The sequence below is a fragment of the Mycobacterium sp. 852002-40037_SCH5390672 genome (assembly GCF_001665875.1).
Classification (GTDB): Bacteria; Actinomycetota; Actinomycetes; order Mycobacteriales; family Mycobacteriaceae; genus Mycobacterium.
This window is the reverse complement of record NZ_LZTA01000081.1, coordinates 1-57,671: the sequence shown is the minus strand read 5'-3', so window position 1 is coordinate 57,671 and position 57,671 is coordinate 1. Positions and strand designations below refer to the sequence as shown.

Sequence of the window (57,671 nt, the reverse complement as noted above, 5' to 3'; positions counted from 1 at the left end):
CTGTGCTGCCTGGTCGCCTTCCTCCTGACGTTTTTCGTCACGCGAACATTCGTGCGTTTCATCCGGCACCGCACCACCGAGGGCCGGCCCCCCCGGTGGTGGCATCCGCGCAACGTCCACGTCGGGGGAGTACACATCCACCACGTGACCTTCGGGGTGGTGCTGACCCTGCTTTCCGGCTTGACGCTGGTCACGTTGTCGATCGACGGCCAGGAGCCCCAGTTCACCCTTGCCGCAACCTTTTTCGGGATCGGCGCCGCCCTGGTTCTGGACGAGTACGCGCTGATCCTGCACCTGTCCGACGTCTACTGGTCCGAGGACGGCCGCACCTCGGTGGACGCGGTGTTCGCCGCGGTGGCCGTCGCCGGGCTGTTGATCATGGGTCTGCACCCGCTGATGTTCTTCCTGCCGATCTGGCACGGCGCCGACTCGGCGGTGCTGCGGGCCGTGGTGGCCAGTGCCATGGCCTTGACGTTGCCGCTGGCCGTCGTGGTGGTGCTCAAGGGCAAGGTGTGGACCGGCCTGCTGGGCATGTTTTTCGTCGTCCTGCTGGTCATCGGCGCAGTCCGGCTGTCGCGGCCGCACGCCCCCTGGGCCCGGTGGCGATACTCCACGCAACCGGACAAGATGCGCCGCGCGCTGCAACGCGAGCGGACGCTGCGCCGCCCGGTGGTGCGGGCCAAGCTGTACTTGCAGTGCGCGATCGCCGGCACACCGCGGATGCCCGACGAGCGCACGGTCGACGCCACGCTCGACCACGAGATCCACCCCGCGCCGGCGCCCACCGGGCCCATCCTGATCAGTCGATAGTCCGCGGCCCGCTCGCCGTCGCCGGCCCCGGACTGATGGACCGGCTTCTCACTCGCGCCGTTCCGGCGCTCGCCGTCGCCGGCCCCGGACTGATGGACCGGCTTCTCACTCGCGCCGTTCCGGCGCTCGCCGTCGCCGGTCTAGGCTTCCCCGGGTGCGGTATTTCTACGACACCGAATTCATCGAGGACGGCCGCACCATCGAACTGATCTCGATCGGGGTCGCCGCCGAAGACGGCCGCGAATACTACGCGGTGTCCACGGAATTCGACCCCGAGCGCGCCGGTCCCTGGGTGCGCGCCAACGTGCTGCCCAAGTTGCCGCCCCCGGCCTCGCAGCTGTGGCGCTCCCGCCGGCAGATCCGGGAGGACCTGGAGGAGTTCTTCGGTGTCGGCGGCACCGAGCCGATCGAACTGTGGGCGTGGGTGGCGGCCTACGACCACGTGGCCCTGTGCCAGCTGTGGGGCACCATGCCGGAGTTGCCGCGGTCGATACCCCGTTTCACCCGCGAACTGCGCCAACTGTGGGAAGACCGGGGCAGCCCGCGGATGCCACCGCGGCCGTCCGACGTGCACGACGCGCTGGTCGACGCGCGCGACCAGCTCCGCAGGTACCGGCTCATCACATCCGGGGAGTGAGGCGAAGGGGCGGGATACGGCCATCGAGCCGCGTTCGCGCAGATCAGCTCTGACCAGCGACGCCCGCACCCCAGTTACGATGGACCGATGAACTGGACCGTCGACATACCGATCGATCAGCTGCCGCCGCTGCCGCCGCTGCCGACCGATCTGCGGGTGCGGTTGGACGCCGCCCTGGCCAAACCGGCCGCCCAGCAGCCCAGCTGGCCCGCCGACCAGGCGACAGCGATGCGCACGGTCTTGGAGAGCGTTCCGCCGGTGACGGTGCCGTCGGAGATCGTCCGGTTGCAGGAGCAGCTGGCCCAGGTGGCGCGGGGTGAGGCCTTCCTGCTGCAGGGCGGTGACTGCGCCGAGACGTTCACCGAGAACACCGAACCCCACATTCGCGGTAACGTGCGCACGCTGTTGCAGATGGCGGTGGTGCTGACCTACGGCTCGAGCTTGCCCGTGGTGAAGGTGGCCCGCATCGCGGGGCAGTACGCCAAGCCGCGCTCGGCCGACATCGACGCGCTGGGGTTGAAGTCCTACCGCGGCGACATGATCAACGGCTTCGCCCCCGACGCCGCCGTGCGCGACCACGACCCGTCGCGGTTGGTGCGCGCCTACGCCAACGCCAGCGCGGCGATGAACTTGGTCCGGGCGCTGACGTCATCGGGATTGGCCTCCCTGCATCTGGTGCACGACTGGAACCGGGAATTCGTCCGGACCTCGCCGGCGGGCGCTCGATACGAGGCGTTGGCCACCGAGATCGACCGTGGCCTGCGCTTCATGAGCGCCTGCGGGGTGGCCGACCGCAACCTGCAGACCGCCGAGATCTACGCCAGCCATGAGGCTTTGGTGCTCGACTACGAGCGGTCCATGCTGCGCCTGTCCGAAAGCGAGGCCGGCGAACCGCAGCTGTACGACTTGTCCGCGCACACCGTGTGGATCGGTGAGCGGACCCGCCAGCTCGACGGCGCGCACATCGCCTTCGCCGAGGTGATCGCCAATCCGATCGGCGTCAAGATCGGCCCGACGATCACCCCGGAGCTGGCCGTCGAATACGTCGAGCGCCTCGACCCGCACAACAAGCCCGGCCGGCTGACCTTGGTGAGCAGGATGGGCAACAACAAGGTTCGCGATCTGCTGCCCCCGATCGTGGAGAAGGTTCAGGCCACGGGTCACCAGGTGATCTGGCAGTGCGACCCGATGCACGGCAACACCCACGAGTCGTCCAACGGCTACAAGACCCGCCACTTCGACCGCATCGTCGACGAGGTGCAGGGCTTCTTCGAGGTGCACCGCGCACTGGGCACCCACCCGGGCGGCATCCACGTCGAGATCACCGGCGAGAACGTCACCGAGTGTTTGGGTGGGGCGCAAGACATTTCAGACACCGACTTGGTCGGCCGTTACGAAACCGCTTGCGATCCACGGCTGAACACCCAGCAGTCGCTGGAGTTGGCCTTCCTCGTCGCCGAGATGCTGCGCGATTGATCGCTGGCGCGGCCGGCTACAGCAAGCCGTCGAGGTTGGTTCCGACGGTCCACGCCGCGGTTGCGACCAACCCGGTGATCGCCAGGACCAGCGCCACCCAGACCAGCACCATGCGCCGGTTGTGCTGGCGCGCCCACACGAATTCGCTTATCGGGATGCCGGCGAATTCGCCTGTGACAGGCTCATATTCGTAATCGTCCTCGGGATCATCGTCGGTCTGTACGGGGAGTTGCGGCTCCGGCCAGTCCTCGGGTCCCCGCGTCATTTGGCGAGTGGGTTGACGCACCGGCGCCCGGTCGGGCGGCCCGGGCTGCTGCGCTGTGGCCGGCCGCTGGTTCATCCGGCCGTGCTGTAGCGCCGCCGACCGGTGTTGCGCGGAGTTGCGAGGCGCAGGCACCCGAAAGTTCGGCAGCGCAAGCTCATCGGCGATCGCGTCGAGGTCGGTGCGCATCTCGATCGCGTCGGCGTAGCGGTCGGCCGGGTCGCGGGCCGTGGCACGCTCGACGAATTCGTCGAACAGCGCCGGCACGCCGTCGATGACCCCGCTGGGCGCCGGCACGTCGGTGTCCAGCCGCTGGTAGGCCAGCGACAACGGGGAGTCGCCGGTGAACGGTGTACGTCCGGTCAGCAGCTCATAGGTCATGATCCCCGCGGAGTAGACGTCGCTGCGCGGACTGGCCTCGCCGTCGCGCACCTGCTCGGGCGACAGGTATGCCGCGGTGCCCAAAATCACGCTCGTGGAGGTGATTCCGGCGGCCGCGACGGCTCGGACCAACCCGAAGTCGGCGATTTTGACTTCGCCGTCGTCGGAGATCAGCACGTTCTCCGGTTTGACGTCGCGATGCACCAGGCCGGCCCTGTGCGCGGCGCCCAGCCCGCCGAGCACCGGACGAAGCACCGCCGCCACCGCGTACGGCGGCATGGGCCCGCGTTCGCCCAGCAGTTCGCGCAGCGTGCCACCCTCGATGAGCTCCATCACCAAAAACGGGTGCCGAGCGTCCAAGCCCTGGTCGTAGACCGCGACCAGTCCGGGATCCTTCAGCCGGGCAACGGTTTGGGCCTCACGCTGGAAGCGGGTCAGGAACTGCTCGTCGCCGGCGTAGCGCGAATCCATCACCTTCACCGCAACCGGGCGGTCGAGCCTGGTGTCCAGACCGCGGTACACGGTTGACGTGCCGCCGCTGGCGATCCTGGACTGAACCAGGTAGCGGCCGTCCAGCAATGCGTTGTCCAACGGATCGACCGCCCCAGCTTCGGGTCGGTGACGGTGCGGGCCGGCCCGGCCGGAGGGCGGGCCGGGCAATTGCGCTGGGGCCACGGGGCCATCGTAGGTGCGCCGGGGTGATTGGCCGGGAGAACACAGGTTCAACGCCGGCATCTAGGCCTACACTTGCCCGGATGAGCAGTATTCCTGCCGGCGACGATGTGCTAGAACCCGACGAGCCGATTTATGACCTGAAGCGGGTCGCCGAATTACTGGGGGTGCCGGTCACCAAGGTGCATCAGCAACTTCGGGAGGGCCACCTGGTTGCGGTTCGGCGCGGCGAGGGACTGGTGGTTCCGCAGCTGTTCTTCACCAAGTCCGGTGAGGTGGTCAAGAGCCTGCCGGGACTGTTGACCATCCTGCACGACGGCGGCTATCACGAGACCGAGATCGTGCGCTGGTTGTTCACCCGGGACCCCTCGCTGACGGTCACCCGGGACGGCAGCCGCGATGCCCTCAACAATGCCCGTCCCGTCGACGCCCTGCACGCACATCAGGCTCGGGAAGTCGTGCGCCGGGCGCAGGCGATGGCCTGCTGAACCCGTTTCCTCATCCGGCGGTGACATCGGCAAGCTCGGCTTGGCGCGCGGGAGCGCGATACAGGCTGTACCCGGCGATCAGCGCGCACATGGTGGCCAGCGAAAAGTGCAGCCACGAGTACATGCCGTGTGAGCCATCGGGTTTGAAGATCACCATCACCCACGTCGACAAGGCACCGATGATCGCGACGGCCCGCCGGGACTGCGCCAGCGGAGCCACGATCGCCAGCGGCCACGAGTAATACCAGGGCAGCGCGGCCGGCACGAACAGCACCACGATCAGCATCGACCACCCGATGCCGGTCAGCGCGGCCCGGTCGTCGCGGCGGAACCGCCACCACAACAGCGGCAGCGAGATCGCGATGATCGCGATGCCGACCAGTCGGGTGACGCGGAGGATCGGATAAAAGCTCACCGGGAAGAACCCGCCGCCGATCGCGTGAATCAGGTTGGCGGCCGCGGTCGGTACGGTCAGCCAGTTGATGATCTTCACCGATCCGGCCAGCGCGGTCAACCAGCCCAGACCCACGCCGGCCACCGCGGACAGGATCGCGAAGACCACGACGAAGATCAGCAGCGATAACGCCGTCGCAGCGAAAAATGATGGCACCGGCCGATATCCACGCCGATCGCGCAGCTGCCGCATCCACACCCACACCAGGAAGGGCAGCGCGATGCCAGCGGTGGCTTTGACCGCGATGGCGACGGTGATCAGCGTGATGCCCGCAACATGGCGGCCACCGAACGTCAACGCGATACCGGCGGCCATCAGGCCCACCATCAGCATCTCGTTGTGCACCCCGCCCATCAGATGGATGAGCACCAGGGGGTTGAGCACACAGATCCACAGCGCCGTCGCACCGTCGGCGCCCAGATGGCGCGCCACGCGGGGGGTCGCCCAGGTCAACAGCACCAGGCCGGGCAGCATGCACAGCCGCAGCAACGCGGTGCCCGCCACCACGTTGTTGCCCACGATGATCGTGATGATCTTCGCCACCAGGATGAACACCGGGCCATACGGTGCGGTCGTGATCGACCAGATGGGACTGACGTTGTCCAGCAGGCTGTTCGGGTTGGCGACCGGACCGACCGCGTATGGGTCCAGGCCGTCGCGCAGTAGCGCACCCTGCGCCAGATACGAATAGGTGTCCCGGCTGAAGACGGGCACCGACACCAGCAACGGCGCCAGCCAGAAAGCGGTGGTGGCTTTCATGACGAACTCGGTCGCCTCGCCGGCCAGCACCCGACGGCCCAGGCCCAGCCATGCGATCAGCATCAGAGCGACGCCGGCCCACAACACAATCGACGACAGCACCAGCCCGTGGCCAAAACGCAACCAGGACATGTGCATTGACTCGAGCAACGGGTCGTGCTGGCGGGTGCTGCCCGCGCCCAGGCCGCCCAGGGTGATCAGCACCGATCCGAGCATGCCCAGCTTCGCCGGACGGGAGTCGCCGGCCGCGACGAATCCTTTCAACTGTGAAAACCATTCGCCACGCGGGGGTTTGGCTGCCGGCGAATCGGCGTCCGGGGTATCCGTCGGCGTCGTCATCGATTCAGGCGGACCGGTTCGTGGCCAGCTTGGCCAATTCGGAAAGGCCCGCTTTGGCCGCGGTGTTGATGGGTGCGGCCGCCAAAGTGGCCAGCGCCCGCTGGGTCAGCGCGGTGATCCGTTGTTCGGCAGCGGCCAGGGCGCCCACCGACTCGATGACGTCGCGCAGCTGATCCACTTGCGCGTCGGTCAGCCGGGCTCCGATCGAGGTGCGTAACAGGTTGGCCGCCAAAGGGTCTGACTTCTCCGCCAACTCCACCGCCTCGGCCAGCAGCACGGTGCGCTTGCCCGAGCGCAGATCATCCCCGGACGGCTTGCCGGTCACCGCCGGGTCGCCGAAGACTCCCAGCACGTCGTCGCGCAGCTGAAACGCCACCCCCAGGTCCGTCCCGAACTGGCTGAAGACGTCGTGGACGTCGGGCCGGTCGGCGGCGGCGGCCACACCGAGCTGCAACGGTCGCGACACGGTATAGCAGGCGGTCTTGAAGGTGTCGACGTTCATCGCCGAGGCGATCGAGGCGGCCGCGCTGGCCTCGGCGACGATGTCGAGGTACTGCCCACCGAGCACCTCGGTGCGAATGTTCGCCCACACCCGCCGCACCCGGCGCCCCGCCTGCGGCGTCAACTCGACACCCAACACGATGTCGTCGGCCCAGGCCAGCGCTAGATCACCGAGCAGGATCGCGGCCGATATCCCGAACTGCTCCGGCGAGCCCTGCCAGTGCCGGTCGCGATGCAGCGTCGCGAACTGGACGTGCGTGGTGGGCCGGCCCCGGCGGGTGGAGGAGTCGTCGATCACGTCGTCGTGCACCAGCGCGCAGGCGTGCAGCAGCTCGAGTGCGGAAAACAGCAGCAGCGCTTGCTCATCGGGAGCTTCGGTGGTCACGGCGTGCCAGCCCCAGTAGGCGAAGGCGGGCCGCAGCCGCTTGCCCCCGTTGAGCACAAAATCTTCCAGCGCAGCGATCAGACCGCTGTAGTCGTCTCCGATGTAGGCGGTCTCGGTGCGCCGGTCGTGCATGTACCGCCGCAATTGGTCGGTGACGGCGCCGGTCAACTCGACGGTTGCCGCTGCTGGTGTGGCTCTTAGGCTCAGCGCGGCACCCCTTTCTGCTCGGCTGGCTGGGCGTTCCAGGCCCGACCAGTGTATTCGCCGCACCACCTGTGCCGCTTTCCCCATGACGCGGTCGGGTGGGCCCAGTTGCTTCGCCTGCCTCATTAACCCGCCCCTATGCTGGCGGGTGCGCTGGGCCCGCGCGAATACCGCGCGGCCCCAAGACGCCCCGGGCCGATAGTCGTCAGATGGAGAGAAGCCGCGTGACCCTCAACACCATTGCGCTCGAGCTGGTGCCGCCGAACGCCGACGAAGGTCGGGAGCGGGCACTGGAAGAGGCGCGCAAAGTGGTGCGGAATTCGGCCGAGTCGGGACTGGACGGCCGGATCCGGCACGTGATGATTCCGGGGATCATCGCCGAGGACGACGACCGTCCCATTCAGATGAAGCCCAAGTTGGACGTCCTCGACTTCTGGTCGATGGTCAGGCCGGAACTGCCCGGCATCAAGGGCCTGTGCACTCAGGTCACCGCGTTCATGGACGAGCCGTCGCTGCGCGCGCGACTGACCGCGCTGACCTCGGCCGGCATGGAGGGCGTGGTCTTCGTCGGCGTGCCGCGCACCATGAACGACGGCGAGGGCTCCGGCGTCGCCCCCACCGATGCCCTGTCGATCTACCGCGGGCTGCTGACCAACCGCGGCGTCATCCTGATACCCACCCGGGACGGCGAGCAGGGCCGGTTCAACTTCAAATGCGACCAGGGCGCCACCTACGGCATGACGCAGCTGTTGTACTCCGACGCGATCGTGGGTTTCCTGAGCGAGTTCGCCAAGCAGACCGACCACCGGCCGGAGATCCTGTTGTCGTTCGGTTTCGTCCCGAAGATGGAGAGCCGGGTCGGACTGATCAACTGGCTGATCCAGGATCCCGGCAATGCCGCGGTGGCCGACGAGCAGGAGTTCGTCAGGAAGCTCGCCGCGAGCGAACCGGCTCAGAAGCGCCAGCTGATGGTTGATCTGTACAAGCGAGTCGTCGACGGGGTCGCCGAGCTCGGCTTCCCGCTGAGCATCCATCTCGAGGCGACCTATGGGAATTCCGGGCCGGCCTTCCAGACGTTCGCGGAGATGCTCGCCTACTGGTCACCGTCCCAGCAGGATTAGCTAGCTGGGCGGCGGTTGGTCGCGCGGCGCGGTCAACCGCGGTGACCGGTCCCGGCTGACCCACGCCAGCAGCCCCACCACCCCGGCGGCCGCGAACGACGCGATGCACAGCCACACCACCGCTCCGGTGAAGGAGCGGGTGTTGGGGTCGGTGTAGCGGGCCTGGGCGGTCATGGTGGACACCACGCCGGGTTTGAGCTTCCACGACACCGCGTCGGGTTCGACCCGGTCGCCGTTGGTTGAGGTCACCACGCCGGGGAAGGCGATCGTCAGCTCGACGTCGGCCTCGGAATCGGTCAGCGAGGTCAGATCCGCCCGGCCTTCCAGGATCACCAGGTTGCCGTTGCGGCGCAGCGTCAGGTTGACCCCGGAGGCATCGGAGTTCATGTTGGCCAGCTGCGGCAACTCCGCGAACGTCAAGTCGGAGAATACCGCCTGCGAGCCGACATAGCCGTCGCTGTCGTAGTTCGACACCGCGACCTTCTGGCTGAACGGCAGGTTATTGCTGTCCAGCTGCGGACCGGTGTCTTTGGGGGTCTTGGGTTTGGCGGCGGCGACGATCTCGCCGGACACGAGGTCATCGGGGGAGATGGTGAGTGAGGCCCTGACCCGCAGGCATCCGGTGGCCAGCGGCACCAGCAGCAGCAACATCGCGACGGCCACCAGGCGGCGCCGCCGAGCTCGAAACGCTCGGGATCCACGGCTGCGGGGCGGGGGAGAGCTGGCTCGCACCAGGTCATCGTGCCAGATCCGATGTGCCACTTGATGGAGTCTTCCGAAGTGCGCCGAGTTCTGGGCCGGTTCGGGTGCTACAGAGGTAACTTGCGGCCCAGGATCGCGAACGCGCGCGGGTCGCCGGCGAAGTGGTAACCGCGGATGACGTCGGTGAAACCCAGCCGCCGGTACAGCCGCCAGGCGCGGTTGGGCTCACCATTGGTTTCCGGCGTGGAGAGCAGCACATTCTGCTCGGCGCGACGGGCGAGCAGTCGTCGGGCCAGTGCCTCGCCGAGACCGCGGCCCTGGGCGCGGGGATGGATGTGCAGTTCGGTCAACTCGAAATAGTCGTTCATCAGCCGCGAGATCTCCTGGGGCGGCGAGCCGCCGCGCTGCATGCCGAGCACGACCTGCTGCTGCCACCATTGCCCGGGCGCACCGGGGTAGCCGTAGGCCACACCGAGCAATGGGGCGCTGGCCAGCTCTTCCGCCGAGGGTGTTTGTGCGCCTGCGTCTTCGGCTTCCGGAGTTTCGACGACGCCGGCCCCCTGCCAGCCACGTCGCCGGATGTGTTCCAGCCACATCGCGGCGCGCTGATTCTCGGTGCCCCGCGGGTAGCGCATGGCATCGACGTATACCGCCAGGGCGTCACCGAGGCGACGTTCCATGTCGTTGGGAAACAGATCGATGAGGAATATCGCCAACTCGCGACCTCCTCCTCATCCCGTGATCCAGACTCATGCGGCGCCTCGGCATCATGCGGTCGGCCGCTATCGCCCATTATCGGACCCGTCTGCGAAGGCCCGGCGAGCGGTCGTGGCACCGGACCCCACGAACCGCCTCGCTTCGGGAAGCCGGTTGTAGCGCACGGCCGTTCCGGTCTGCCGGGGTGTCGGGAGGCGGCCGGGATAGAATCGGCGCCGAAGCAGTGGTATGGGGCAGATTGACCTCGTATCATTCAATTAGTTGCCCGCGCAACGGGCATCCGCGTGCTATCGATAGTCACGTGCCTAACTGCCGGCAAGGAGGGACGAATGCCACTCTCCGATCATGAGCAGCGGATGCTCGATCAGATCGAGAGCGCTCTCTACGCCGAGGACCCCAAATTCGCGTCAAGCGTCCGTGGCGGAGGGTTTCGCGCACCTCCCGCCCGACGGCGGCTACAGGGCGTGGCGCTGTTCGTCATCGGTTTGGCGATGCTGGTTTCCGGGGTGGCGTTCAAGGCAACGATGATCGGAAACTTCCCGATTCTCAGCGTCTTCGGCTTCATCGTCATGTTCGGCGGAGTGATATTCGCGATCACCGGTCCCCGGTTGTCCGGCAGGCCCGATCATCCCGGCCCGGCTCCCACCAACCTGCGTCAGCGCCGCAACAAGGGCGGGGGTTCGTTCACCAGTCGCATGGAGGATCGGTTCCGCCGCCGCTTCGACGACTGAGCGCATCCACACACTCGGGGTAGCCGCTGGCTGCCCCGATTTGTTTTTGTCGGACCGGCTGCCGGCGGCCGTTGGGCAGACACCTGCGCAACCGGCGATGCCGTTTTGCGGCTCAATCGAGGCCTAACCGAGGCGCGTCGCAGCCTCCGAGCCCCACCGCGCCCCACTAAAGTCCCCCACTACGCCCCACGATCCGCATTCTGCCTGGTTGGCGCCCTACGGTCGGCGATGCGGAACACACTCGGCCACGGCCCCGACACACCCCGATTGCGGCATTGACGACCTCCTGACGACGGATAACCTCAAAAACGCCACAGCGACACCCAAACAATGGGGCGAAGTGGGGGATTGTGGGGTATGGTGACTGCAGTGTTTGGGTGACCTCGAACGGGAGGTGAGCTGGTGTTTCTCGGCACCTACACGCCCAAACTCGACGACAAGGGGCGGCTGACGTTGCCCGCCAAGTTCCGTGACGCACTGGCAGGGGGGTTGATGGTCACCAAGAGTCAGGACCACAGCCTCGCCGTCTACCCGCGGGCGGAATTTGAGCAGCTGGCCCGCCGTGCGAGCAAGGCCTCGCGGAGCAACCCCGATGCCAGGGCCTTCCTCCGCAACCTCGCCGCCGGAACCGACGAGCAGCATCCCGACGCGCAGGGGCGCATCACGTTGTCGGCCGACCACCGTCGTTACGCGAGCCTGTCCAAGGACTGTGTGGTGATCGGCGCGGTCGATTACCTCGAAATCTGGGATGCGCAAGCCTGGCAGGACTACCAGCAGACCCACGAAGAGAACTTCTCCGCGGCCAGCGATGAAGCACTCGGCGACATCATCTGAGGCGCATGCCCGTGCAACGTGGCCTCTGCCCGAACCGACCCTGGCGTACTTCCCCAACGCCAGGTTCGCGCCTTCGGTCAGAGGCCTCGATGCAGGGGCTGCCCATTTTTCCGAGCACCTGGTAAGGCCCGTCCGGGCGGCACAGACCCGAAACCGCGCGAGGCCCGGTCTCTCGGGGGCCCGGGTGGCTGACGGGTGCCGGCAGATCCGTGGAGGCGTTGCGGTGGCTGACAATTCGACTTCCGATGATTACGGGCACGTCCCTGTCCTGCTGCAACGCTGCGTCGAACTGCTCACGCCGGCACTGACACGTCACCACCCTGACGGGTCCGGGGCAACCCTGGTCGATGCCACCCTGGGCGCGGGAGGACACGCGCAACGATTCCTGACCGACCTGCCGGGTCTGCGGCTGATCGGGCTGGACCGCGATCCCAGCGCGCTGGACATCGCCCGGGCACGGCTGGCGCGCTTCGCCGAGCGGGTCACGTTGGTGCACACGCGCTATGACGACATCACCGCGGCACTGACCGAGTCCGGTTATGCCGCAACCGAATCCGTGGACGGCGTGCTGTTCGACCTCGGGGTGTCGTCCATGCAGCTGGATCGCGCCGAGCGCGGCTTCGCCTACGCCCGGGACGCGCCGCTGGACATGCGGATGGACCCCTCGTCGCCGCTCACCGCGGCCGACATCGTCAACACCTACGACGAGGCGGAGCTGGCGAAGATCCTGCACCGCTACGGCGAGGAGCGGTTCGCGCGTCGCATCGCCGCACACATCGTGCGCCGGCGTGCCCGCGAGCCCTTCACGTCGACCTCGGACCTGGTAGCCCTGCTCTACGAAGCGATCCCGGCCGCGGCCCGGCGCACCGGCGGACATCCGGCCAAGCGCACGTTCCAGGCGCTGCGGATCGCGGTCAACGACGAACTGGACACGCTGCGCGGCGCGCTTCCGGCCGCGCTGGACGCGCTGGACGTCGGCGGTCGCATCGTGGTGATGGCCTACCAATCGCTGGAGGACCGAATCGTCAAGCGACTCTTCGCCCAGGCGGTCGCGTCCCGCACACCGGTGGATCTGCCGGTCGAGCTTCCCGGCCATGGGCCGCGATTTCAGTCCCTGACACATGGCGCCGACCGCGCCGACGCCGCCGAGGTCGAACGCAATCCACGTAGTGCCGCAGTGCGATTGCGGGCGCTGCAACGAATGGAATCACAGCAGGCTAGCGGGAGAGGCGACGCATGAGAGCAGAGCGCGAGACGTCGAAGCGTCGCGGCGGCAGCGACCGTCGGGGCGGGCGCGACGGTTCTGCCCGGCGGAGCGGTCGTCGTGCGGCCGAATCCGGATCGGCGCGGCGCAGCCGAAGCGGCCGGGCCTCGGCGCCCGCCCGCGAAGCCCGCGCGCCCAAGTCCGGACCGCAGACCAGCCCCATCGCCCGGCCGGTTGAGCGGCCGGCCCGGCCGAAGAGCACCAGCCAGGCCAAGGCGCGGGCCAAGGCACGGAAAGCCAAGGCACCCAGGGTTATTCGTCCCCGGCTGACTGAACGGTTGGCCGCCCGGCTGGCGGCGATCGACCTGCGGCCGCGGACGTTGGCCAGCAAGGTTCCGTTCGTCGTCTTGATCATCGGTGCGCTGGGCATCGGGCTCGGGCTCACGCTGTGGCTGTCCACCGACTCCGCCGAGCGCTCCTACAAATTGAGCCATGCCCGGGAGCGGACCCGGTTGCTGCAGCAGCAGAAGGAAGCGCTGGAGCGCGACGTGCGCGAGGCGGAGGCCGCGCCGGCGCTGGCGGAGGCGGCCCGTAAGCAAGGCATGATCCCGAGCAGGGACACCGCGCACCTGGTCCAGGATCCGTCCGGGAACTGGGTGGTGGTCGGCACGCCGAAACCGGCCGACGGTGTCCCGCCACCGCCGCTGAACAACAAGCTTCCCGACGAGGTGCCGCAGCCCCCCAAGCCGCCGGCCGCCCCTCCGGAGGTCTCGGTCCGGATCGAACCGGCCCCCGGCGGCCCCGCCCCGGCCAGGTCTGGGCCCGAAGCGTTGCTGCGCGCTCCCGACGGCGCGTCGACGGTGGGCGGTCAGCACCTGCCGCCAGCGGTGCCCCCGGTGCCCGGCGCGCCTGCCGCGCCGGGTGTGCCGGTCACAGGTACGCTGCCCGGCATGCCAGGCGGACCGGCGACGGGTGCATTGCCCGGCATGCCCGCTGCTCCGGTGACCGGCGCACTGCCCGGTATGCCCGCCGGCCCGGCCACCGGACGCGTGCCCGGCGTGCCGGCGTTGCCGATGCCGGGATTACCCATGCCGGCCGCACCGGCGACCGCTCCGGCACCCGCCGAGGTGTCGATTCCCTTGGGCGGGTTGCCGATTCCCGCTCCCGGTCAGGTGCCCGCACCGTTGCCCGCCGAGATTCCGGTCCCCTTGCAGTTGGGTCGCCCGGCGGCGCCGGCGCAACCGGTGGTCCCCGTCGCCCCGGCTAACGGCCTGCCCGGGCCCCCGTCCGTCGCGACGCCAGGTGCGCCCAGGTGAGCCGCGGTGAAACCCCGCGGGCACGCCGGTCGCAGTCGGTACGACCGACACGTGGTCCCCGTAAGGACTCGGAGGGTAAGGGCGCTCGGCAACCCAAGCGTCGCCTGAAACCACAACAGGCCGAAGCCGGCCGAGACGTCCGCGAACCGAAGCGATTCCGGAAAGCGAAGCAAGCCAAGAGCGTGGGGGCCCCACAGCGGACCGAGGCGACGGGGCACTCGGCGCGGGAGCGCCGCACCCGCCAGATCGTGCAATTGACCAGCCGCGGCGGGTCATTCGTCTTCCGGCATCGGGCCGGTAACGTGGTCATCCTGGTGCTGATGCTGGTGGCTGCCGCCCAGCTGTTCGTCTTGCAGGTGACCAACGCCCCGTCACTGCGGGCCCAGGCCGCCAGCCAGCTCAAGGTCACCGATGTGGAGAAAGCGGTGCGCGGCAGCATCATCGACCGCCGCAAAGACCAGCTTGCCTTCACCATCGAGTCGCGGGCGCTGACGTTTCAGCCGAAACGGATCCGCAAGCAACTCGAGGAAGCCAAAGCCAAGAACTCGACCGCGCCCGATCCACAGCAGCGGTTGCGCGATATCGCCAAAGAGGTCTCCAGCCGCCTGGGCAACAAGCCGGATTCGGCGACCGTTTTGAAGAAGCTGCAAACCGACGACAACTTCGTCTATCTGGCGCGTGCCGTGGATCCCGCTGTCGCCAGCGCGATTTCGGACAAGTATCCCGAGGTGGGTTCCGAACGCCAGGATCTGCGTCAGTATCCGGGCGGATCGCTGGCGGCAAACATCGTCGGGGGCATCGACTGGGACGGTCATGGCCTGCTGGGGCTGGAAGAGGCCATGGACTCGGTGCTGTCGGGCACCGACGGTGCGGTCACCTATGACCGCGGATCCGACGGTGTGGTCATCCCCGGCAGTTACCGCAACCGGCATCGGGCGGTCAACGGCTCGATGGTCCAGCTGACCCTCGACGACGACATCCAGTTCTACGTGCAGCAGCAGGTTCAGCAGGCCAAGAATTTATCTGGCGCGCACAATGTCTCGGCCGTCGTGCTCGACGCGAAGACCGGCGAAGTGCTGTCCATGGCCAACGACAACACCTTTGACCCCTCCCAGGACATCGGGCGTCAGGGCGACAAACAGCTGGGCAACCTGGCGGTCTCCTCGCCGTTCGAGCCCGGCTCGGTCAACAAGGTGATCACCGCGTCGTCCGTCATCGAGTACGGCCTCACCAATCCCGATGAGGTGTTGCAGGTCCCGGGCACGATCCAGATGGGCGGGGTGTCCATCCACGACGCGTGGGATCACGGCGTGATGCCCTACACCACCACCGGCGTGTTCGGAAAGTCTTCCAACGTCGGCACTTTGATGCTCGCGCAGCGCGTCGGCCCGGATCGCTTCTACGACATGGTCCGCAAATTCGGGCTGGGGCAACGCACCAATGTGGGCCTGCCCGGTGAGAGCGCCGGGCTGGTACCGCCGATCGACCAGTGGTCGGGCAGCACCTTCTCGAACTTGCCCATCGGCCAGGGTCTTTCGATGACGCTGTTGCAGATGACCGGCATGTACCAGGCGATCGCCAACGACGGGCTGCGGATACCGCCGCGGATCATCAAGGCCACCATCGCCCCGGACGGCACGCGCACCGAAGAGCCGCGTCCGGAAGGTGTGCGGGTGGTGTCGCCGCAGACGGCTCAGACCGTGCGCAACATGCTGCGTGCCGTCGTGCAGCGCGACCCGATGGGTTACCAGCAGGGCACCGGTTCCGCCGCCGCGGTGACGGGTTACCAGATGGCCGGCAAGACCGGTACCGCACAGCAGATCAACCCCGCCTGCGGCTGCTACTTCGACAACGTCTACTGGATCACGTTCGCCGGAATGGCCACCGTCGACAACCCCCGGTATGTCATCGGCATCATGATGGACAACCCGGAGCGCAATGCCGACGGGACGCCGGGCCACTCGGCGGCCCCGCTGTTCCACAACATCGCCGGCTGGCTCATGCAGCGCGAGAACGTGCCGCTGTCGCCGGATCCCGGGCCGCCGCTGACGTTGCAGGCCACCTAGCCGGACAAGCCCCCCGGCAGCCGCTCGGCGGCGCCGTCGGCGCGCGGATCGCCTCATGGCCGGTTGCGGCTAGGTAGGGTGTCATGGCCGATCATGAGGATCACGCGGCGTCGGAGGGAGGTGTGACTGCAGTGGTGCCGGTGCCCACGGGGTTACGCCCCAGCGCCGCCGCGGGTGTGCGGTTGTCCGCGCTCGCCGAGCAGGTGGGGGCGATCCTGGCCGACGGTCCAGGTGAGGGGACCGCCGTGCCGGACGTGACCATCACCGGGGTGACGCTGCGCGCCCAGGACGTGCTGCCCGGTGACCTGTTCGCCGCGCTGGCCGGTCTGACGACGCACGGGGCCCGCTATGCCGCCGAGGCGATCGAACGTGGTGCGGTCGCCGTGCTCACCGATGCGGCCGGGGTCGCCGAGATGAGCGCGGCGCGCGCCCCGGGCGTGCCGACGCTGGTGCACCCCGACCCCCGCAGCGTGCTCGGCGGCGTGGCCGCCACGGTGTACGGGAACCCGTCCGGGCGGGTGGCCGTCATCGGCATCACCGGCACCTCCGGCAAGACCACCACCACTTATATGGTCGAATCCGGTCTGCGCGCCGCCGGTCGCACGGCCGGGCTGATCGGCACCATCGGCATTCGCATCGACGGCGCCGACATCCCCAGCGCGCTGACCACTCCGGAGGCCCCCGCGCTGCAGGCGATGCTGGCGGCGATGGCCGAGCAAGGGGTGGACACCGTCGTCATGGAGGTCTCCAGTCACGCGCTGGCGTTGGGCCGGGTGGACGGAACCGGCTTCGCGGTAGGCGGTTTCACCAACCTGTCCCGCGATCACCTCGACTTTCACCCGACGATGGAAGACTACTTCGACACCAAGGCAATGCTGTTCGACCCGAACTCGCCGCTGCGGGCTCACCGCGTAGTGGTATGCGTCGACGACGAGGCCGGGCGCGCCATGGCGGCTCGCGCCGGCGACGCGGTCACCGTCAGCGCCGAGGGGCAACTCGCGCACTGGCGCGCCATCGACGTGACCACGATGGGCGCCGGGGGACAGCAGTTCACCGTCGTCGACCCCGCCGGCGCGCGGCACCAGCTCGGCGTCCCGCTGCCCGGCCACTATAACGTCGCCAATTGCCTTGTGGCACTGGCTCTCCTGGACGCCGTCGGGGTGTCGCCGGAGCGGGCGGCACCGGGACTGCGGCAGACCCGCGTGCCGGGCCGCATGGAAGAGATCGACGTCGGGCAGGACTTTCTGGCGCTGGTCGACTACGCCCACAAGCCGGGCGCCCTGCGCGCGGTGCTGAGCACCCTGGCGCGTCCGGGTCGCCGGCTGGCGGTGGTCTTCGGCGCCGGTGGGGAACGGGACCCGGGCAAGCGGGCGCCCATGGGCGCGACGGCCGCAGAGCTGGCCGATCTGGTCGTCGTCACCGACGACAATCCGCGCGGCGAGGACCCGTCGGCGATTCGTCGGGAAATCCTGGCCGGTGTGACCGAAAGTGGCTGCGTGGCAGAGGTTGTCGAAATCGCCGACCGGCGAGAGGCGATCAGGCACGCGGTCGCCTGGGCGCGCTCCGGTGACGTGGTGCTGATCGCGGGCAAGGGCCACGAAACCGGGCAGCGCGCAGGCGGGCACACCCGCCCGTTCGACGACCGGGTGGAGCTGGCCGAGGCGTTGCGCGAGGCCATGGGGCCTCGAAAGGCGAAGCGATGATCGACCTGACCGTCGCCCAGATCGCCGACATCGTCGGGGGCACCCTGTCCGACATCTCGCCGCAGGATGCCGCGCACCGACACGTCACGGGGACGGTCGAATTCGACTCGCGCGCCGCCGGTCCCGGCGGGCTGTTCCTGGCGCTGCCGGGTGCCCGGACCGACGGGCACGACTATGCCGAGGCCGCGATCGCGGCCGGTGCGGTCGCCGTGCTGGCGGCGCGACCGGTCGGGGTTCCGGCCATCGTGGTCCGTCCGCAACCGCCGGCGGCGGACCGCGGGCTGGCCGGGGTGCTCGAGCACGACGCCGACGGGTCCGGCGCGGCGGTGCTGGCCGCGCTGGGCAAGCTGGCCAAGGCGGTGGCCGCCGAACTGGTGGCCGGTGGGCTGAGGATCGTCGGCATCACCGGATCGTCGGGCAAGACCTCGACCAAAGACCTGGTGGCTGCCGTGCTGGCGCCACTCGGTGAGGTGGTGGCCCCGCCCGGGTCGTTCAACAACGAGCTGGGACACCCCTGGACGGTGCTGCGCGCGACGGCCGACAGCGACTACCTGGTTCTCGAGATGTCGGCCCGCCATCCCGGCAATATCGCCGCGCTCGCCGAAATCGCCACACCGTCCATCGGGGTGGTCCTCAACGTCGGCACCGCGCACCTGGGCGAGTTCGGCTCACGCGAAGCCATCGCCCAAACGAAATCCGAACTGCCGCAATCTGTCCCACCTTCCGGAGTGGTGATCCTCAACGCCGACGACCCGGCGGTGGCGGCCATGGCCGAGGTGACCGCGGCCCGGGTGGTTCGGGTCAGCCGCGCAGAACACACCAGCGCGGGCCCCAGCGACGTGTGGGCCGGGCCGGTGTCGCTCGACGAGTTGGCCAGGCCGCGGTTCACGCTGCATCGGCGCGAGGCCTCCGGGGTGAGGCAGGTGCAGGTGCAACTCGGCGTGTACGGCGATCACCAGGTCAGCAACGCGCTGTGCGCGGCCGCGGTCGCGGCCGAATGCGGCGCCGACCTCGAACAGGTGGCGGTCGCACTGGCCGGGGCGGGTCCGGTGTCGCGGCACCGGATGCAGGTCACCACCCGCGCCGACGGGGTTACCGTGATCGACGATGCCTACAACGCCAACCCCGATTCGATGCGGGCCGGGTTGCAGGCGCTGGCCTGGATCGCCCGTGGGGACGCGGGCGGCGGGCACAACCCCGCCGAAAAGCGCAGGAGCTGGGCGGTGCTCGGCGAGATGGCCGAGCTCGGCGAGGACGCCATAGTCGAGCATGATCGCATCGGCCGGCTGGCCGTGCGCTTAGATGTGTCTCGACTCGTTGTCGTGGGAAGTGGGAGGTCGATGAGCGCCATGCACCACGCAGCGGTCATGGAGGGTTCCTGGGGCGCAGCCGACAAAGGGGCCGTCAACGTCGCCGACAGCGATGCCGCCCTGGCGTTGCTGCGGGCCGAGGTGCAACCCGGTGACGTCGTGCTGGTCAAGGCGTCCAACTCGGCCGGTCTCGGTGCGTTGGCCGACGCCCTGGCCGCCGAAGACGGTGGGACGCGCCCATGAGACAGATCCTCGTCGCCGTCGCCGTCGCGCTGACCGTGTCGATCCTGCTGACCCCGGCGCTGATCCGCTTGTTCACCCGACAGGGATTCGGCCACCACACCCGCGAGGACGGCCCGCCGACCCACCATGCCAAACGCGGCACGCCGTCGATGGGCGGTGTGGCCATCCTGGCCGGCATCTGGGCGGGCTACCTGGGCACGCACCTGGCCGGGCTGGCCTTCGACGGTGAGGGCATCACCGTGTCGGGTCTGCTGGTGCTGGGTCTGGCCACCGTGCTCGGCGTCGTCGGATTCCTCGACGACCTGATCAAGATCCGCAGGTCGCGCAACCTCGGCCTGAACAAGACGGCCAAGACGATCGGCCAGGTCGCCGCGGCGGTGCTGTTCGGCGTGCTGGCGCTGCGGTTCCACAACAACAACGGCCTGACACCGGCCAGCGCGGATCTGTCCTACGTGCGCGAGATCGCCACCGTCACCCTGGCGCCGGGACTGTTCGTGTTGTTCTGTGTGGTCGTCGTCAGCGCGTGGTCCAACGCAGTCAACTTCACCGACGGCCTGGACGGGCTGGCCGCCGGGAGTATGGCGATGGTCACCGCCGCCTACGTGTTGATCACCTTCTGGCAGTACCGCAACGCCTGCGTCACCGCGCCCGGGCTGGGCTGCTACAACGTGCGCGATCCGCTGGACCTGGCGCTGGTCGCGGCGGCCACCGCGGGCGCCTGCATCGGCTTTCTCTGGTGGAACGCCGCGCCCGCCAAAATCTTCATGGGCGACACCGGATCTCTGGCTCTGGGCGGCATCATCGCCGGCATCTCGGTCACCAGCCGCACCGAGATCCTCGCCGTCGTGCTGGGTTCGCTGTTCGTCGCCGAGGTCAGCTCGGTTGTGTTGCAGATCTTGACTTTTCGAACGACCGGGCGCCGGGTGTTCCGGATGGCGCCCTTTCACCACCATTTCGAATTGGCCGGCTGGGCCGAGACCACGGTCATCATCCGCTTCTGGCTGCTCACCGCGATCGCCTGCGGCCTGGGCGTCGCCCTTTTCTACGGTGAGTGGCTGGGCGCGATCGGTGCCTGATGAGCGGCCTTGACCCCTTGGCGCCGGGCGCGCCGGTGCTGGTGGCCGGCGGCGGGGTAACGGGCAAGGCCGCGCTGGCGGCGCTGACCCGATTCGGCGCGGTGCCGACGCTGTGCGACGACGACCCGGCCACGTTGCGCGGCTACACCGGGGCGGGAGTGGCGACGGCGTCCACCTCGACGGCTGCCGAGCGGATCTCCAGCTACGCCCTGGTGGTCGTCAGTCCCGGGTTCTCGCCGACCACACCGTTGCCGGTCGCCGCGTCGGCCGCGGGGGTACCGATCTGGGGCGACGTGGAGCTGGCCTGGCGGCTCGACGCCGCGGGCCGCTACGGACCGCCCCGGCGCTGGCTGGTGGTGACCGGGACCAACGGCAAGACGACCACCACGTCGATGCTGCACGCCATGCTGACCGCCGCCGGCCGGCGCAGTCTGCTGTGCGGCAACATCGGCGACCCGGTGCTCGACGTCCTGGACGAACCCGCCGAGCTGCTGGCCGTCGAGCTGTCCAGCTTCCAATTGCATTGGGCGCCTTCGTTGCGGCCCGAAGCCGGGGCGGTGCTCAACATCGCCGAAGACCACCTCGACTGGCACGGCAGCATGGCCGCCTACGCCGCGGCGAAGGCGCGGGTGCTCGATGGCCGGGTGGCGGTGGTGGGCCTGGACGACAGCCGGGCGGCGGCGCTGCTGAACACCGCCCAGGCTCCGGTGCGCGTCGGCTTCCGACTGGGCGAACCGGCGCCGGGGGAGCTGGGCGTGCGCGGGCGCCACCTGGTGGACCGTGCCTTCGCCGACGAGCAGGTGCTGCTGCCGGTCGATTCCATCCCGGTGCCGGGACCGGTCGGGGTGCTCGACGCCCTGGCCGCGGCGGCGCTGGCGCGCTGTGTCGACGTGCCGGCCGAGGCGATCGCTGCCGCGATCGCCTCGTTCCAGGTGGGCCGGCACCGGTCCGAAGTCGTGGCCGTCGCCGACGGAATCACCTACGTCGACGACTCCAAGGCCACCAACCCCCACGCCGCCGAGGCATCGGTGCTCGCTTATCCCCGAGTCGTCTGGATCGCCGGCGGTCTGCTCAAGGGCGCATCGGTCGACGCCGAGGTCGCCAGGATGGCGTCGCGGCTGGTCGGGGCGGTGCTCATCGGCCGGGATCGGCACGAGGTTGCAGAGGCGTTATCGCGACACGCGCCCGATGTCCCCGTCCTGCACGTTGTGACAGGCGAGGATGCTGGTATGGATGCGACTGCTGTGGTGTTTGGGGCAGATGTGACAGATGTGAAACAATCGGGCGGCAATCTGGGCACGGCGGTCATGAACGCGGTGGTGGCCGCGGCTCGCACCGTAGCGAAGCCCGGTGACACCGTCCTGCTGGCACCGGCGGGCGCATCGTTCGACCAATTCGCGGGTTACGCCGACCGTGGCGACGCATTCGCGGCCGCCGTGCGCGCGGCGCTCCGGTAGGGCGGGCGTGGGTAACGCACTGACCCGGCTGCTGCGCCGGGGCCAAGACAGCACCGAGACCGCCACGGCCGAGCCGGGGCCGGCCGAAGACGCCGACGCCACGACGGAAGAAGACGCCTCACCAGCCAAGGCCGACAAGGCCGCCAAGCCGCTGAAGAAAGACAAGGCCACCGCCGACGCGGGCGGTTCGCACGGCCGGTTCGGCGCCTGGTTGGGCCGGCCCATGACATCGTTTCACCTGATCATCGCGGTGGCCGGGTTGCTGACGACGCTGGGGCTGATCATGGTGCTGTCGGCGTCGGGCGTGCGGTCCTACGACGCCGACGGATCGGCCTGGGTGATCTTCGGCAAGCAGGTGCTGTGGACGGCGATCGGGCTCGTCGCCTGCTACGCCTCGTTGCGGATGTCGGTGCGCTTCATCCGGCGGGTCGCGTTCACCGGCTACGTCGTCACCGTCATCCTGCTGGTGTTGGTGCTCGTTCCCGGTATCGGCAACCTGGCCAACGGATCTCGTAAGTGGTTCGTGGTCGCGGGGTTCTCGATGCAGCCGTCCGAGCTGGCCAAAATCGCCTTCGCGATCTGGGGCGCGCACATGTTGGCCGCCCGCCGCCTGGAGCGGGCGAGCCTGCGTGAATTGCTGATTCCGCTGGTGCCGGCGGCGGTGATCGCGCTGGCGCTGATCGTGGCACAGCCCGACCTCGGGCAGACGGTGTCGCTGGGCATCATCCTGCTGGCGTTGCTGTGGTACGCCGGCCTGCCGCTGCGCGTGTTCGTCACCTCATTGCTGGCCGTCTTCGTGGCCGGCGCGGTCCTGGCCATGTCGGCCGGCTACCGGTCGGACCGGGTGCGGTCCTGGATCAACCCCGAGAACGACCCGCAGGACACGGGCTACCAGGCTCGGCAGGCGAAGTTCGCGCTGGCGCACGGCGGCGTCTTCGGTGACGGGCTGGGCCAGGGCGTGGCCAAATGGAACTACCTGCCCAACGCCCACAACGACTTCATCTTCGCGATCATCGGCGAGGAGCTCGGGTTCATCGGCGCCTTTGCGCTGCTGGTGCTGTTCGGGCTGTTCGCCTACACCGGGATGCGGATCGCCCGCCGCTCGGCCGACCCGTTCCTGCGGCTGCTGACCGCCACCACGACGATGTGGGTGCTGGGCCAGGCGTTCATCAACATCGGCTACGTGATCGGGATCCTGCCGGTCACCGGTATTCAGCTGCCACTCATTTCTGCCGGTGGAACATCCACGGCGGCAACGCTTTTCATGATCGGCATCATGGCCAATGCGGCGCGTCACGAACCCGAGGCGGTGGCCGCCCTGCGGGCCGGCCGCGACGACAAGGTGAACCGGATCCTGCGGCTGCCGCTGCCCGAGCCCTATTCGCCGACGCGCGTGGAGGCGTTCCGCGACCGCCGGCGGGCTCGTCCGAAGTCGGCCGAGGCGTCGCGCAAGAGCGCTGGCGCACCCGGGCGCAAGAGCGCTGGCGCGCCGGGGCGCAAGGGGTCGCGCAAGGCCGATGCGCCGCTGCCGCGAACGGCCGGCCGGCCGGCTCGCCAGACTGGGGGCGCCGCCCGTTCACGGGCGAGGCATCATGGATCTGGCCAGCGCTATGCGAGTCTTGGAGCCGGCCAGCGTCAGCCACGACGCGCACGCGCACTGGAAGGTCAGCGTTACGGGTGAACGACACGGTCAACAAGCCGACCGGCGGGCGGGGGGTAAACCCCTTGCCCGCCGGTGCCGCGTTGTCGTCTTTTACGTCTCTAAAGCCACTGTCGGTCGTGCTGGCCGGTGGCGGGACCGCCGGTCACGTCGAGCCGGCAATGGCCGTCGCCGACGCGCTGAGTGCGCTCGATCCGCAGGTCAGGATCACCGCGTTGGGCACCGTCCGGGGGCTCGAGACCAGGCTCGTGCCCGAGCGCGGCTATGACCTCGAGCTGATCACGCCGGTGCCGCTGCCGCGCAAACCCAGCGGCGACCTGGCCCGGCTGCCCTCGCGGGTGTGGCGGGCCGTCCGCGAAACCCGCGCCGTGCTCAGGGCGGTCGACGCCGACGTGGTGATCGGTTTCGGGGGGTACGTGGCGCTGCCGGCCTATCTCGCCGCCCGCGGCGTGCCCTCTGCGGACGCGCGCCGCCGCCGGATTCCGGTGGTGATCCATGAAGCCAACGCCAGTGCCGGGCTGGCCAACCGGGTCGGCGCCCGCAGCGCCGAGCGGGTGCTCTCCGCGGTGGCCGATTGCGGGCTGCCGCGCGCCGAGGTGGTCGGGGTGCCGGTGCGCGAGGCCATCACCGCGCTGGACCGGGCGGCCCTGCGCGCCGAAGCGCGCAGACACTTCGGTTTCGCCGACGACGCCCCGGTGTTGCTGGTGTTCGGTGGCTCGCAGGGCGCGGCATCGCTGAACCGGGCCGTCTCCGGCGCGGCCGCCGCGCTGGCCGCCGCCGGCGTGGCCGTCCTGCATGCGCACGGTCCCAAGAACACGCTCGACCTTCGTGCCCCCCTGCCGGGCGACCCGCCGTACGTGCCGGTGCCCTACCTCGACCGGATGGATCTGGCCTATTCGGCCGCCGACCTGGTGATCTGCCGCTCCGGTGCGATGACGGTCGCCGAGGTCTCGGCGGTGGGCTTGCCGGCCATCTACGTGCCCCTGCCGATCGGCAACGGCGAGCAGCGGCTCAACGCGCTGCCGGTGGTCAACGCCGGTGGCGGCATGATCGTCGCGGACGCCGACCTGACGCCCGAGCTGGTCGCCCGGGAAGTGGCGGGGCTGGTGGGCGACCCGCCGCGGTTGGCGGCCATGACCACCGCCGCCGCGCAGGTGGGACATCCCGATGCGGCGCGCCGGGTCGCCCAGGCGGCGCTGGACATCGCCAGGAAGGCGCAGCGCGGTCGGTCGGCGGCCGGAGGAAAGACGTGAACACCGGGCAGTTGCCACCCGAGCTGCAGCGGGTGCACATGGTCGGCATCGGGGGAGCCGGCATGTCGGGCGTCGCCCGAATCCTGCTGGACCGCGGCGGGCTGGTATCCGGCTCGGATGCCAAGGAGTCACGCGGCATTCACGCGTTGCGCGCCCGGGGCGCGCTCATCAACATCGGGCACGACGCGTCCTCGCTGGATCTGTTGCCCGGCGGCGCCACCGCGGTCATCACCACCCACGCCGCCATCCCGAAGACCAATCCCGAGCTCGTCGAGGCCCGTCGCCGCGGCATTCCGGTGATCCTGCGGCCGGCCGTGCTGGCCAAGTTGATGGCCGGGCGCACCACGCTGATGGTCACCGGTACGCATGGCAAGACGACGACGACGTCGATGCTGATCGTGGCGCTGCAGCACTGCGGGCGCGACCCGTCATTCGCGGTCGGGGGCGAGATGGGGGAGGCCGGCACCAACGCCCACCACGGCAGCGGCGACTGCTTCGTCGCGGAGGCCGACGAAAGCGACGGCTCGCTGCTGGAGTACACGCCCAACGTCGCCGTGGTCACCAACATCGAGACCGATCACCTCGACTTCTACGGCAGCGCCGACGCCTATGTCGCGGTGTTCGACGCCTTCGTCGAGCGGCTGGCCCCCGGCGGGGCGCTCGTGGTGTGCGTCGACGACGCGGGGGCGGCCGCGCTGGCCAAACGCACGGCCGAGCTGGGTATTCGGGTGCTGCGCTACGGATCTGCGCCGCAGGGCGGGTCGCCGCACCCCGGCGACGAATTGGCCGCCACGTTGTTGTCGTGGCAGCAGCAGGGCACCGAAGCCGTCGCGCAGATCCAGCTGGCCCCCGAACTGGACCCGGCGCGGCACCCGCGGGTGATGCGGTTGTCGGTACCCGGCCGCCACATGGCGCTCAACGCGATGGGCGCACTGCTGGCGGCACTCGAGATCGGCGCTCCGGCCGACGCCGTGCTGGACGGCCTGGCCGGCTTCGAGGGCGTGCGCCGCCGATTCGAACTGGTCGGCAGCGCGGCGTCGGTGCGGGTGTTCGACGACTACGCCCACCACCCCACGGAGATCATCGCAACGCTGGCCGCGGTCCGCACCCTGCTCGAGCAGAGCGGCGACGGCCGCAGCATCGCGGTGTTCCAACCCCATTTGTATTCGCGCACAAAGGCTTTCGCTGAGCAGTTCGGGCAGGCGCTGGACGCGGCGGACGAGGTTTTCGTTCTCGACGTCTACGGCGCTCGCGAACAACCGCTGGCTGGTGTCAGCGGGGCCAGCGTTGCCGAGCACGTGAGTGTGCCGGTGCGCTATCTCCCGCACTTCTCCGCGGCCGCCGAGCAGGTGGCCGCGGTCGCCGGGCCCGGCGACGTCATCGTCACCATGGGAGCAGGCGATGTGACCCTGCTGGGTCCCGAAATCGTCACGGCGCTGCGGGTGCGGGCGAACCGCAGCGCCCCCGGGGCGCTGCGATGACGGAGCCGCTCGACCCGGTCCCGACCAACGTGGTCGGCGAACGGGCCGACAGCCAGCCATCGGGCGACGCCGAGGACAGCGCGGTCACCGAGCCGCTCGTCACCGAAGCAAGCGCGAACCAGCAGGAAGCCGGCCCACAGCCCGATCACGAGGCCGACCAGGCCGACGTCGAGGGGCCTCGCCGGCGCGCTCGCCGGGAACGAGCCGAGCGCCGCGCGGCGCAGGCCCGGGCCACCGCGATCGAAGAAGCCCGCCGCGAGGCGAAGCGCCGGGCCAACGGACGGCTGGTCAACGAGCCCAAACCCGTTGCGCGCGGCGTCGTTCGAGGCCTGAAGATGCTGCTGGCGACCGTCCTGCTGGTGGTCGTGGGCATCGGTCTGGCGTTGATCCTCTATTTCACGCCCGCGATGTCGGCGCGCAACATCGTGGTCGTCGGCACCGGGGTGGTGACCCGGGAAGAGGTCCTGGATGCGGCGCGGGTGCGGCCCGGAACGCCGCTGCTGCAGATCAACACCAGCCAGGTCGCCGACCGGGTGGCGGCGATCCGGCGAGTGGCCAGCGCCCGGGTGCAGCGCCAGTATCCGTCGGCGCTGCGGATCACCATCGTCGAGCGAGTTCCGGTGGCGGTCAAGGACTTTCCCGACGGGCCGCACCTTTTCGACCGCGACGGCGTGGACTTCGCAACGGGGCCGCCGCCACCGGCGCTGCCGTACCTCGATGTCGCCGACCCGGGGCCCAACGATCCGGCGACCAAGGCGGCCTTGGAGGTGCTGACCGCGCTGCGGCCCGAGGTCCAGGGTCAGGTGGGCCGGATCGCGGCGCCCTCGGTGGCCTCGATCACCCTGACGCTGGGCGATGGTCGAGTGGTGATCTGGGGGACCACCGACCGCACCGACGAAAAAGCCGAGAAGCTGGCCGCGCTGCTGACCCAGCCCGGCAAGACCTACGACGTGTCCAGTCCGGACCTGCCCACGGTCAAGTAGCGACCTTCGTCACGTCGCACGGCTCCGATGCGCCGACGAACGGCGCTGACGCCGCCCGACGCCGGAAAATTGCCCAAAATTTGCGGGACGCGTGTCGGCGCGCCTGCGTGGTTAGGGCGCGCCCTACCCATACCGTTCTGGTTGCGCGGAACTACTTGACATAACTCTAACTCTATGGTTGAGGTTGAGGGTTTGCCAGGGAGGGCCGCGAACGTCCGGAGGAGCCCACCGCCGGGAGAGCCAAGCCCATCAGGGAGGAAGACGAATGATGACCCCCCCGCACAACTACCTGGCCGTCATCAAGGTCGTGGGTATCGGTGGCGGCGGCGTCAACGCCGTCAACCGGATGATCGAACAAGGCCTCAAAGGCGTGGAGTTCATCGCGATCAACACCGACGCGCAAGCGCTGTTGATGAGTGATGCCGACGTCAAACTCGACGTCGGGCGCGAGTCCACCCGTGGCCTGGGCGCCGGGGCGGACCCGGAGGTCGGCCGCAAGGCCGCCGAGGACGCCAAGGACGAGATCGAGGAGCTGCTCCGCGGCGCGGACATGGTGTTCGTCACCGCCGGTGAGGGTGGCGGGACCGGCACCGGCGGGGCGCCCGTCGTCGCCAGCATCGCGCGCAAGCTGGGTGCGTTGACCGTCGGCGTGGTCACCCGGCCGTTCTCGTTCGAGGGCAAGCGGCGCGGCAACCAGGCCGAGACCGGCATCTCTTCGCTGCGCGAGAGCTGCGACACCCTGATCGTGATCCCCAATGACCGGCTGCTGCAGATGGGCGACGCCGCGGTGTCGCTGATGGACGCCTTCCGCAGCGCCGACGAGGTGCTGCTCAACGGCGTGCAGGGCATCACCGACCTGATCACCACCCCGGGTCTGATCAACGTGGACTTCGCCGACGTCAAGGGCATCATGTCCGGCGCCGGCACCGCGCTCATGGGCATCGGCTCGGCCCGCGGCGAGGGCCGCTCGCTCAAGGCCGCCGAGATCGCCATCAACTCGCCACTGCTGGAAGCCTCGATGGAGGGCGCCCATGGCGTGCTGATGTCGATCGCCGGCGGCAGCGACCTGGGCCTGTTCGAGATCAACGAGGCCGCCTCGCTGGTGCAGGACGCCGCCCACCAGGACGCCAACATCATCTTCGGCACCGTGATCGACGACTCGCTGGGCGACGAGGTGCGCGTCACCGTCATCGCCGCGGGCTTCGACGCCGCCGGCGGCGGCCGCAAACCCGTTATCGGCGGCAGCGCCGATAAGGAAGAAAAAGGCGGGGCGCACCGGATCGAGTCGGCGAAGGCGGGCAAGCTCACCTCGACGTTGTTCGAACCGGTCGACGCGGTCAGCGTGCCGGTTCACACCAACGGTTCGACCTTGAATATTGGCGGCGATGACGACGACGTCGACGTGCCGCCCTTCATGCGCCGCTGAGAACATGCCCGTGACCCTGGACCCCCGACCGGAACAGTCGGGGCCGGCTGGCCGACAACGGAACCCGGATACTGGTCACGTGAGCGTTCGCATCCGGCGGGTGACAACCACCCGCGCCGGTGGTGTGTCGAAGCCGCCCTTCGACACCTTCAACCTGGGCGACCACGTCGGGGACGATCCGGCGTCGGTGGCCCAGAACCGGGCCCGGCTGGCCGCAGCGGTCGGCCTGCGCCCCGGCCGCGTGGTGTGGATGAACCAGGTGCACGGTGATCGGGTCGAGGTGGTCGACGGGGCTCGGGACGCCGCGGTCGACGAGACCGACGCGCTGGTGACCCGTACGGCGCGGCTCGCCCTGGCGGTGGTGACCGCCGACTGCGTTCCGGTGTTGATGGCCGATCCGCGGGCCAGTGTGGCCGCAGCGGTCCATGCCGGCAGGGTGGGGGCCCAGCGCGGGGTGGTGGCCCGAACGGTGGAGGCGATGCTGCAGCTCGGCGCCCTACCCGAAGACATTTCGGCTTTGTTGGGCCCGGCGGTCAGCGGTCGTAATTACGAAGTGCCCGCGGCGATGGCCGACGAGGTCGAGGCGGCGTTGCCGGGAAGCCGTACCACCACTACCGCCGGAACTCCCGGACTCGATCTGCGGGCCGGAATCGCTTGTCAGCTAAGGGATTTGGGTGTAACGGCGATCGACATCGATCCGCGATGCACGGTGGACGACCCGGCATTGTTCAGTCATCGCAGGGATGCGCCGACCGGCCGGCTGGCCTCACTGGTCTGGATGGAGTGACCGCGATGGCGGTAGGAATACCAGCCGCGGACAGTCGAAGCGACCGCGAATCGGAATTGACCCACGCATTGGCGTCGGTGCGCTCGCGCCTTGCCGCGGCGGCAGAAGCGACCGGCCGCAATGTCGGTGAAATCGAAGTTTTGCCGATTACCAAATACTTTCCAGCAACCGATGTTGTGACTTTGTCGCGATTGGGTTGTCGCGCCGTTGGTGAATCGCGGGATCAGGAAGCGACGGCGAAAGTGGCCGAAGTCACCCGACTGCTGGCAGCGTCCGTACGGGCGAACGTCGGAAATCCGCGCTGGCACATGGTGGGCCATATCCAGCGGAATAAGGCGCGGTCGGTCGCGCGCTGGGCGCACACCGCTCACTCGGTCGACAGCGCACACCTGGTGACCGCGCTCGACAAGGGAGTGGCGGCGGCCCTGGCCGAGGGCCGCCGCACCGATTCGATGCGGATCTACGTTCAGGTCAGCCTCGACGGCGACGAGTCTCGCGGCGGCGTCGACATTGCCCGACCTGGGGCCGTCGATCAGGTGTGCGCGCAGGTGGAGGATTCCGAAAACCTGGACCTGGTGGGGCTGATGGGGATTCCGCCGCTGAACTCGGACCCCGACGAGGCCTTTGACCGGCTCCGATCCGAGCATCTCCGGATTCTCGAGTCGCATCGTGACGCCGTCGGGCTGTCCGCCGGCATGTCCAACGACTTCGAAATCGCCGTCAAACACGGTTCGACGTGTGTGCGTGTCGGTACCGCGCTAATGGGCCCACGGCGGTTACCGTCACCGTAAGTAGTCACTGCAGTAACAGCTTTATCACTAACACCAGTACTCCCAGGGGCTAGAAGGGTCAACGCAATGAGCACACTGCACAAAGTCAAGGCCTATTTCGGTATGGCCCCAATGGACGACTACGAGGACGAGTATTACGACGACCACGCTCCATCGCGTGGTTTCCCGCGCCCGCGATTTGACGACGGATACGGCCGTTACGAGCAAGACGACTACGACGATCCGCGCCGCGAGCCCGCCGACTATCCGCCTCCCGCCGGCTATCGCGGCGGCTACGGAGACGAGCCCCGCTACGGTGCCGTCCACCCCCGCGAGTTCGACCGCGCCGAGCGGGCCGGCGGCCCCCGCTTCGGGTCGTGGTTGCGCAACTCCACCCGCGGAGCGCTGGCCATGGACCCGCGCCGGATGGCGATGATGTTCGAAGAGGGGCACCCACTGTCGAAGATCACCACGTTGCGGCCCAAGGACTACAGCGAGGCCCGCACCATCGGCGAGCGTTTCCGCGACGGCACCCCGGTGATCATGGACCTGGTCTCGATGGACAACGCCGACGCCAAGCGGCTCGTCGACTTCGCCGCCGGCCTCGCCTTCGCCCTGCGCGGCTCGTTCGACAAGGTCGCCACCAAGGTGTTCCTGCTGTCGCCCGCCGATGTGGACGTGTCCCCGGAGGAGCGCCGCCGGATCGCCGAAACCGGCTTCTACGCTTACCAATAGGCGCATCCGCCGCGCCGCTGCCCGGCGGTGGTTCGGTTTCCCGAAGGGCTGAAACGCCACGTGAGATGAGGCCCCTTACTGGGAGTCGGTACGCTGGCAGGCGCTGCGCCAGTCCGCGGCGCTTGGCATCGCTTGGCTTCTCACGGGTAAGGTCGGGGCACTTCAGTTGGTGTTGTTCTTTCAGATCCTCGGGTTTGCGCTGTTCATCTTCTGGCTGCTGCTCATCGCTCGGGTCGTCGTCGAGTTCATCCGCTCGTTCAGCCGGGACTGGCATCCCACCGGCATCACCGTGGTGGTGCTGGAGATCATCCTGTCGATCACCGATCCGCCGGTGAAATTGCTTCGCAGGCTGATCCCGCAACTCACCATCGGAGCGGTCCGCTTCGACCTGTCGATCATGGTGCTGTTGCTCGTCGCGTTCATCGGCATGCAGTTGGCGTTCGGCGCCGCGGCTTAGCCTCCATGGGCCCCGTGCCGGCCCGTCGGCGTGAACCCATTCCGGGCCCGGAGACGGTTCGGCCACGTTTTAGCGTCGGTTTGGTTCCCGCGATTTTAAATTTCTAAGGTTTCGGATTTTATTGGCCTCACCGTTTGAAATTGGCCCTTATTTATTAGGCTAATCAGCAACGGTCGCGCCTGGTGTGACAGGATGGACGGCAGTTGCACTACGGCTACCGCTGCGTTCTACACTTTCCAGAACGTTCGACAGGAACTTGAGGGGACGAAACAATGCCGCTTACACCAGCCGACGTCCACAATGTGGCGTTCAGTAAGCCACCGATCGGCAAGCGGGGCTACAACGAAGACGAGGTGGATGCCTTCCTCGATCTGGTGGAAGCCGAACTGACGCGGCTCATCGAAGAGAACAGCGATCTGCGCCAGCGGATCGAAGAGCTGGACCACGAGCTGGCCTCCGGTGGCGGCTCGGCCACTCCGGCCGCCGCCGCGGCACCCACCCAGGCGATTCCCGTCCCCGAACCGGAACCCGTCAAGCCGGCGCCGGCCGCCGCCCCGGCCGCGGCGGTGAACAACGAGGAGCAGGCCATGAAGGCCGCTCGGGTGCTGACGCTGGCGCAGGACACCGCGGACCGCCTGACCACGACCGCCAAGAACGAGTCGGAAAAGATGTTGGCCGACGCCCGCGCCAACGCCGACCAGATTCTCAGCGAGGCGCGCAGCACCGCCGAGACCACGGTCACCGAGGCCCGGCAGCGCGCCGACGCGATGCTCGCGGATGCGCAGACCCGTTCGGAAACCCAGTTGCGGCAGGCCCAGGAAAAGGCCGACGCCCTGCAGGCCGACGCCGAACGCAAGCATTCCGAGATCATGGGCACCATCAACCAGCAGCGCACCGTTCTGGAAGGCCGCCTCGAGCAGCTCCGCACGTTCGAGCGCGAATACCGCACCCGCCTCAAGACCTACCTGGAGTCTCAGCTGGAGGAGCTCGGGCAGCGCGGATCCGCGGCACCCGTGGATTCCAGCGCGGATGCGGGCAGCTTCGAACAGTTCAACCGGGGCAACAACTAGCCGTTCGGGCGTGCCGGTCGCTCGCCGAGCTTCGGGGTTGGCACACTAGGTCCTGAAACCGCGGTCCCGTTCGTCGCTTGGAGGATGACTGATGCTCATCATTGCGCTGGTATTGGCCCTGATCGGGCTCGTCGCGTTGGTGTTCGCCGTCGTCACGAGCAATGAGCTGGTGGCCTGGGTCTGCATCGCCGCCAGCGTGGTAGGCGTGGTGCTGTTGATCCTCGACGCACTGCGCGAACGCCAGCACCGTGAGCTGGGCGGCGACGAAGCCCAGGATGCCGACGAGGCCCAGGCCGACGAGGACGACTACGTCGACTACCCCGAGGAAGTCCCGGGTGAGGGCGAACCGGCGGCGACGGGTGAGACCGCGCAGACCGAGGAATCCAAGGTCGCGGCCGACGGCCGCGGCGACGAGCCCGCCCAGTAATACTCTCCGCCGCCCTCTCGGCGGTGCGACGCGCTCAGCCGGTCGGCGTGGTCAGCAGCTCGCGTACCTCCTCGTCACTGATCTGATGGAAGTCGTCGTAAACCTGCCCGACCGCTTCGAATCCGGACGGCATGGTCGCGCACACCACATCGTCGGCCTCCCGCGTGAGCTCGCGGCAGGTCGACTCCGGTCCTACCGGGACAGCGACCACGATCGATTTCGGGCCGGCGGCTCGGACGGCGCGTACAGCGGCGAGCATGCTTGCGCCCGTGGCGATTCCGTCATCGACCAACACGACGATCTTGTCGCGCAGGTCGGCCATCGGGCGACCGCCCCGGTAGGCGTGTTCGCGCCGGACCAGCTCGGCGGTCTCGCTGTCGATCACCTCCCGCACCTGCTCGTCGGTGACGTGCAGGCTGGCCACCACGTCGTCGTTCATCACCACGCCACCGCCGCTGGCCAAAGCGCCCATCGCCAACTCCGACCACTGCGGTACCCCGAGCTTGCGAACCAGGAAGACGTCGAGCGGGGCCCCCAGGGCCGCGGCGATCTCCCAGGCCACCGGCACGCCCCCGCGGGCCAGCCCGAATACCAGCACATCGCCCCGGCCGCGGTAAGCCGCCAGCCACTGCGCCAGCGCGCGTCCGGCCTCGCGTCGGTCGACGAACGTCTTCGGTGTTGTCCGCCGGACAAAGCCACTCGATCGGTTCATGCGTTTACACTCCCGGCTACTGGGCCTACCTCCAGGCTACGTGCGGTGGCAACGGAAAGGATCCGTGAGATGAGACGGCGATTCGGCACCTATACGACCTACAGCATCAGCTGCGCGATCGTCTGGGCGGTCATCTTGGCGGTGGTTTCGACGGCAAGCGACGCCGGCACCCGGCATACGTTCCTGCTGGTGTGCGGCGGGTGGGCGATCGGTTGGCTGTCGGCGACGATCGCCAGAGTCGTCTACCCGCCACCGAAGCGGCGTATCCGGCAGTGATAGGGGTGTCCGAGGGGGGACTTGAACCCCCACGCCCATTAGTAGGGCACTAGCACCTCAAGCTAGCGCGTCTGCCATTCCGCCACTCGGACAAGGCCAAACCAGCACGGGTTGGCAGCTAAGGCTATCGGATCGCCCGCCGCGAACCCAACCCAGCTCCTCGGGACCTCTCGATGATCGGCATCGAGCCATGCGGCCGCGGCAATGGTAGGAAAGGTGGTTGTGACCATCCAGAGCGGGGCGACCGAGGTGCCATCCAACCCGAGCGACGACGTGGTCGAGGTTGTCAGCAAGTTGATCCGGTTCGACACCACCAACACCGGCGAACCCGAGACGACCAAGGGTGAGGCCGACTGCGCGCAGTGGGTCGCCGAGCAGCTGGCCGAGGTCGGCTACGCACCGCATTATGTCGAATCCGGCGCCCCGGGCCGCGGCAACGTGTTCGCCCGCCTGCCGGGTGCCGACATGTCCCGTGGCGCGCTGCTGATCCACGGGCATCTCGACGTCGTGCCGGCCGAGCCGACCGAATGGAGCGTGCACCCGTTCTCCGGTGCGATCAAAGACGGCTTCGTCTGGGGTCGCGGCGCGGTCGACATGAAGGACATGGTGGGCATGATGCTCGTGGTGGCCCGCCACTTTAAGCGGGCGGGCATCGTGCCCCCGCGCGACCTGATCTTCGCGTTCGTCGCCGACGAAGAACATGGCGGGACCTATGGAGCGGACTGGCTGGTCGACAATCGGCCGGAGCTCTTCACCGGCGTCACCGAGGCGATCGGTGAGGTGGGCGGATTCTCGCTGACCGTGCCGCGCCGGGACGGGGGCGAACGTCGGCTCTACCTGATCGAGACGGCCGAAAAGGGGCTGTCCTGGATGAAGCTCACCGCCCGGGGCCCGGCCGGACACGGTTCGATGGTGCACGACCAGAACGCCGTCACCGCCGTCGCCGAGGCCGTCGCCCGCCTGGGCCGCCACCAGTTTCCGCTGGTGGTCACCGACGCGGTCGCGCAGTTCCTCGCCGCCGTCAGCGAGGAGACCGGACTCACCTTCGACACCGAATCGGGTGACCTGCGCGGAGCGATCGAAAAACTGGGGCCGATGGCTCGCATGCTCAAGGCCGTGCTGCACGACACCGCGAACCCCACCATGCTCAAGGCCGGATACAAGGCCAACGTCGTCCCGGCCATCGCCGAGGCGGTGGTGGACTGCCGGATCCTGCCCGGCCGCAAGGCGGCGTTCGAGGCCGAGATCGACGAGCTGCTCGGACCGGACGTGACGCGCGAGTGGATCAAGGATTTCTCGTCCTATGAGACCAGCTTCGACGGTGACCTGGTCGATGCCATGAACGCCGCCGTGCTGGCGTTCGACCCGGACGCCCGTACCGTGCCGTATATGCTCTCCGGCGGTACCGATGCGAAATCCTTTGCGCGCTTGGGTATTCGCTGTTTCGGGTTCAGCCCGCTGCGGTTGCCGCCGGACTTGGATTTCACCGCACTGTTCCACGGCGTCGATGAGCGGGTACCCATCGATGCGCTGCGGTTCGGCACCGACGTGCTGGCCCACTTCCTGACCCACTGCTAATCGACATACGCACGCCGACCACACGAGAGGACACCATGAGCACTGCTCCTGACCCGTACGCATCGTTGCCGAAGCTGCCGGGCTTCACGTTGACCTCGCAATCGGTCACCGACGGTCAGCCCTTGGCCAAACCGCAGGTCAGCGGAATCATGGGTGCGGGCGGTGAAGACGTCAGCCCCCAGCTGAGCTGGTCGGGATTCCCGGACGAGACCCGCAGCTTCGCCGTCACCGTCTACGACCCCGACGCCCCGACGGCATCCGGGTTCTGGCACTGGGCGGTGGCCAACCTGCCGGCCGACGTCACCGAGCTGCCCGAGGGCGCCGGCGATGGCAGCAACCTGCCCGGCGATGCCCTGACCCTGGTCAACGACGCCGGTCAGCGCCGCTACATCGGGGCCGCGCCGCCCGCGGGCCACGGCCCGCACCGGTATTACATCGCCGTGCACGCCGTGGACACCGAGAAGCTGGACCTTCCCGAGGACGCCAGCCCGGCCTTCCTCGGCTTCAACCTGTTTCAGCACGCCATAGCGCGGGCGGTCATCCACGCCACCTACGAGCAGAAGTAGGGCAGGGGCTAAGGCCCGAAAGAGGGCTCCGGCCCGCAGACGCGTCCGCCCGAAATCACTTGCGCCACTTTCGTCCCGGTTTTCACGGCGGCGGGATTTGTCGGTTGCCGGCAGTAGTATTCGAACGTGCGTTCGATTGACCGTGAGCAGATCCAGGACGACGTTGACGCGTTGTGCGCCGTGGCTGCTCGCTTTCAGGGGCATTCCTATGAGGCGCTGACCAACCCGGAACGCTTGGGACTCTTGGAGAAACTCGAATACGCAACCCGCAAACTCCAAACGCCACGTCATCAGCTCATCAATCAGCTTGGCGAGCAATCGGATTCGACCGAATTGGGCGGCAAGCTGTCCTGGGCGTTGGCCGATCGCCTGCACATCACGCGCGGGGAAGCCAGCCGCCGCATCGCCGAGGCCGCCGATCTGGGCCCGCGCCGGGCACTTTCCGGTGAGCCGTTGGCGCCGGTGCTGCCCGCCACGGCGGCGGCCCAGGGCGACGGGGCGATCGGCGCCGACCACGTAGCGGTGATACGGCGGCTCTTCCACCACTTGCCTGAGTCCGTCGACCTCGACACCCGTGAGCACGCCGAGAAGCACCTGGCGGCCAAGGCCACCGAATTTCGGCCTGATCAATTCGCCAAGCTGGCCCGCCGCCTGATGGACTGCCTCGATCCCGACGGCAGCTACACAGACGAGGACCGGGCGCGGGCGCGTGGGCTGGTGCTCGGCAATCAGCAGGCCGACGGCATGTCGCGCCTGAGTGGGTGGTTGACGCCGGAGGCCCGCGCCAGCTGGGAGGCGGTGCTGGCCAAGCTGGCCGCCCCCGGCATGGCCAATCCCGACGACGACACGCCGGTGCTGGACGGTGCCCCGTCTGAAGAGGCGGTGCAGCACGACACCCGCACCGCAGGTCAGCGTAATCACGACGGGCTCAACGCGGCGCTGCGAGCGACGTTGGCCAGCGGAAAGTTGGGTCAGCACAACGGATTACCGGCCAGCATCATCGTGACCACCACACTCAAGGAGCTCGCAGCCGCCGCCGGGAAGGGTTTGACCGGCGGTGGCACCATCCTGCCGATGTCGGACGTGATCCGCCTGAGTCGTCATGCCCACCATTACCTGGCGATCTTCGACAAGGGCAAGGCGCTCGCGCTGTATCACACCAAGCGCCTGGCATCACCTGCTCAACGAATTGTCTTGTATGCCAAGGACCGTGGATGTTCTCATCCCGGCTGCGACGTGTCGGGCTACTACTGCGAGGTTCACCACGTCACCAGTTACGCCACGTGTCGCGACACCGACATCGACGAACTGACCTTCGCTTGCGGTGGTCATCATCCCCTGGCTGAACGAGGCTGGATCACCCGCAAGAACGCCAAGGGCGATACCGAATGGATCCCGCCTCCGCATCTGGATCGCGGCCAGCGACGAACCAACGCCTTCCATCACCCCGAGGATCTGCTGTGTGAGGCAGAGGACGGCGCGGCGTGACTTAATCCGGTGTGTGCGACGCCGAGCCGACGGCATCGCCGAGCGTGGCGAAACCGCCGTCGTACAGCCGCCGGGCGATGCCGTCGTGAATCTGCTTGGCCCACAAGCCTCCTCCGTAGATGAAGCCGGTATAGCCCTGCAGCAGCGATGCGCCCGCGGTAATCCTCTCCCAGGCGTCGTCGGCGGTCTCGATGCCGCCGACACTGACCAGCACCAGGCGATCGCCCACTCGGCCGTAAAGCCGGCGCAGCACCTCGACGGCGCGGCGTGCCACCGGCGGCCCGGAGATGCCACCGGGACCCAGCTCGTCGACCCCGGGTGTCTTCAAACCGCGCCGCGACACCGTGGTGTTGGTGGCGACGATGCCGGCCAGCCCGAGTTCGACTGCCAGGTCTGCGATCTCGTCCACGTCGGAATCGGAAAGATCCGGCGCGATCTTCACCAGCACCGGCTTGGACGTCTCGGCGAGCACGGCGGACAGGATGGGCCGCAGCGACTCGACCGCTTGCAGATCACGCAGCCCGGGCGTGTTCGGCGAGCTGACATTGACCACGAGGTAGGACGCCAGGGGGCCGACCAGCCGGGCACTGGCCCGGTAATCGTCGACGGCCTCATCGGCCGGCGTCACCTTCGTCTTGCCGATGTTGACCCCGATCGGCACCTCGGGCCGCTGCCGGGTGAGCCGCATCGCCAGCGCGCCGGCACCAAGGTTGTTGAAGCCCATCCGGTTCAACAGGGCCCGGTCGGCCGGCAGCCGGAACATGCGGGGCGCCGGATTGCCGGGTTGCGGGTTGGCCGTGACCGTCCCGACCTCCGCATGCCCAAACCCCAGCGCCCCCCACGTGAGCAACCCCAGCCCGTCCTTGTCGAAGCCGGCCGCCAGTCCCAACGGCCCGGGAAAGCGCACTCCGAACACCGTGCTGGCCAGCGCAGGATCCGTCGGGGCGAGCAGCCGATGCAGCAACCTCCGCGTCCAGCCGAGCGCGGTGACACCTCGCAGAAAGGCGAAAACCAGCGTGTGAATCCGCTCGGGCGGGATCAGGAAAAACACCTGTCGCAGCAGACCGTACATGCGGTGTCCGCCCTCGTGTGGCGGGGCGGCCGTCACAGTTCCGGCTGGTCGGGCCGTCGCCCCTCGGAGCTGGCGCTGTCCATACGAGACTTCTTGCGGCGCAACAACACTCGTCTGCTGCCGTCGGTGTAAAGCCGCACCCTGGTCAACTCCCAGCCGCGGTATTCGGCCTCGATGGACAATCGGGTGGATGCGCTGACCCGGGTCACTTCCGGTGGCAAACGAAGCGGCGCCCATTCGTATTCGTCGGACATCTCGGTGTCCCAGCCCGCGGGCAGCCGGCTCCGCCGCGCCGCGGTCAACGCGTACCCGCCGCATGCTCGATGACCTGAACTCCCGCACCGGAACCCGACACCACGTACAGGGTGTCTGACGCTTCGTCGAAGGCCAGCGAGTTCGGTTGCTGCACGGTCGGGTAACGCACCTTTTCGACGGGAATTCCGGTGGACAGATCGTAACCAATGACGATATTGGAAACGGTCTGAGAAACCCAGGCTAACGCGCGGGAGCCGACCAGGCCGTACGGCGCCTGCGGCACCGGGTAGGCCTGGCGCAGGATCAGCGGATCCACGCCGTACACCAGCAGCTGGCCCGCACGGGTATCGGCGACCAGCACCCGGCCCGCCGGGTCGGCGGCCATGGTGGTGGCGCCCCGGCCCGCCCGCAGCGCCTGCTGAGCGTGACCGTCGGCGCCGATCGTCGTCACCGATGTCTGTCCGCGGTCCAACACCACGGTCGTATTGCCTTGTGTGGCAAGCCAATCGACGCGCGCGAAGATCTTGTTGCGGTTGACGACGGTCGCACTGGTCACGGTGCCCGGTGCCTCGGGGGCAAGGGTGTAGACGGCGCCGTCGGCGCTGCCCAGCACCAGCTTGCCGTCGGCGCGCTGCGCCACCGCGGTGAATTCGGTCTGAGAAGCGTCGGCGACACTCACCTGCGTCGCGCGACCGGCGGACAGCTCGACCGCGAAGTAACCACCGCGCCCGGCCAGGTAGGCGGTTCCGTGGCCGTCATCGGTCAGCGCGGTCGCCGGTCCCGGCAACTCGAGGACGCGGGGCGTGACCTGCGGATCGCCGAACACGGTGACGCTGGCGGGCGCGGCCGGGTCGGCGCCGGGCGTCAGGACCGCCAGCTGATGCGTGCCGCCGTCGAAGACCGCCGCCGCGGCGTGACCGGCCAGGGGCCGCACCGCGCCGGCCGGCTGCTGTGATGCCGGCCGCGACACGGCGGCGCTCGCCGGTTCGATGGTGGGCGGCGCGGTCTGAAGCGGATTCGATGAACATCCGGCTATGGCTACCAGCAAAACCGCGAGGCTCGATAAACCGCATTGAGCTGCCAGCTTGTGACGTCCCGGTCGTGACAGCAATTCATTTCCCTCGTGGTGCGGCGGTGGAACACAAATTCTAAGGAACGCTTTCGCGTTCACTAGGGCCATGCTGCATACATGCGACGCTACCGGCGAGGTATCGTCGGCTCATGGCCGTCACCGCTGACCGTCATATGACGCAGAAAGAGTTTGCTGTCGAGGACATGTCGACCGGCATTGCCGCTAGCGGATACGGGCAAGTCGGTGACGGGCGGAGCTTTTCGTTCCACATCGAGAACCGTTCTCTTGTCGTCGAGGTTTACCGGCCACGCCTGGCCGGACCCGTCCCGCAGGCCGACGAGGTGGTCGCCACGGCAGTACGTGACGTGGTGAACATCGACCTCACCGACGAGCGCAGCCTTCGCGCCGCGGTGCGCGACTCCATAGCGCACGCGGTGCCGGTTTCGCGCTAGTCACCTCCGGTCGCGGACCCGTACACCGGGTACCGTCGTGGTCGATATGACCGTCATCCTGTTACGGCACGGCCGCTCGAGTTCGAACACGGCGGGCGTCTTAGCCGGTCGCTCCGAGGGCGTCGACCTCGATGACAAAGGCTGCGAACAAGCCGCTGGCCTGATCGACCGGATCGGCGATCTGCCGATCCGGGCGCTGGTCAGTTCGCCGCTGCTGCGCTGCCGGCGCACCCTCGAGCCGTTGGCCGACGCGCTATGCCTGACGCCGCTGGTCGACGATCGGCTTGCCGAGGTGGACTACGGGGAATGGACGGGCCGCAAACTCGGCGACTTGGTCAGCGAGCCATTGTGGAAGGTCGTTCAGGCCCACCCCAGCGCGGCGGTGTTTCCCGGCGGCGAGGGCCTGGCGCAGGTGCAGGCGCGCGCGGTGGCCGCCGTGCGCGAGCACGACCGCCGGCTGGCCTTGGAAACCGGGGGAGCGCATAGCGGCGATGTGCTGTGGGTCGCCTGCACTCACGGTGATGTCATCAAAGCGGTCATCGCCGACGCGTACGGAATCCATCTGGACGGCTTCCAGCGCGTCACCGCCGACCCGGCGTCGGTAAGTGTGATCCGTTACACCGAACTGCGCCCGTTTGTGTTGCACGTCAACCACACCGGTGCGCGGCTGTCCGCCTCCTTGCGGGCCGGGCCCCCGGCGAAGGAAGAGGCGACGCCGGAGACCGATCCCAAGTCCAACGGAGAGCCTCAGGAATCGGTCGCTTCAGTGCCGTCCAGCGACGCGGTGGTCGGCGGTTCCACGGATTAATTCGGCGGCCGCCCCATCGGATCGCACGGTGATGGCAACAGCCGGTATTTTGGAAGTGCCATGGCCCGCGCAATTCATGTCTTCCGCACACCCGACCGCTTCGTGGCCGGGACCGTCGGCCAGCCCGGAAATCGCACGTTTTACATCCAGGCTGTGCATGACGCCCGAGTGGTGTCGGTGATATTGGAGAAGCAGCAGGTTGCGGTGCTCGCCGAACGCATCGGTGCGCTGCTGCTCGAGGTGAACCGCAGGTTCGGCACGCCCGTTCCGCCGGAGCCTGCGGAGATCGAGGACCTCAATCCGTTGGTCACCCCGGTGGATGCCGAATTCCGGGTCGGAACCATGGGCCTGGGCTGGGATTCGGAGGCCCAGACCGTGGTGGTCGAGCTGCTGGCGGTTACCGACGCCGAGTTCGACGCGTCCGTGGTGCTCGACGACACCGAAGAGGGCCCCGACGCGGTGCGGGTGTTCTTGACGCCGGAGTCGGCGCGCCAGTTCGCCACCCGTTCCAATCGCGTCATCTCGGCGGGACGTCCGCCGTGTCCGCTGTGCGATGAACCGTTAGATCCGGAGGGCCATATCTGCGCACGCGCCAACGGATATCGGCGCAGTGCGCTGCTCGGGCCTGACGATGACCCCGAGGTCTGACGACCGTGAGGTGTTGCGTGACGGCGAGCTGACGGTCATCGGACGGATCCGCTCGGCCAGCAACGGCACCTTCTTATGCGAATCGACGCTTGGCGAGTCCAGCGTGCACTGCGTCTACAAGCCGGTCGCCGGGGAGGCGCCGCTGTGGGATTTCCCGGACGGGACGCTGGCCGGCCGTGAACGAGCCGCGTATCTGGTGTCCGCGACATTGGGCTGGAACATCGTGCCCTACACGATCATTCGCCATGGACCGGCGGGTCCGGGCATGTTGCAGCAATGGGTGCAGCAACCCGGTGACGCGGTGGATACCGAGCCGCGGCCGGGGCCGGATCTGGTCGACCTGTTTCCGGCCGGCACGAAGCAGCCGGGTTATCTGCCGGTGTTGCGGGCCCTCGACTACGCCGGCGATGAGGTCGTCCTGATGCACGCCGACGACATTCGTTTGTGGCGGATGGCGGTGTTCGACGTGCTGGTCAACAACGCCGACCGCAAGGGCGGCCACGTGCTGCGCGACCTCGACGGCCACATCTTCGGGGTCGACCACGGTGTGTGCCTGCACGTCGAGGACAAACTGCGCACGGTGCTGTGGGGATGGGCCGGCAAGCCGATCGACGATCACACCCTGGAAGCCGTGGCCCGCCTGGCCGATGCGCTCGACGATCAGTTCGGCGACGAACTGGCCGAGCAGATCACCCGGGCCGAGATCGCCGCTCTGCGCATGCGCGCACACGCGCTGCTGGACAATCCCGTCATGCCCGGACCCAACCGGCATCGCCCCATTCCGTGGCCGGCTTTCTAGCGGTGATCGCAAGCACGGCGCCGCCCGGCGCAGCGGGTCGCCGCCATCGGTGAAGGCCGCGTTACACCGTCGGCGATACTGAAGCGGTGAACCCCGCCGCCGACGAGATGACCGATGCCGCTCTGGCCGCCGATCTCGCCGTTGACGCGGGGGAGTTGCTGCTCAAAGTCCGCGACGAAGTCGGCTTCGGGTATCCCTGGGCGCTGGGCGACGCGGGGGACAGCCTTGCGAATGCGCTGATCCTGCGGCGCCTGCACGCGGAGCGGCCCGATGACGCGGTGCTCAGCGAGGAGGCCTACGACGACCTGTCCCGGCTCGAGCACGATCGCGTGTGGATCATCGATCCGCTGGACGGCACCCGGGAGTTCTCGACGCCGGGGCGCGACGACTGGGCGGTACACATCGCGCTGTGGCAGCGCCCCAGCGACGGCCAGCGCGAAATCACCGACGCGGCGGTGTCGTTGCCGGCCCGCGGGAACATCGTCTACCGCAGCGACACCGTGACCGCCGACGCCGCGCGGGCGGGTGTCAACGACACCATCCGCATCGCTGTCAGCGCCACCCGTCCTCCCGCGGTGCTGCATCGGATGCGGCAGACATTGCCCATCCAGCCCGTGGCGATCGGGTCGGCCGGCGCAAAGGCGATGGCCATCATCGACGGGGACGTCGACGCCTATGTGCACGCGGGCGGCCAGTGGGAGTGGGATTCGGCGGCCCCGGCCGGGGTGGTGATGGCCGCCGGCATGCACGCGTCGCGGCTCGACGGATCACCGATGCGCTACAACCAACTCGACCCGTATCTGCCCGACTTCGTGATGTGCCGCGCCGAGCTGGCGCCGATTCTGCTGGGCGCCATCCGCGGCGGGTGACGTCAGCCCGCTGCGCGGGCTGCATCGTCGGCCCGCCTGGCCCGATGGCGCGCCTCCTTCTCAGCCCGCTGCGCGGGCTGCATCGTCGGCCCGCCTAGGCTAATTGCCATGCAGTCGTGGTCTTCCCCACAGGTCCCCGCGTTGTCGGGACGCGGCCCGGAGCTTCGGTTGTATGACACGTCTGACCGGCAGGTGCGTCCCGTGGCGGCCGGATCGACCGCCACGATGTATGTCTGCGGCATCACCCCATACGACGCCACCCACCTGGGCCACGCGGCGACCTATCTGGCGTTCGATCTGATCAACCGGCAGTGGCTGGATCTCGGCCACGACGTCCATTACGTCCAGAACGTCACCGACGTCGACGATCCGTTGTTGGAGCGCGCCCAGCGCGACGGCATCGACTGGCGAGAGCTCGCCGAGCGCGAGGTCTCGCTGTTCCGCGAAGACATGGCGGCGCTGCGCATACTGGCGCCGCGTGAATATGTCGGGGCGACCGAGGCCATCGCCGAGGTCGTCGAACTCGTCGAGAAGATGCTGGCGTCGGGGGCGGCCTACGTCGTCGACGGCGAATACCCTGACATCTACTACCGCGCCGACGCCACTGCACAGTTCGGGTACGAGTCCGGATATGACCGCGCAACCATGCTGCGATTGTTCTCCGAGCGCGGCGGCGACCCGCAGCGGCCGGGCAAGACCGACGAACTCGACGCGCTGCTGTGGCGGGCGGCGCGGCCCGGGGAGCCCAGCTGGCATTCCCCGTTCGGCCCCGGCCGGCCGGGCTGGCACGTCGAGTGCGCGGCGATCGCGCTCAGCCGCATCGGCAGCGGCTTGGACATTCAGGGCGGGGGCAGCGACCTGATTTTCCCCCATCACGAATTCACCGCCGCCCACGCCGAATGTGTCCGCGGAGAGCGGAGATTCGCGCGCCACTACGTGCACGCCGGGATGATCGGCTGGGACGGGCACAAGATGTCCAAGAGCCGCGGCAACCTGGTACTGGTGTCGCAGCTGCGCGCGCAAGGCGTCGAGCCGGCGGCCATCCGGCTGGGGCTGCTGGCCGGGCACTACCGCGGGGACCGGTATTGGAGCGACCAGGTGCTCAACGAGGCCATTGCGCGGCTGCAGCGCTGGCGCGGCGCGACCGCGCTGCCCGCCGGTCCGGACGCCGCCGACGTGATCGCGCGACTGCGCCAATACCTGGCCGATGACCTCAATACTCCCAAAGCTCTTGCGGCACTGGATGGTTGGGCCACTGACGCGCTGGAATACGGTGGCCATGACACCGAGGCGCCCAAGCTGGTGGCCACCGCCATCGACGCACTGCTGGGAGTGGAGCTGTAGGTGGCGCGACGGTATTCCCTCGTCAGACTGGCAGGCTCCCCATTCTGGGTCCATCGGGCGTGACCTGATCGGTCGCTGCCAACGCGGCTGTCCACCATTTCGCCAGCGCCGACAGATCGGCGGCTTCCTCATAGAGGCTTGTCGATCGGGAGTTCACGGCCAAAGCTTTGTCGGGTGTGCCGGGTCTGTCCCCAGCGGACTTGGCCTTGGCGGCGTGCGCCAGCTCGAAAGCATTTGTCGCGGGGCCGTGTTCGTTGGCCGGCACCGAGTATGCCTGGAGGAATTGGGCCAGCTCGTGCGGAGCCGTGTTACGGACATAGTGGCGCAGGTGCATGATCGCATCGCGGATTTCGATGACGGTTTGATGTAGCTGCAGGGTGGTTTTCTGGAATCGCCGGTCGTCGTGCTCGATATGGAAGCTGCTTTCCGGGACCACGGCCGTCATGCTGAGCCGCAGTGGCTGCAGACGTTTCCAGGTGCGGCTGATGCGGTCCAGTCCAAGGTAGGAATGCAGTCTCACGACGAGCGGAACCGCGCCGAAAAGATAGACGACGACGGCCATCCAAAAGAATTCGAATCCATGAACCCGCATCCGGAACCCGACGGTGTGGGTCCAGCCGAGCTGGTCGCTCACCGCCAAGACCAGCGCCTCCAGGCAGGCTGCGGCGGTGACGACGACCGCAATTAATCCGGCGGCGGCGAGCAGCGTTTCGCGAGTGTCGGTGGCTTTTATCAGCTCGGAACCAAACATCCATATCAACCGCGCCACCAAGATGAAGATGGTGGTCAGGGAGAGACTCAACGCCAAGATCGCGTCCCAGCCGCCGGACACCTCGAACAGCTGACCCGCGACGCGGGCGCGGGTGCCCGCGGCCAGGAATGCCACACACAAAGCGACTGCGGCCAGGCGGTAATAGCGGTGACTGCGACGCGTTTTCTCCGGTGAGATCCCGTTCCACAGCATCGTGAATCCGATGAATTCGCCGGCTGCCACAATCATTGCAGCACAAGATAATTGCTGGGCGGTCGTCACACCCATCAGGGCGCTTTTGGACAACGCCGCTTCTACTCGGCGCTCACGCAAGAGCTGGGCCAGCAGCAGCCACACCATCACATTGTTGAAGTACGTCTGGTACAGGTTGGCCCTGCACCACCGGAACCGCGCGGCAAGAAGGATCACCATGATCGTCATCACGGGCCATGCGACAAACCCTGGGACCGTGGAGGTCATTGGCGACGAAAGAAGGCGCTGCGCATCATCGAGCGACGCTCGGTGGCCTCAGCGGCGGCGATCAGCAACAGGGAAGCGAACATCTCGGCATCGCGCTCCTGCTCACTGGCATAGTCGCTGCGGCCCAGTACCGCGCGCACCATTTCGGGATCAATGTCAGGCAAGGCCTGGCGGCACACCTTGTATTCGGGCGCCTCATCGAAGCTGTGGCCGCCACTTCGACCATGCCCCAGCAGAATATGCCCGATCTCGTGGCCCACTATCTGGTCGATGTGGTAGTCGCTGGTTCCGATCTCATGCAGGATCAGGTCTTCGTCATCGCAGGCCAGCCACAGTCCGCAGGGGCTATCCGCCAACGCCGCGGTGTCTGTGGGGATAAGCCTGATGGCCCGACCTCGCATCTGGCCCAGGCTCTCGATGAAAACGTTGCGATCCCAGGGCACCGGGATCGGGAGCTTGCGCGTCAGCGCCAGTATGTCAGCGTTGGATGCCGCCATGGGATTGGTCATCTCCTCGGGATGAAATCGGGGGTAACCGTTCGAGCTCGCGGAGGTGATCAACGATCATCGCAAGGCTGTTAAGAGCCTGGGGAGTCAACCCGGATGCCCGCGCTGCCAGATCGCGCACACCGTTATCACGTAATGCCTGCAGAAGATTGAGTTGGGCGTCGATCGCCGCGTCGGTGCCACGATCTATCAGATACGACGGCGGCACGCCGAAAAAATCGGCGATCGCCCTCAGATGCGCGACAGTCGGGTTTGTTTTGATGCCGTTTCTGAGCTGCCAGAGGTAAGCCGGGCTGATTGCGACGCCAGTTTTATCGGTGATCGCCGCCGCGGCGGCGGCGTTGGATAGCGGCGGCGTGCCGGCTTTGCGCATCAGCTGGAAGAGCTTGTTCAGGCGTGCCGCCAGCTCATCGTCATCCGGCCCTTTGGCCTGGACGCCATCGACTTCCAATGCACTCTCGTTTCATCGGAGCTTTCGCTATGTGTACTGATGTTACAGGGCCACTGTCGTCGGCGGTCCCGAAATCCTACTTGCGAAGAACTTCCAGCGAGCTGCTGTGACCTGGGTGTCTGCGAGCGGTGTAGCGCTTCACCTCGGTTATCCACAGCCGGAAGCCGTTCGGTTTTACATTTTCATCAGCGTACGGTTGAATTCGTCACGTGTACTGTCGTGTGCGGTCCGCCGTGGGACCTTTTCGGCCTGAGATGGCGCTCGACGCGCTTGACGCTATGCCCGCGGGCCCGGCTTTGCTGGTGAACGACGAGGGGCGAATGCCAGTGTGCCGGGTCCGTCTTCGCGCAGAAAATCCTGACCTGGTTGGCATTTTCCACCCTGTGCCGACACCCTTTTCGAATTGGCGGAGCGATGCGCACGGAATTGGACCGGGATGGCGTCGGGCCTGGCAAAAGCGCAGCACACTAGAACCACGGCGTGGCGTCGTGATGAATATTTATCGACGTCGTGCGGTAGGTGCACCAGTCAGATACCGGCGCTTCACTAAAAGTTCAATTCCTGGGCATGGCGACGCCGGCGGAACTATTGGCCTGCGTTGTAATCCCAGGGTTGAAGGATTGTTTGTCGGCGTGCTTTGACATTCCCGGTAAAAGCTGCACAGCGTATAAATGTTTGCTATGAGGCCCCCGTGGTTGCTGGGGCGAATCTATGAAACACCTGTATAACGCGTACAATAATTTACACGGGTGTCGAATCTCGGCAGGTCAAAAAAATTTGCTGTCGGGTTGAAATCGGGGTATATTTCCTGGCAATTACTGGACTACGGAATGGAGTGAGTCCGGTGCGTACGACATGCGGGACCGCGCGACCGTCGGTGGATGGTCTGCCGCGTCGACCGCTGAGTCGTGACCATCATCGGCCACAGGGGCGTCGTGTGGCTGTTACCGTTTGGGCCGCTCGTCGGTCCATTTGGAATTCTGGACGCTACCCATCGGGTACGTGCCTGGCTGTCCGAAATGCCAAGGCGCCGATGCTCCCTCAGCAAAACTAGGGTTTTCCGGTGCCGGGGGAAGTCGGTTCGGCGTGGCCCATCGTGGGACGCGATGTGGAGTTGCGGCGGTCGCTCGGGGCGCTCGGTAACGGGGATTTCCACGGGGTGGCGCTGGTCGGCGACAGCGGGGTGGGCAAATCGACGCTGGCGCGCATGCTGGCGAAGACGGTTGAGTCGGCCGGCCGCACGGTGCGATTCGCGTTGGGCACTCAGACGGGTTGCGCTCTACCGCTGGGCGCGTTTTCTCGCGCGGTGAGTCTTGGGGCAGCGAATGAACCGGCGGTCATGCTGGCCGCTGCGCACAACACCTTGGGCCAAGACAGGAACCTGGTGGTGGTGGTCGACGACGCCCATTTGCTCGATCCGTTGTCGGCCACCTTGGTCAATCAGCTTGCGTCCGGCCGTAGCGCTCGGTTGATCGTGACGATCCGGTCGGGCGAACCAGTGCTGGATGCCGTGACTGCGTTGTTGAAAGAGCGCCTGTTGCTGACCGTCCACGTCGATTCGTTCACCCGCGAGCAGACCGCCCTGCTGGCCGGGGCGGTGTTGGGCGGTCCGGTCGACTTTCGATTGGTTGACGAGTTGTTCGAGCGCAGCGCGGGAAATCTGTTGCTACTGCGGGGTTTTCTGACCGCGGGGCGGGAAAGCGGGGCGCTGGTCTACATCGACGGCAGCTGGCAACTTCGCGGCCCGTTGCGCGCAGATCGCGAACTTCGTGATGCTTTGGAGTTTCGGCTGCAATCGCTGAGTCCAGAAGAGCTGGAGGTGGTGGAGGTCTTGGCCACCGCCGAGTCGCTGCAGTGGGAGATCCTGCGCGACATCTGCGATGCCGGGGCGCTGGCGACGTTGGAGCGCCGGGGTCTGATCCAGCTGGTTGCCGACGGATCCCACACCGTGGCGCAGTTGAATCAGCCCATGCTCGGTGAAGCGGCCACCCGGCACGCCGGGATGGTGCGCTCGCGGCACCTCAACGGTGTATTGGCGCGAGCTCTTCAAAAGCATGAGCGGGCCGGCGGCGGCCTGCTGGGGTTGCCGGGGCTGCAGGGCCGGATCCGGCTGGCCCAGTTCATGATGCGAAGCGACCTGGAGCCTGACCTCGATGTCGTCGTCGAAGCGGCGGCCGACGCGGTGGCGATGTCGAACGTGGCGTTGGGCGAGGAGTTGGCGAGGTTCGCGGTCGATCGTGGTGGCGGTCTGCCGGCCGCGTTGGTGCTGGCCGAGGCGCTGAGTTGGCAGGGTCGCGGCGAGAAGGCCGATTCCGTGCTTGTCGACGCCGAACCCACCGACGGCGACGATTGGCTGATCGCACGGTGGGGCTGTGTGCGCGCTGCCAACTTGTACTGGGGCTGCGGAGACGTTGAAGCGGCCATCCGGGCACTCGATGAGGTGAAAAAGCGGGTGGCTTCCGAGGCCGGCATCCAGTTGATCAACGCGCTGGATGTGTCCATGGGCTACTTCCGTGGCGACGTTGAGACGACTATTGAACTTGGGCCGGGATTGTGTGAGTCCGATGCAGTACCGATAGCGACCGTGTGGGCGGTTTTCCCTACCTGCGGTGCCTTTGCGGCGGCCGGGCGATTTTCGCAAGTAAGCCGCATAGCTGACCTCGGGCTACGTGCGGCTGGGCTGTGCGGGCTGGGGCTGCATCAATTCAACATCGGGATGACGGAGGTCATGGCCGCGACCGCCGCCGGCAACGATCGCGCGGCCGAGCGGATCTACAAGCGTTATGCCGCGATCGCCGCCGGTCTTCCTGAAGCCGAGGCCATGGTTGGCGCGATGCTCGGGCTCGTGCGCGTTGCACGCGGTGAGCTCCGGGCAGCGTGCGCTGCGTTCGTCGACTCGCTTGCGGTGTTCGCTGAGGGTTTTCCATCGCCTTGGTTGGCGCTGGTGGCCGCGCTGCATGCCCAGGCCGAGGGGGCGCGGGGGGACAGTGCGGCGGCCGCTGCGGCGTTGCGGTGCGCGGAAAAAGTCTATGGAGGCCATGTTGGAGTGTTCTTGCCCGAACTCGAGCTGGCCCGAGCATGGGAGCGGGCGGCTGCCGGCGACCCGACGGCCGCGCGGGCGCATGCGCTGCGCGCGGCGGAAACCGCGCGAGCAGCCGGAATGCACGTGGGCGGAGAACGGGCACGCCATGCGGCCGTGCGATTCGGCGATCGTTCGCAGGCCAAGCGCCTGCAACAACTTGCTCGAATTCTGACCACCGCGTTGGCCCAGGCGGCTGCTGACCATGCCCGCGGCCTGGAACAACACGACGGCGATCTGCTCGATGCCGCCGCACACCAGTTCGCCGACCTTGGTTCATTGGCTTTTGCCGCCGACGCATCGGCCCAGGCGGCCAGCGAACATGCCCGCCGAGGCGACCGCGCCAAGAAATTCGACTCGTCGACCCGGGCGCACGCACTGGCCAGCCAATGCGGTTTGCGTACCCCGGCGGTCGACGCGTCGGCGCGCCCACTTCCCTTCAGTGGCCGTGAACGCCAGATCGTCATGCTGGTCGCGGCCGGTTTGTCCAACCGGCAGATCGCCGATCAGTTGGTCATCTCGGTGCGCACGGTCGAGGGGCACCTCTACCGCATTTTCACCAAACTCGGCATCAACACGCGCGACCAACTCATCTGCCTTACCCGCAGGGAGCCGCCCACGCGGGGCGAGTTGTCACTTCGGGGCGACGGGTCGCTAGGTTACCGGAGCCACGATCACCCTCGGACCGGCTGAGTTTTCATAGGTAACCTTTGGAGTTCGCCGGACCGGCACTCTATCTCTGCGCACGCACCACTCGACTTACCTGTGGATTCCGGCGACGCCTGCTTGAGCGGCCATACGCTCGCGCTCATGATACGCAGTCGGAAGTGCACGGTCGCGATCGTTGACCACGATGTCGACCCGTCCGGAACCGCACAGACGGTCTTGCCGTCAAATCTGCTGGTGGGCGGGGACCGAATCCCGTCGGGCTGCTCGGGCAGGGCCTCGAGTCCGCTTGAGTCTTTCAGGCTTTATCTAGCGGCAGCCAGTTCAGGCTTCATGTAGCGGCAGCGGGCTCGAGATGTCTCGTCCGGCGGATGAGGACGACGCTGAATCGGCAGACGGTAAGCGCACCAGTACTGGTCGCCACGCCGGCAGCCCCGGTGGGAGTGGGGAGATGCAGCACTTGACGCAACGCGTGAATGACGCGACGTGGCCCATCGTGGGGCGCGATGCCGAGTTTCGGCGGTCGCTGGCAGCGCTGAGTAACGGAGAGTTCAACGGGGTTGCGCTGGTCGGCGATAGCGGGGTGGGCAAATCGACGCTGGCGCGAATGCTGGCAAAGACGGTTGAGTCGGCCGGCCGCACGGTGCGATTCGCGTTGGGCACGCAAACGGGTTGCGCTCTACCGCTGGGTGCGTTTTCTCGCGTGGTGAGTCTCGCGGTGGGACATGAACCAGCGGTCATGCTGGCCGCTGCGCACAACACCTTGGGCCAAGACAAGAACCTGGTGGTGGTGGTCGACGACGCCCAGTTGCTCGATCCGTTGTCGGCCACCTTGGTCAATCAGCTTGCGGCCGGGCGTAGCGCTCGGTTGATCGTGACGATCCGGTCGGGCGAGCCGATCTCGGATGCGGTGACTGCGTTGTTGAAAGAGCGCCTGCTGCTGACCGTTCACGTCGATCCGTTCACCCGCGAGCAGACCGGTCTATTGGCCGGCGCGGTCCTGGGTGGACCGGTCGAGTCTGGATTGGTTGACGAGTTGTTCGAGCGCAGTGCGGGAAATCTGTTGCTACTACGGGGTTTGCTGACCGCGGGGCGGGAAAGTGGGGCGCTGGTCTACGCCGAGGAGGGCTGGCAACTTCGCGGCCCGTTGCGCGCAGATCGCGAACTCCGTGATGCTTTGGAGTATCGGCTGCAATCGCTGAGTCCAGAAGAGTTGGAGGTGGTGGAGGTCTTGGCCACCGCCGAGCTGCTGGAGCTGGAGATCCTGCGCGAAATCTGCGATGCCGATGCCATGGCAAACCTGGAGCGCCGTGGTCTGATCCAGCTGGTTGCCGACGGGTCCCACACGCTGGCGCAACTGAATCACCCCATGCTGGGTGAAGCGGCGACCCGGCGTGCCGGGATGGTGCGCTCGCGGCACCTCAACGGTGTATTGGCCAAGACTCTTCGAAGGCATCTGCGGGCAGCGGCGCGGCGCTCGCAAGTCCCCGACCTGCGGGGCCGAATCCGGCTGGCGCAGTTCATGATGCGCAGTGACCTGGAGCCCGACCTGGGCGTGGTCATCAAGGCTGCGGCCGACGCGCTGGCGATGTCGAACGTGGTGTTGGGCGAGGAGTTGGCGAGGTTCGCGGTCGATCGTGGTGGTGGTCTGCCGGCCGCGTTGGTGCTCGCCGAGGCGGTGAGTTGGCAGGGTCGCGGCGAGGAGGCCGATTCCATCCTTCTGGGCGTCGACGTCGATGATGCCGACGAGTGGTTGATCGCGCGGTGGGGTTTTCTGCGCGCGGCGAACTTGGCATGGGGGTGCGGTGACGCCGATACCGCGAGGCGAGTGCTGACCGACGTGAAACAGCGTGTTGCGTCCGAGGCGGGCAGCCAGCTGATCAGTGCGTTAGAGCTCTCGATCGGGTTCTTCTGCGGCGACGTGGAGACGACGATCGAGCTTGGGCCGCGACTGTGCGAGTCCGACGTAATGCCGATGACGACCGTGTGGGCGGCTGTCGCGACATGCGGTGCTCTGATGGCCGCCGGGCGGCTTTCCGAAGTCGGCCGCATAGCGGAGGCGGGGTTGCGCGCGGCGGCGCTCTGCAAAGCGGGTCCGCAGCGGTTCGCCATCGGGCTGGCCGAGGTCATGGTCGCGACTGCTGCCGGTGACTACCTGGCGGCCGAGCGGATCCATAAGCGTTATGCCGCGATGGCCACCGGTCTTCCGGCCGCGGAGGCCATGGTGGACGCGATGCTCGGGCTCGTGCAGGTTTCCCGCGGTGAGCTGCTGGCAGCGTGCGCTACTCTCGCCCGCTCGATCTCTGAACTGTCTCAAGGCTTTCCGTCGCCTTGGTTGCTGGTGGTGGCCGCGCTGCATGCCCAGGCCGAGGGGGCGCGGGGGGACAGTGCGGCGGCCGCTGCGGCGTTGCGGTGCGCGGAAAAAGTCTATGGAGGCCATGTTGGAGTGTTCTTGCCCGAACTCGAGCTGGCCCGAGCATGGGAGCGGGCGGCTGCCGGCGACCCGACGGCCGCGCGGGCGCATGCGCTGCGCGCGGCGGAAACCGCGCGAGCAGCCGGAATGCACGTGGCGGAGATACGGGCACGCCACGCGGCCGTGCGTTTCGGGGATCGTTCGCAGGCCACGCGGGTGGACGAGCTTGTCGGAACGTTGAACACTCCATCGGCGCGGGCGGTCGCCGACCATGCTCGTGGTCTGGCCCAACACGACGGCGATCTGATCGATGCCGCGGCACATCAGTTCGCTGACCTGGGGGCATTGGCTTTTGCCGCCGACGCGTCGGCACAGGCGGCAGGCGAACATGCCTGTCGCGGCGACCGGCGCAAGGAGATTGAGTCGTCGACCTGGGCGCATGCTCTGGCCAGCCAATGCGGTTCGCGTACCCCGGCGCTCGAGGCCGCGGCGCGCCCCCTTCCCTTCAGCGGTCGTGAACGTCAGATCGTGCTGCTGGTTGCCGCCGGTTTGTCCAACCGGCAGATCGCGGACCGGTTGGTCATCTCGGTGCGCACGGTGGAGGGACACCTGTACCGTCTTTTCACCAAACTGGGCATCAACAACCGCGACGAACTCATCCGTCTGATGAGCCGAGATGCGTCTTGATCAGACAGGTTGTCCGGATAAATAGGTGGGCCCCCGGGTAATCAACCCCGCGGTCGCCGCGTGCTTCGGCCAGGCCTCCGGTGGCGGGGCCGGTCGTTCGCACCCCGAAAGGCCCTGCTGCGCAATCAGATAGCAGTGACACTGTGCGCCGCGAGTCCGGCAGACCCCCGGCATGCTTACGCTGATCGGCGACCGTCTGAGCGCCCGGTGACCCCTGGTGAAGAACACCGTCACTGAGCTTTACGCACTGCGGGGTCGGTCACTACTCGATCTGCGCGCGCACACCACCTTAGTCGGATCAATCGGTTCATGGCCTCCGCTCAGGGAAACTTAAGCTCCCGCACATGACATCATGCCTGGCGGGCATGGCCGGTTGGACGCTTGTGGTGGATTACTGCCGGGATCCCGTGGAACCCGCCAAAGTCGTTGTACCGGGCGGCCGTTGGGACCTGCACTCGGGATGCCGGAACCGCATCAATGCTGCCCATTGTCGGGTGGCGCACGCGCGCCGCCCACTCGTCGCCGCGAGCGAGATCGTGCATCGCGGCTGTTCAGTCACGTGCAGATGCCGCCACCAGGTTCGGGCGAGCACGCAATTCACCAATGTCGTTTCTAGAGGTTGAAAACTATGTCCCAGGGCAACCGCGTGGTCGACCATGTCATCGGCTATCTCGCGTCAATCGGAGTCGACTACCTGTTCGGCGTCGATGGCGGCGACATTGAAGACCTGTACGACGCCGCATTCTTCCGCTCGGACATCGGCGTGGTGTTGGCCAAACACGAGTTTTCTGCTGCGGCGATGGCTGACGGATACAGCCGCAGCCGCGGCGACTTCGGCGTGGTGGCGACGTGCGGCGGGGGCGCGCTGAACCTTGTTGCCGGCCTTGGCGAATTGTTTACCAACCGCATGCCACTATTGGCGTTGGTGGGACAGCCGGCCACCACGATGGATGGTCGCGGCAGCTTTCGGGACACGAGCGGTCGCAACGGTTCACTAAATGCCGAGGCGCTGTTCTCCGAGGTGTCGGTGTTCTGCCGACGGGTGCAGTCTCCCGCGGACATCGCCTCGGCATTGCCTGCCGCGGTGGCGGCGGCGCGAACCGGCGGGCCTGCGGTGTTGTTGCTGCCCAAAGATATTCAGCAATCTGACGTGCGGATCGACGGTTTCGTGGCTGAGCGCGGTACCGAGCGACCACGAGACATTGGTGATCCGCGTCCGATCGTACGAGTGCTGCGCCGGGTGAGCGGACCGGTGACGATCATCGCTGGTGAGCAGGTGGTCCGTGACGATGCACGAGCCGAACTGGCGTCGTTGCGGGCGGTGCTTCGCGCGCAGGTGGCGTGTGTGCCCCACGCCAAGGATGCTGCCGGCACACCGGGTTTCGGTTTGTCGTCGGCACTCGGTGTCACCGGTGTGATGGGCCACCCGGGTGTAGTGGAAGCGGTGGCCGACAGCGCGTTGTGCCTGGTGGTGGGGACCCGGCTGTCGATGACGGCGCGTGCCGGGCTGGACGATGCGCTCGCGGCGGTGCCCACGATCTCCATCGGGTCCGTACCGCCCTACGTTGCATGCACCCATGTCCACACCGACGACCTGCGGGCGTCGTTGCGAATGCTGACGAGCGCGCTGACCGGGCGTGAGCGGCCGACCGGAATTCGAGTGCCTGATGCGGTATCGAGCACCGAGTTGAATCCGCCGGAATTCGACGGTCCCGGAGTGCGCTATCGCGACGCGATGAGCATGCTCGACCGCGCATTGCCCGACGGGGTCGACATTGTCGTCGACGTCGGCAACAGCGGCGCGGCGGCTGTCCATTATCTGCCGGTTCGGCGTGGGGGCCGGTTCGCGGTCGCACTCGGCATGGGCTACAGCTTTGGCGCTGGTATCGGAATGGCCCTCGGCCGTGCGAAATTCGGGGCGCGAGACGGGCGCGTCGTGGTGATCGCCGGGGACGGTGCCTTCTTTATGCACGGCATGGAGGTGCATACCGCTGTGCAATACCGCTTGCCGGTGACGTTCGTCTTGTTCAACAACAACGCCCACGCCATGTGCGCAATGAGCGAAAAGTTGTTCTACGGGAATCGGCACAGTTACAACACATTCACGACGAGCCGGCTCGGGGCCGGTCTCGCCGCGATGTTCCCGCAGCTTCCATCGGTCGACGTCGCCGACGTCGACGGCCTCAGCGCTGCAATGCGTTCAGCACTGGAGGTTGATGGTCCGTCGGTGATCAGCGTCGAATGCGCCGCCGACGAAATACCCCCTCTTTCGACGTTTCTCGGGCTCTCGACGTCGAAATCCGTTGCTTGCCAGGGTGTTGCAAAGGAGAACAGAACCGATGTCGTCTTCAGCGCTTGACGACATTGTCGCCGATACCGGCACCGTCGCACTTTCAACACCTACCTCAGCCTAGATAGGGAGTCCGTCGTCATTATGCTCAATTACGGTACGCAACAAGATATCCTGGGGCCTTTGACCGCAGCTCAGCGGTCGATATGGACTGCTCAACTACTTCAGCCTGAAGTCTCTTACAACTTTGCCGGGTATGTCGTGATCGATCACGATGTCGACGGCGAGAAGCTCACAGAAGCTTGCAAAGCGGCGACCAGGCGGTTCGGCACACCATGTGCGCGGCCATCGCTGGAGGACGGCGAACCGGTCTTCATCGTCGACCGCTCTATTCCGCAGACCCTGCGCTGCATCGATCTCCGCGTCGAGCGTGACCCGGTAGCCGCGGCGGGCAGGTGGATGAAAAACGACTACCGCCAGCCATTTAATGCGCTGCGTGACCGACTCTGCGACTTGGCACTGCTGCGGATCACCGACAATCTGTCGTACTTCTACATGCGTACGCACCACGTCCTCTTTGACGGGTATGGGGCAAACAATTTCGTTCGCTACATCGCCGCCATCTATTCGGGGTCGGTCCTCGACACCGCCGACGTCGTCGACTTCTCCGAGTTCGCGCTGATCCGGGACGCAGAACTGAAGTATCAACAGTCTTCGCGCTGCGATGCCGATGCCGAGTACTGGAAGTCTGTCATGCGCAGTCCTTTGGAAGTCACCGACCTCGCGGGCACCCAGAGGCCGGCGGCACCACGGCACCCGATAGTGCAGGAGCTGGTGTGCAAGCGCCAACCGTCGGAGGACGGACATGACCGATTCGACGTCGCAAGGGCGATCGCGACACTGGCAGTTTTCATCGCCAAAACGACAGGACGTCAGAATATTTCGATGTCGCTGGCGGTTTCGGCGCGCACGACCGCGGCGCTAAAAAGATGTGCGGGCATGGTGTCGAACCTGTTGCCACTGCCCGTCTGCGTCGATGACAGCGAAAGCATGGCTGCGCTGACCGATCGGGTCGGTAAGGATTTGATTGGTGCGCTACGCCATCAACAGTTCCGGCGCTGGCCGGATCTGATTGCCGACGCGGCCCGCCGGGACATCAACGTCGAGTTCGGGCCAGTGATCAACGTGATGGCCTTCGCCGAGCCGCTTCGTTTCGGGCCTTCGGAAGCAACGTTCGAGGTCTTCAATTTCCCGGTACAAGACGTTGCGTTCAACATCTACCCGCGGACGGTCGACGGCAGGCCGCGAATTCAGTTCGCGTGGAACCCGGACCGCTACAGCGCCGACGAGATGGCAAGGCACATCACCCGTTTGGAGGTGCTCCTTGACCGGCTACTGGTGGCCGATGACTCGGTGGTCGTCGGTGAGGTGGGGGTGCTGGATCGCGGTGAGCGTGATCTGGTGCTGTCGGGGTGGTCTGGTGTTGGTGTGCGGGCGCCGGTGGGGTTGGCG

49 protein-coding genes, 1 tRNA gene and 2 pseudogenes (1 of these 52 running past the window's edge) are annotated in these 57,671 nt (G+C 67.5%); 39 read left to right on the top strand and 13 right to left on the bottom strand.

Annotated elements, in window-relative coordinates:
• The 3 genes from A5782_RS14385 to A5782_RS14375 all read left to right on the top strand — a co-directional run.
• Positions 1-810, top strand: the 3' portion of a protein-coding gene (locus A5782_RS14385; protein WP_369815630.1) for a hypothetical protein. 60 nt of this gene lie to the left of the window's left edge; the window shows 810 of its 870 coding nt (coding positions 61-870); the start codon falls outside the window, past its left edge; its stop codon occupies positions 808-810.
• Between the two features lie 154 nt (positions 811-964).
• Entirely contained in the window at positions 965-1,447 is a 483-nt protein-coding gene (locus A5782_RS14380) for a polyadenylate-specific 3'-exoribonuclease AS (RefSeq protein WP_067100996.1), read from the top strand.
• Positions 1,448-1,534: 87 nt separating this feature from the next.
• Positions 1,535-2,923: a class II 3-deoxy-7-phosphoheptulonate synthase gene (locus A5782_RS14375; RefSeq protein WP_067100993.1), complete on the top strand. Its 1,389-nt coding sequence runs from the start codon at positions 1,535-1,537 to the stop codon at positions 2,921-2,923.
• 16 nt (positions 2,924-2,939) lie between these two features.
• Here A5782_RS14375 and A5782_RS14370 read toward each other — a convergent pair whose 3' ends face one another.
• Positions 2,940-4,241, bottom strand: coding sequence for a protein kinase (locus tag A5782_RS14370; RefSeq protein ID WP_231986683.1), 1,302 nt, complete (start codon positions 4,239-4,241; stop codon positions 2,940-2,942).
• An 80-nt stretch (positions 4,242-4,321) separates the two neighbouring features.
• Here A5782_RS14370 and A5782_RS14365 point away from each other — a divergent pair, with 80 nt between their 5' ends.
• The gene (locus tag A5782_RS14365; protein WP_067100987.1) at positions 4,322-4,726 is read left to right on the top strand and encodes an Rv2175c family DNA-binding protein; all 405 of its coding nucleotides are present in this window, start codon (positions 4,322-4,324) and stop codon (positions 4,724-4,726) included.
• A gap of 10 nt (positions 4,727-4,736) precedes the next feature.
• Here the strand turns inward: A5782_RS14365 and A5782_RS14360 are convergent, their stop codons facing one another.
• Positions 4,737-6,278 (bottom strand): alpha-(1->6)-mannopyranosyltransferase A, encoded by a 1,542-nt coding sequence (locus tag A5782_RS14360; RefSeq protein WP_067100984.1) that lies wholly within the window; start codon positions 6,276-6,278, stop codon positions 4,737-4,739.
• Between the two features lie 4 nt (positions 6,279-6,282).
• Positions 6,283-7,332, bottom strand: coding sequence for a bifunctional (2E,6E)-farnesyl/geranyl diphosphate synthase (gene idsA2 / locus A5782_RS14355; protein ID WP_067100981.1), 1,050 nt, complete (start codon positions 7,330-7,332; stop codon positions 6,283-6,285).
• 260 nt (positions 7,333-7,592) lie between these two features.
• On the opposite strand from idsA2, the gene A5782_RS14350 reads away from it, so the two are divergent.
• On the top strand, positions 7,593-8,489 hold the full coding sequence (locus tag A5782_RS14350; protein ID WP_067100978.1) for a mycobacterial-type methylenetetrahydrofolate reductase: 897 nt from the start codon (positions 7,593-7,595) through the stop codon (positions 8,487-8,489).
• Here A5782_RS14350 and A5782_RS14345 read toward each other — a convergent pair whose 3' ends face one another.
• Together A5782_RS14345 and A5782_RS14340 are read right to left on the bottom strand one after the other, a co-directional pair.
• Positions 8,490-9,140 (bottom strand): DUF3153 domain-containing protein, encoded by a 651-nt coding sequence (locus A5782_RS14345; protein WP_067101252.1) that lies wholly within the window; start codon positions 9,138-9,140, stop codon positions 8,490-8,492. It lies immediately after the preceding gene.
• A gap of 158 nt (positions 9,141-9,298) precedes the next feature.
• Positions 9,299-9,907, bottom strand: coding sequence for an N-acetyltransferase (locus tag A5782_RS14340; protein WP_067100975.1), 609 nt, complete (start codon positions 9,905-9,907; stop codon positions 9,299-9,301).
• Positions 9,908-10,237: 330 nt separating this feature from the next.
• Here A5782_RS14340 and A5782_RS14335 point away from each other — a divergent pair, with 330 nt between their 5' ends.
• The 20 genes and pseudogenes from A5782_RS14335 (at position 10,238) to A5782_RS14240 (ending at position 32,897) form a co-directional block, all read left to right on the top strand.
• Positions 10,238-10,639: a DUF3040 domain-containing protein gene (locus tag A5782_RS14335; RefSeq protein WP_067100972.1), complete on the top strand. Its 402-nt coding sequence runs from the start codon at positions 10,238-10,240 to the stop codon at positions 10,637-10,639.
• A gap of 402 nt (positions 10,640-11,041) precedes the next feature.
• Entirely contained in the window at positions 11,042-11,473 is a 432-nt protein-coding gene (gene mraZ / locus A5782_RS14330) for a division/cell wall cluster transcriptional repressor MraZ (RefSeq protein ID WP_067100969.1), read from the top strand.
• Complete coding sequence (gene rsmH / locus A5782_RS14325) at positions 11,448-12,713, top strand: 16S rRNA (cytosine(1402)-N(4))-methyltransferase RsmH (protein WP_156623947.1); 1,266 nt, start codon at positions 11,448-11,450, stop codon at positions 12,711-12,713. The genes mraZ and rsmH overlap by 26 nt, the downstream gene beginning before the upstream one ends.
• On the top strand, positions 12,710-13,993 hold the full coding sequence (locus tag A5782_RS14320) for a hypothetical protein (RefSeq protein WP_067100963.1): 1,284 nt from the start codon (positions 12,710-12,712) through the stop codon (positions 13,991-13,993). The genes rsmH and A5782_RS14320 overlap by 4 nt, the downstream gene beginning before the upstream one ends.
• Before the next feature lie 182 nt (positions 13,994-14,175).
• Positions 14,176-16,059, top strand: a complete 1,884-nt coding sequence (locus A5782_RS14315) for a peptidoglycan D,D-transpeptidase FtsI family protein (RefSeq protein WP_369815625.1) — start codon at positions 14,176-14,178, stop codon at positions 16,057-16,059.
• A 93-nt stretch (positions 16,060-16,152) separates the two neighbouring features.
• Positions 16,153-17,762, top strand: a pseudogene (locus A5782_RS14310) (UDP-N-acetylmuramoyl-L-alanyl-D-glutamate--2,6-diaminopimelate ligase).
• On the top strand, positions 17,759-19,315 hold the full coding sequence (gene murF, locus A5782_RS14305; protein ID WP_067100954.1) for a UDP-N-acetylmuramoyl-tripeptide--D-alanyl-D-alanine ligase: 1,557 nt from the start codon (positions 17,759-17,761) through the stop codon (positions 19,313-19,315). The pseudogene A5782_RS14310 and the gene murF overlap by 4 nt, the downstream one beginning before the upstream one ends.
• Positions 19,312-20,391: a phospho-N-acetylmuramoyl-pentapeptide-transferase gene (gene mraY / locus A5782_RS14300; RefSeq protein WP_067100951.1), complete on the top strand. Its 1,080-nt coding sequence runs from the start codon at positions 19,312-19,314 to the stop codon at positions 20,389-20,391. The genes murF and mraY overlap by 4 nt, the downstream gene beginning before the upstream one ends.
• Positions 20,391-21,848, top strand: a complete 1,458-nt coding sequence (murD, locus tag A5782_RS14295) for a UDP-N-acetylmuramoyl-L-alanine--D-glutamate ligase (RefSeq protein WP_067100948.1) — start codon at positions 20,391-20,393, stop codon at positions 21,846-21,848. The genes mraY and murD overlap by 1 nt, the downstream gene beginning before the upstream one ends.
• Before the next feature lie 7 nt (positions 21,849-21,855).
• On the top strand, positions 21,856-23,529 hold the full coding sequence (gene ftsW, locus A5782_RS14290; RefSeq protein WP_067101249.1) for a putative lipid II flippase FtsW: 1,674 nt from the start codon (positions 21,856-21,858) through the stop codon (positions 23,527-23,529).
• Positions 23,526-24,761, top strand: a complete 1,236-nt coding sequence (murG, locus tag A5782_RS14285) for an undecaprenyldiphospho-muramoylpentapeptide beta-N-acetylglucosaminyltransferase (RefSeq protein ID WP_067100945.1) — start codon at positions 23,526-23,528, stop codon at positions 24,759-24,761. The genes ftsW and murG overlap by 4 nt, the downstream gene beginning before the upstream one ends.
• Positions 24,758-26,242, top strand: coding sequence for a UDP-N-acetylmuramate--L-alanine ligase (gene murC, locus A5782_RS14280; RefSeq protein WP_067100942.1), 1,485 nt, complete (start codon positions 24,758-24,760; stop codon positions 26,240-26,242). Before murG ends, murC begins: the two co-directional genes overlap by 4 nt.
• On the top strand, positions 26,239-27,225 hold the full coding sequence (locus A5782_RS14275) for a cell division protein FtsQ/DivIB (protein WP_067100939.1): 987 nt from the start codon (positions 26,239-26,241) through the stop codon (positions 27,223-27,225). The genes murC and A5782_RS14275 overlap by 4 nt, the downstream gene beginning before the upstream one ends.
• A gap of 268 nt (positions 27,226-27,493) precedes the next feature.
• Positions 27,494-28,651, top strand: a complete 1,158-nt coding sequence (gene ftsZ / locus A5782_RS14270; RefSeq protein WP_067101243.1) for a cell division protein FtsZ — start codon at positions 27,494-27,496, stop codon at positions 28,649-28,651.
• A gap of 79 nt (positions 28,652-28,730) precedes the next feature.
• A complete protein-coding gene (gene pgeF / locus A5782_RS14265) occupies positions 28,731-29,438 on the top strand; it encodes a peptidoglycan editing factor PgeF (RefSeq protein ID WP_067100936.1) in 708 nt (235 codons plus the stop codon).
• 5 nt (positions 29,439-29,443) lie between these two features.
• Entirely contained in the window at positions 29,444-30,229 is a 786-nt protein-coding gene (locus A5782_RS14260) for a YggS family pyridoxal phosphate-dependent enzyme (protein ID WP_067101246.1), read from the top strand.
• A gap of 66 nt (positions 30,230-30,295) precedes the next feature.
• The gene (locus A5782_RS14255; RefSeq protein ID WP_067100933.1) at positions 30,296-30,943 is read left to right on the top strand and encodes a cell division protein SepF; all 648 of its coding nucleotides are present in this window, start codon (positions 30,296-30,298) and stop codon (positions 30,941-30,943) included.
• A gap of 166 nt (positions 30,944-31,109) precedes the next feature.
• Positions 31,110-31,400: a YggT family protein gene (locus tag A5782_RS14250; protein WP_007770770.1), complete on the top strand. Its 291-nt coding sequence runs from the start codon at positions 31,110-31,112 to the stop codon at positions 31,398-31,400.
• A gap of 272 nt (positions 31,401-31,672) precedes the next feature.
• Positions 31,673-32,470 carry a DivIVA domain-containing protein gene (locus A5782_RS14245; RefSeq protein WP_067100930.1) on the top strand — a complete coding sequence of 266 codons (798 nt, stop codon included), beginning with the start codon at positions 31,673-31,675 and terminating at the stop codon, positions 32,468-32,470.
• 91 nt (positions 32,471-32,561) lie between these two features.
• Positions 32,562-32,897 carry a hypothetical protein gene (locus A5782_RS14240; protein ID WP_067100928.1) on the top strand — a complete coding sequence of 112 codons (336 nt, stop codon included), beginning with the start codon at positions 32,562-32,564 and terminating at the stop codon, positions 32,895-32,897.
• 34 nt (positions 32,898-32,931) lie between these two features.
• Here A5782_RS14240 and A5782_RS14235 read toward each other — a convergent pair.
• A pseudogene (locus A5782_RS14235) lies at positions 32,932-33,609 on the bottom strand (phosphoribosyltransferase); the annotation flags it as partial.
• A 69-nt stretch (positions 33,610-33,678) separates the two neighbouring features.
• On the opposite strand from A5782_RS14235, the gene A5782_RS14230 reads away from it, so the two are divergent.
• A complete protein-coding gene (locus A5782_RS14230; protein WP_067100922.1) occupies positions 33,679-33,885 on the top strand; it encodes a hypothetical protein in 207 nt (68 codons plus the stop codon).
• Between the two features lie 6 nt (positions 33,886-33,891).
• Here A5782_RS14230 and A5782_RS14225 read toward each other — a convergent pair.
• Positions 33,892-33,977: transfer RNA gene (locus A5782_RS14225), tRNA-Leu, on the bottom strand.
• A gap of 112 nt (positions 33,978-34,089) precedes the next feature.
• Between A5782_RS14225 and A5782_RS14220 the strand changes: the two genes are divergently transcribed.
• The 3 genes from A5782_RS14220 (at position 34,090) to A5782_RS14210 (ending at position 37,517) form a co-directional block, all read left to right on the top strand.
• A complete protein-coding gene (locus A5782_RS14220; RefSeq protein ID WP_369815624.1) occupies positions 34,090-35,463 on the top strand; it encodes a M20/M25/M40 family metallo-hydrolase in 1,374 nt (457 codons plus the stop codon).
• A gap of 35 nt (positions 35,464-35,498) precedes the next feature.
• Positions 35,499-36,029 carry a YbhB/YbcL family Raf kinase inhibitor-like protein gene (locus A5782_RS14215; protein ID WP_067100919.1) on the top strand — a complete coding sequence of 177 codons (531 nt, stop codon included), beginning with the start codon at positions 35,499-35,501 and terminating at the stop codon, positions 36,027-36,029.
• 126 nt (positions 36,030-36,155) lie between these two features.
• Positions 36,156-37,517: an HNH endonuclease signature motif containing protein gene (locus tag A5782_RS14210; RefSeq protein WP_067100916.1), complete on the top strand. Its 1,362-nt coding sequence runs from the start codon at positions 36,156-36,158 to the stop codon at positions 37,515-37,517.
• 1 nt (position 37,518) lies between these two features.
• Here A5782_RS14210 and A5782_RS14205 read toward each other — a convergent pair whose 3' ends face one another.
• Genes A5782_RS14205 through A5782_RS14195 form a run of 3 tightly spaced genes read right to left on the bottom strand, consistent with a single transcriptional unit; the run spans position 37,519 to position 39,955 of the window.
• Positions 37,519-38,589: a quinone-dependent dihydroorotate dehydrogenase gene (locus tag A5782_RS14205; RefSeq protein WP_067100912.1), complete on the bottom strand. Its 1,071-nt coding sequence runs from the start codon at positions 38,587-38,589 to the stop codon at positions 37,519-37,521.
• Between the two features lie 32 nt (positions 38,590-38,621).
• On the bottom strand, positions 38,622-38,891 hold the full coding sequence (locus tag A5782_RS14200) for a DUF5703 family protein (RefSeq protein ID WP_067100909.1): 270 nt from the start codon (positions 38,889-38,891) through the stop codon (positions 38,622-38,624).
• The gene (locus A5782_RS14195) at positions 38,888-39,955 is read right to left on the bottom strand and encodes a YncE family protein (RefSeq protein ID WP_369815623.1); all 1,068 of its coding nucleotides are present in this window, start codon (positions 39,953-39,955) and stop codon (positions 38,888-38,890) included. The genes A5782_RS14200 and A5782_RS14195 overlap by 4 nt, the downstream gene beginning before the upstream one ends.
• 110 nt (positions 39,956-40,065) lie before the next feature.
• Here A5782_RS14195 and A5782_RS14190 point away from each other — a divergent pair, with 110 nt between their 5' ends.
• From A5782_RS14190 to mshC, 6 genes are all read left to right on the top strand, one after another.
• Positions 40,066-40,368 carry a hypothetical protein gene (locus A5782_RS14190; protein ID WP_067100906.1) on the top strand — a complete coding sequence of 101 codons (303 nt, stop codon included), beginning with the start codon at positions 40,066-40,068 and terminating at the stop codon, positions 40,366-40,368.
• Between the two features lie 46 nt (positions 40,369-40,414).
• Entirely contained in the window at positions 40,415-41,176 is a 762-nt protein-coding gene (locus A5782_RS14185) for a histidine phosphatase family protein (RefSeq protein ID WP_067100903.1), read from the top strand.
• Between the two features lie 60 nt (positions 41,177-41,236).
• Positions 41,237-41,824 carry a DUF3090 domain-containing protein gene (locus A5782_RS14180; protein WP_067100900.1) on the top strand — a complete coding sequence of 196 codons (588 nt, stop codon included), beginning with the start codon at positions 41,237-41,239 and terminating at the stop codon, positions 41,822-41,824.
• Complete coding sequence (locus A5782_RS14175; protein WP_067100894.1) at positions 41,808-42,623, top strand: SCO1664 family protein; 816 nt, start codon at positions 41,808-41,810, stop codon at positions 42,621-42,623. Before A5782_RS14180 ends, A5782_RS14175 begins: the two co-directional genes overlap by 17 nt.
• A gap of 107 nt (positions 42,624-42,730) precedes the next feature.
• Entirely contained in the window at positions 42,731-43,492 is a 762-nt protein-coding gene (locus A5782_RS14170; RefSeq protein ID WP_067101235.1) for a 3'(2'),5'-bisphosphate nucleotidase CysQ, read from the top strand.
• Positions 43,493-43,600: 108 nt separating this feature from the next.
• Positions 43,601-44,836: a cysteine--1-D-myo-inosityl 2-amino-2-deoxy-alpha-D-glucopyranoside ligase gene (mshC, locus tag A5782_RS14165; RefSeq protein ID WP_067100891.1), complete on the top strand. Its 1,236-nt coding sequence runs from the start codon at positions 43,601-43,603 to the stop codon at positions 44,834-44,836.
• A gap of 22 nt (positions 44,837-44,858) precedes the next feature.
• Here mshC and A5782_RS14160 read toward each other — a convergent pair whose 3' ends face one another.
• Genes A5782_RS14160 through A5782_RS14150 form a run of 3 tightly spaced genes read right to left on the bottom strand, consistent with a single transcriptional unit; the run spans position 44,859 to position 46,946 of the window.
• Positions 44,859-46,028, bottom strand: coding sequence for a DUF6545 domain-containing protein (locus A5782_RS14160; RefSeq protein WP_082942927.1), 1,170 nt, complete (start codon positions 46,026-46,028; stop codon positions 44,859-44,861).
• A gap of 35 nt (positions 46,029-46,063) precedes the next feature.
• Positions 46,064-46,564 (bottom strand): hypothetical protein, encoded by a 501-nt coding sequence (locus tag A5782_RS14155; protein ID WP_067100885.1) that lies wholly within the window; start codon positions 46,562-46,564, stop codon positions 46,064-46,066.
• Positions 46,545-46,946, bottom strand: a complete 402-nt coding sequence (locus A5782_RS14150) for a helix-turn-helix domain-containing protein (protein ID WP_197694231.1) — start codon at positions 46,944-46,946, stop codon at positions 46,545-46,547. Before A5782_RS14150 ends, A5782_RS14155 begins: the two co-directional genes overlap by 20 nt.
• A 1,192-nt stretch (positions 46,947-48,138) precedes the next feature.
• Here A5782_RS14150 and A5782_RS14145 point away from each other — a divergent pair.
• From A5782_RS14145 to A5782_RS14130, 4 genes are all read left to right on the top strand, one after another.
• Positions 48,139-50,796 carry a LuxR C-terminal-related transcriptional regulator gene (locus tag A5782_RS14145; RefSeq protein ID WP_067101232.1) on the top strand — a complete coding sequence of 886 codons (2,658 nt, stop codon included), beginning with the start codon at positions 48,139-48,141 and terminating at the stop codon, positions 50,794-50,796.
• 424 nt (positions 50,797-51,220) lie between these two features.
• Entirely contained in the window at positions 51,221-53,869 is a 2,649-nt protein-coding gene (locus A5782_RS14140) for a LuxR family transcriptional regulator (protein WP_082942926.1), read from the top strand.
• Positions 53,870-54,497: 628 nt separating this feature from the next.
• Entirely contained in the window at positions 54,498-56,228 is a 1,731-nt protein-coding gene (locus A5782_RS14135) for a thiamine pyrophosphate-binding protein (RefSeq protein ID WP_067100880.1), read from the top strand.
• A gap of 75 nt (positions 56,229-56,303) precedes the next feature.
• Positions 56,304-57,671: condensation domain-containing protein (locus A5782_RS14130; protein WP_231986682.1), on the top strand; the 1,368-nt coding region annotated here is incomplete at its 3' end.

Bases quoted from the DNA above. Each gene is read 5' to 3' on its own strand.
- A5782_RS14255 (WP_067100933.1), top strand. From the start codon at position 30,296: ATGAGCACACTGCACAAAGTCAAGGCCTATTTCGGTATGGCCCCAATG.
- A5782_RS14215 (WP_067100919.1), top strand. From the start codon at position 35,499: ATGAGCACTGCTCCTGACCCGTACGCATCGTTGCCGAAGCTGCCGGGC.
- murF (WP_067100954.1), top strand. From the start codon at position 17,759: ATGATCGACCTGACCGTCGCCCAGATCGCCGACATCGTCGGGGGCACC.
- A5782_RS14220 (WP_369815624.1), top strand. From the start codon at position 34,090: ATGGTAGGAAAGGTGGTTGTGACCATCCAGAGCGGGGCGACCGAGGTG.
- A5782_RS14180 (WP_067100900.1), top strand. From the start codon at position 41,237: ATGGCCCGCGCAATTCATGTCTTCCGCACACCCGACCGCTTCGTGGCC.
- A5782_RS14260 (WP_067101246.1), top strand. From the start codon at position 29,444: ATGGCGGTAGGAATACCAGCCGCGGACAGTCGAAGCGACCGCGAATCG.
- rsmH (WP_156623947.1), top strand. From the start codon at position 11,448: ATGAAGCACTCGGCGACATCATCTGAGGCGCATGCCCGTGCAACGTGG.
- A5782_RS14335 (WP_067100972.1), top strand. From the start codon at position 10,238: ATGCCACTCTCCGATCATGAGCAGCGGATGCTCGATCAGATCGAGAGC.
- A5782_RS14155 (WP_067100885.1), bottom strand. From the start codon at position 46,564: ATGGCGGCATCCAACGCTGACATACTGGCGCTGACGCGCAAGCTCCCG.
- A5782_RS14365 (WP_067100987.1), top strand. From the start codon at position 4,322: ATGAGCAGTATTCCTGCCGGCGACGATGTGCTAGAACCCGACGAGCCG.
- A5782_RS14175 (WP_067100894.1), top strand. From the start codon at position 41,808: ATGACCCCGAGGTCTGACGACCGTGAGGTGTTGCGTGACGGCGAGCTG.
- A5782_RS14170 (WP_067101235.1), top strand. From the start codon at position 42,731: ATGACCGATGCCGCTCTGGCCGCCGATCTCGCCGTTGACGCGGGGGAG.
- A5782_RS14345 (WP_067101252.1), bottom strand. From the start codon at position 9,140: ATGTTGCTGCTGCTGGTGCCGCTGGCCACCGGATGCCTGCGGGTCAGG.
- A5782_RS14150 (WP_197694231.1), bottom strand. From the start codon at position 46,946: ATGCGCAAAGCCGGCACGCCGCCGCTATCCAACGCCGCCGCCGCGGCG.
- A5782_RS14275 (WP_067100939.1), top strand. From the start codon at position 26,239: ATGACGGAGCCGCTCGACCCGGTCCCGACCAACGTGGTCGGCGAACGG.
- A5782_RS14360 (WP_067100984.1), bottom strand. From the start codon at position 6,278: ATGACGACGCCGACGGATACCCCGGACGCCGATTCGCCGGCAGCCAAA.
- A5782_RS14375 (WP_067100993.1), top strand. From the start codon at position 1,535: ATGAACTGGACCGTCGACATACCGATCGATCAGCTGCCGCCGCTGCCG.
- A5782_RS14190 (WP_067100906.1), top strand. From the start codon at position 40,066: ATGGCCGTCACCGCTGACCGTCATATGACGCAGAAAGAGTTTGCTGTC.
- A5782_RS14185 (WP_067100903.1), top strand. From the start codon at position 40,415: ATGACCGTCATCCTGTTACGGCACGGCCGCTCGAGTTCGAACACGGCG.
- A5782_RS14230 (WP_067100922.1), top strand. From the start codon at position 33,679: ATGAGACGGCGATTCGGCACCTATACGACCTACAGCATCAGCTGCGCG.
- mraY (WP_067100951.1), top strand. From the start codon at position 19,312: ATGAGACAGATCCTCGTCGCCGTCGCCGTCGCGCTGACCGTGTCGATC.
- murD (WP_067100948.1), top strand. From the start codon at position 20,391: ATGAGCGGCCTTGACCCCTTGGCGCCGGGCGCGCCGGTGCTGGTGGCC.
- A5782_RS14245 (WP_067100930.1), top strand. From the start codon at position 31,673: ATGCCGCTTACACCAGCCGACGTCCACAATGTGGCGTTCAGTAAGCCA.
- A5782_RS14135 (WP_067100880.1), top strand. From the start codon at position 54,498: ATGTCCCAGGGCAACCGCGTGGTCGACCATGTCATCGGCTATCTCGCG.
- A5782_RS14160 (WP_082942927.1), bottom strand. From the start codon at position 46,028: ATGACGATCATGGTGATCCTTCTTGCCGCGCGGTTCCGGTGGTGCAGG.
- A5782_RS14140 (WP_082942926.1), top strand. From the start codon at position 51,221: ATGCAGCACTTGACGCAACGCGTGAATGACGCGACGTGGCCCATCGTG.
- ftsZ (WP_067101243.1), top strand. From the start codon at position 27,494: ATGACCCCCCCGCACAACTACCTGGCCGTCATCAAGGTCGTGGGTATC.
- A5782_RS14205 (WP_067100912.1), bottom strand. From the start codon at position 38,589: ATGTACGGTCTGCTGCGACAGGTGTTTTTCCTGATCCCGCCCGAGCGG.
- mshC (WP_067100891.1), top strand. From the start codon at position 43,601: ATGCAGTCGTGGTCTTCCCCACAGGTCCCCGCGTTGTCGGGACGCGGC.
- A5782_RS14240 (WP_067100928.1), top strand. From the start codon at position 32,562: ATGCTCATCATTGCGCTGGTATTGGCCCTGATCGGGCTCGTCGCGTTG.
- A5782_RS14320 (WP_067100963.1), top strand. From the start codon at position 12,710: ATGAGAGCAGAGCGCGAGACGTCGAAGCGTCGCGGCGGCAGCGACCGT.